Raw genomic sequence first — 55,688 nt, forward strand, 5'->3', positions numbered from 1 at the left:
TACGCAACCTGCTGCTGGAGCAAGGGGTTGTTACGTTCCGGGATCTGCCGCGCGGCAAGCTGCGGGTGATTACATCAGATATCACCAACGGGCGGATTGTGGTGCTGCCTGATGATCTGGTGCTGTATGGGATCGAGCCTGACAGCTTCGAGGTTGCCAAGGCGGTGCGGATGAGCTGCAGCATTCCTTATTTCTTCGATCCGGTGATCCTGCGGCTGGCCGGAGAGGCGGCCCGGGGGAAATCGTTCAGCGGGCAGCTGGTCTATATGGTGGACGGGGGAGTGCTGAGTAATTTTCCGCTCTGGCTGTTCGATGAGAAGAAGGACGGCTTCCTCTCACCGCAGCGCAGGACACCAACCATAGGCTATCAGCTGATTGGGAAGATAACTCCGCAGCCGCATCATATTACGGGGCCGTTCAGCATGCTGGAGGCAATGGTGGCGACGATGCTCTCCGCGCATGATGAACGGTATATTGAGACGGATAAATTTGTTCGTACAGTCAAAATTCCTACGCTGGGCATCTCCACCACCGAGTTTCATATCACACAGGCACAGACTGACGCCTTGTATACGGCGGGCATCGCAGCCGGAGAAGATTTCTTCGCTAACTATCGTCCGGCACCGCCGTCCTACACCAGGAGGGCACCCCTTCAGGCCGCCGTTCCAAGGCGGTAACAAAATAACCCCACAAAGTGCGGCTTTAGCTTCGATGATGACTCAGGTACTTTGCGGGGGTCCCAAAAACAAAAAAAAGGCATCCCCACGTGATGAAATCATGTGCGGGATGCCTTTTGTAACTCAACATCGTTAAATTCAGTATTCAGTGATATTTGGGCAACTGATCGTCATTCTTACCCTTACTGCCTTCGATGACCTGGAAGGGATAGCTTTTGCGCTTACCGGGTGAGCCAGAGGTCTTGCGGATGCCGGCAACCTTGGACATCGTCTTGGCCGAAGGCTTAACCTTGGTGCGCGGACGTCCGGGTCCGCCTCCCATTCTTCCCGGGGCTACCTTGTAGGCGTAATACAACAGTCCCAGCAGAATCAGGGGTAAGATGAAGATGGACAGGGCCATCAGGCCGCGGGCCATAATATCTAGCACCAGGCCCCATACGGCAAGAGCTGTCGTAATCCAAAATATCAAAGCATGTCTGATCATTGGCTAATCATCCTTTCGCAGGATCCAAAATGCCGCCTGACACACTTGCCTCCGAATATCCTTTTGCTTCAATTGCAGCGTCCAGCTCCCGCATCCGGTTGAAGGAAGCGATCGACACCTCTACCATATCGTCCTTAGGCTCCTTGGTAGTCAACAGCTGCAGCCACAGGCCCGGGTACCCCAGATACTTAAGGCCGGGAATATCTCTTACCGCATTCGTGCCCTTCAGTACCTCGAACGAGATTCCGATGACCACCGGCAAAAGAACGATACGCTGCAGCACCCGCTCCATCAGGGAATCCCACGGGACGACCGAGTAGATAATCACACCGAGGATAATCGTCAGCATCATGAAGCTGCTTCCGCAGCGGTAATGCAGACGGCTGTATTTCTGTACGTTCGCTACGGTCAGCTCTTCACCGGCTTCGAAGGCGCTGATGACCTTATGCTCAGCTCCGTGATACTGGAAGAGCCGCTTGATCACTGGCGTCTGGGAGATCGCCCAGAGATAGACGAGCAGGAGAATCAGCTTGATGCCGCCTTCCACAAGGTTGTGCAGAATATAGTTGTCAAATACATTCTTGAACAAAAAATCTTCTACGAATACCGGGACCAGCGTAAAAATCAGCTTGCCGAACAGGAAAGAAAGAATCCCCATTATAGCTACACCGAAGATCATTCCGAGGCTCCAGCCTTCGTCCTTCTTTTTGTCCTTGCCCTTCGCCTGCTGCTTGGCAAGCTCTTCAGGTTCCGTCTCGTCCTCGGCATAGGATTCTGCCGAATAGTTCAAATGCTTCGAGCCTTTGGCGCTGGAATCTATAATACTGACAATGCCGCGAAGCAGCGGAATCTTGCGCAGTTTAAGGACCCAGCTCTTATCGCTCTTCGGCACCTCCAAAAATGTAATCTCCTGATTCTTTCGTCTTACTGCTGTTACGTTGACATGCTTGCCGCCGAACATGACGCCTTCGATGACGGCTTGGCCGCCGTAACTGGGAGTTTCCTGGGACAACCAATTCACCTTCCCGTATATTGATATGATTTATATAATACATTGTAACTAATTTTTAAACACATTACTAGTTGGATTGCCGTTAGCTGTACATACTAGGTATAGAGAGCGGAGTGGAAACCGGATTAACCCCATACCGAAAGAGAGGCGGCTCTATGAGTTCTTCAAGCAAGCCCAAAAACGTTCAGACGAATCCTTTTTATTTCTCCATTGAACTAGGTTATTTCGCCGGTTTAATCTGGGGTGGATTGCACTGGCTGATGTATGTTCTGCACTTTACCAAGGTCATTCCGGGATTTTTGGCGGAGCCTTTTTTCAAACATGAATTTCTGCTGACCCCTGCCGGGAATCTGCTCGGTTATTTATGCTTCATTGTACTCTCCGTATTGGCTTCCCTGATCTACGTGTTTATTTTCCGGAAGCTTAACGGCCCTTGGCCTGGAATGATATACGGGGTGTTGTGGTGGTCGGTTCTGTTCCTGGCATGCTCGCGCTTATTTCTGCTCCAGCCGCCGTTCAAGCTGCCGTGGAACACGGTGATCAGCGAATTCTGCCTCTTCCTGCTCTGGGGATTATTCATCGGATATACGGCGGCAATCGAGTATACGGATGAACGCAAACGCGAACAGCAGACGAAGCTGGCCTAGGCCCTTCGAAAAAACTTCTCAGTTGGCCTGCCGCTATGGTAAAATACAATGTGGCTATTTCGAGAGGAGAATGAAAATGGGCAACAAGCGCGTCTCCAAGCTGCGTAAGGTTCTGCAGGAACTGGGACTGGATGCGATGTTAATTACCAGCGGATACAACCGCCGCTATTTGAGTGGGTTCACCGGCTCCTCCGGGTATGTATTGGTTACCGGTGATGAGAGTTACCTGCTGACGGACTTCCGGTATATGACACAGGCCTCGGAACAGGTGAATGGCCTCAAGGTGGTACAGCATGACTCGAAATTCATTGACACCGTGCGGGAACTGCTGCCGAAGGGCGGACAAGTCCGTGTCGGCTTCGAGCAGGATGATGTGACCTTCAGTGCGTACACCGCTTATGCGGAGGCTCTTGCCCCGGCAGCTATGGTACCGGTATCGAAGGCTGTTGAGAACCTGCGTATGTTCAAGGACGAGGAAGAGCTGGCTGTGATGCAGCGGGCTGCCGATCTGGCAGACGCCACGTTCAGTCATATCCTGAATGTGATCAAGCCGGGCATGACAGAACGCGATGTCGATCTGGAAATGGAGTTCTACATGCGTACGCATGGTGCAACTTCCTCTTCGTTCGATACGATCGTCGCTTCAGGGGAGCGTTCAGCTATGCCGCATGGTGTAGCCAGCAGCAAGGTTATCGGGAACAACGAATTCGTCACCTTCGATTTCGGCGCGCTCCTGGACGGTTACTGCTCCGATGTGACCCGTACGATTGCTCTGGGATCACCGGACCCTAAGCTGAAGGAGATCTACGATATTGTGCTTGAAGCGCAGCTTCATACGCTGGCGCATATCAAGCCCGGCATGACCGGCCGTGAATGTGATGCCCTGGCCCGTGATATCATCACCCGCTACGGGTATGGTGAGTACTTCGGCCACAGTACAGGCCATGGTCTCGGGATGGAAGTACATGAATGGCCGCGGTTATCCAAGCTGGCGGATGAAATCATCCAGCCGGGGATGGTTGTCACTGTGGAGCCGGGAATCTATCTCTCGGGCCTTGGCGGCGTACGGATTGAAGATGATATTGTCATTACCGAGAGCGGCATCACGCTGCTGACACATTCATCGAAGGATTATTTGGTACTGTAAGACACTATCATTCAGTTCATTTATGGATTCCAGGAGGGATTTTTTGTGATTTCAGTTAACGATTTTAAGACAGGCCTGACCGTAGAAGTAGAAGGGGACATCTTCACCGTCCTAGATTTCCAGCACGTGAAGCCGGGTAAAGGCGCAGCCTTCGTCCGCTCCAAGCTGAAGAACCTGCGTAACGGCAATACGGTTGAACGCACTTTCCGTGCGGGTGAAACGATTGGCCGCGCCATCATCGAGAACCGTGGCGTACAGTACCTGTATGCAAGCGGCTCTGAACATGTGTTCATGGACAATGAGACTTACGACCAGTTCGAATTGACAGCCAAGCAGCTCGAATGGGAGCTTAACTTCCTCAGAGAGAACATGACCGTGAATATCGTCAGCTACCAGGGCGAAATCCTCGGGATTAACCTGCCGACCAGCGTAGAGCTGAAGGTTACCGAGACCGAACCAGGCGTTAAAGGTAACACGGCTCAAGGCGCAACCAAAGCCGCTGTTCTGGAGACCGGTCATACGGTCCAGGTACCGCTGTTCATCAATGAAGGAGATGTTCTCCTGGTCGATACCCGCGAAGGTAAATATATCTCCCGCGCATAGGAGCCTTTTTGGATTCCAGATGTAACTTGAGGGCCTCCCCGCTTGATGCGGCGGAGGTCTTTTTGCTATGGCTTGCTGGGTGAGAGGGAAGAAGTTATGGGAAAAGGGGATAAAAATGATAAAAGGGATAAATCCCTCTGGTTTAGCGGAATGTTAGCTGAACGTGGGGATTAAAGGTATTAATCACTTTGATTAAGCTAAAAGTGGACAGGACGGGTAAATCAAAGGGAGAAATCCCTCAGATTCGCAGAAAGCGGGCGGCACATTCGGAATCAAAGGGATAAATCCCTCTGACGGACGTCTCCGGTGGGGCGGAATGTGGAGTGAAGGAGAGTAATGAGGTGCACTAGTGCACCAGAATTGCACTAATGCGTGCTGGAAGAGCGAATGAGGAGCACTAGTGCACCTGAATTGGGCTAAAGCTTGCTGGACGAGCGAATGAGGAGCACTAGTGCACCTGAATGGAGACCGAGAAGGCCGTGGCGGGTTCGGGGTTAAGGCCAGGTTCTTCAAAAATGGGCATTTTATTTTGTGAAACCATTAACGCATGTTATGATTTTCGTATTATACTGTGTTAAAGCGTTAACCAAAATTTAAGCTACTTTAGAGCGAAATAGGGAGTGAATGGAACTTTGTCACTTTATGTCATGAAATTCGGGGGCAGCTCCGTCGGCGACATTGAACGTATGAAGCGGGTCGCCGGGCGGATCGCAGCCAAGCAGGATGAAGGACATCGCTGCGTTGTGGTGGTCTCCGCTATGGGAGATACCACAGATGATCTGATCGATCAGGCGAATCAGCTGAACGGTCAGCCCCCCGCACGTGAGATGGATATGCTGATGACTACCGGAGAGCAGATCTCCGTTGCGCTTCTGTCGATTGCGCTTCATGGAATCGGCCGGAATGCCGTATCCTATACAGGCTGGCAGGCCGGGTTCCGTACCGATGAGACCCACGGGCGGGCACGGATCAGTGAGATTGTTCCGCGCCGGGTGCTGGAGTCGCTGGAGCGTGAGCAGATTGTGATTGTAGCCGGCTTCCAGGGCATGACGCTGGATGGCGAGATCACCACGCTGGGCCGCGGAGGCTCGGATACGACAGCGGTTGCGCTGGCTGCAGCGATCAAAGCGGATGTCTGCGAGATCTACACTGACGTAGACGGTATCTACTCGACTGACCCGCGCATTGTGAAGACGGCGCGCAAGCTGAAGGAAATCTCCTACGACGAGATGCTGGAGCTGGCGAATCTCGGGGCAGCTGTGCTGCACCCGCGTGCCGTGGAATATGCCAAACGATATCAAGTGAAGCTGGTCGTAAGATCAAGCTTTAACCATAATGAAGGTACTGTGGTGAAGGAGGAAGCAAGCATGGAGCAGGGTGTAGTGGTAAGCGGAATTGCCTATGACAAGAATGTGGCCCGGATCAGTATTCTGGGAGTTCCTGATGTGCCGGGTGTACTCGCCCAGGTATTCGGCAAGCTGGCCGATGAGGGCGTGGATGTTGACATTATCGTGCAGAGCGGAGTGCAGAACAAGACAGCAGACTTCTCCTTTACGGTAGCGCTTGGCGATCTTGAGAAGGCCAAGGAAGTCATCGAGGGGCTGCACAGCGTATTGCCTTACCGTGAAGTGACTTCCGAGGACAGTCTGGTCAAGGTGTCGATTGTCGGCGCCGGGATGGTCAGCCACCCGGGGGTTGCCGCCAAAATGTTCGAGGTGATCTCGAATGAAGGCGTGAGCATCAAGATGGTGAGCACTTCCGAGATAAAGGTATCGTGTGTGATTGAATCCGGCAACCTGCAGCAGATTATTCAGGCGCTGCATACCGCTTATAACCTGGATACAGAAGAGCAAGCCTTCGTTGGAGGTCCACAGGACCGCCGCTAAGCCTGCCGGAAGGTATCGTAATTACAGAAGAGTGCTGTTACCCGCAAAAGCGGAGAACAGCACTCTTTTGTGTATCATACATAAGGATAGGAATGGCCTGCACCATGCACTCGCTAGCTCAGCCGCCGGAACCTGCCCATAATCTCCACGGTCTCCAGCACGTTAACGAAGGATTTCGGATCGGTCTCCAGAATCGTCTTGCGCAGATCTGCCAGCTCATAGCGGGTGGTTACGGTCATCAGCATCGTATTGCCCTCGTGACTGTACCCGCCCTCCGCGTTCACAACGGTGATGCCGTGCGGCAGACTGGTCAGCCGGTTCAGCATTTTCTCGCGCTCCTTGGTGACAATGAAGCAGGTCAGCTTGACATGGCGGATATGGATCATGTCCACCACCCGGCTTTTGACGAAGATACAGAGCATCGCGTAGAGCGCGGAATCCCAGCTTTTGAAGAAGCCGAGACTTAAGATCACCAGGCCGTCCATGACGAACAACACGGTGCCCATGGGAATATCCCGCTTACGGGTAATGATCGAGCCGAGAATGTCGAAGCCCCCGGAAGAACCGCCTGCCCGCAACGAGAAGCCCACCCCTCCCGCAATAATCACCCCCCCGAAGATACTGGCCAGAATCGGGTCCTTGGTGAGCTTCACCACAGGGATAACGGTCAGGAACCAGGTGGTACACAGGACAGACAGCATGCTATAGCAGATGTACTTTTTGCCCACGGCGACGAAGCCCCAGATCAGGATCGGGAGATTGATGGCGAAATAGTACAGCGAGATAAATTTGGGATGGGTCAAATACCCTATGATGGAAGCTGTCCCGGCAACACCTCCGCTGAGCAGTTGATGCGGAATCAGGAACAGGCGGAGCCCGGCTGCTACAAGAAAGGCTGAAAATACAATAATAGCTATCTCTTTTACCTGTCTGGCTATCGTTCCTGATACAAGCGGTACTACGAAATTGCGAACTTGCATGACTGTGGTCCCCTTCTTTGCTCAGTTATCTTTTGATACAGCAAAATTAATTTTATCATACCGATGATATTTTTTTATAGAGGGCGGCACTATGATTTCTTTCACACCTCCTGAAATCTCCGCTAGTATCCCCATTTCTTCTTGTCTAAAGTCGCCCCCTTCCGCATATCCATGGATAACAGCTTGTTTGATTTGCAGTGAAACGGCGGGCGGTGTCATAGATTTGTAAAAAGGGAGTTGGGATATTTGGACAAGTATGTAAGTTGGATGTCGGCTCTGCGGCTGCTGTCTGGCAGTGTGGAGATTGCGGCGGCCTTGATTATGCTGAAGCTGAATCAGGTGGATAAGGCGCTGGCTGTCAATTCGGGACTGGCGCTTGTCGGCCCTACAATCCTCATTCTGACCACGGCTGTCGGCCTTACAGGGATGGCAGAGCAGCTGTCCTGGGGCAAGCTGGGCTGGATTGGCTGCGGGGTGGCTATTCTCTTATTCGGGATTCTCAAGAAATGATAGATGATAGGCATAAAGCATAAGTACAAGCATAAATATGAAATAAAGCTATTTAGTAGAGGACAGCTTGGGGGTACCTGGTATGGCAAATGACTGGCTTCTGTTGTTTCCCGAAAAAGTAAGAGCGCTGCTCGGCGGCCTCCCCGCTGCGCTCCTGGACAAGGTGGAGGAGATTCGCGTCCGTGAGGGACGGCCGCTGGAGATCAACTATTCCGGCAAGTATCATTTCATCGGTGCCGGCGGTACCCTGACCCAGCTTCCCGGCGAGGCGTACCGGCCGGACCGGGAGGATACACACCGGCTGCTGGACCTCATCAGCAATCATTCCCTCTATACGATGGAAGAGGAGCTGCGCAAGGGCTTCATCACCATCCCCGGCGGACACCGGATCGGCCTCTGCGGCCGGACAGTGCTGAGCGGAGGCGGCGTTGAGCATCTGCGCGATATTACGGGCTTCAACGTGCGGATTGCCCGTGAGGTGCACGGCATCGCCGATGGCGTGCTGCCGTATCTGCTGGACCGGGGGCGGCAGCGGGTTATGCATACGCTGATTCTGTCCCCGCCGCAGCATGGCAAGACCACGCTGCTGCGCGATCTGGCCAGGCAGCTGTCGGCAGGTACAAGCGGCGTCCGGGAAGGCAGCCGGCCGGGGCTGAAGGTCGGCATCGTCGACGAACGCTCCGAGATCGCGGGCAGCCGCCGGGGAATTCCGGCCTTCGATGTCGGGCCGCGTACGGACATTCTGGACGGCTGCCCCAAGGCGGAGGGCATGATGATGATGATCCGCTCCCTGTCGCCCGATGTGCTGATCGCCGATGAAATCGGCCGTGTGGAGGACGCAGAGGCGGTGACCGAGGCGCTGCACGCCGGGATCTCGGTGGTCGCTTCCGCGCACGGCAAGGAAGTGTCCGAGCTTGCCCGGCGGCCCGGACTTGGCGGGCTGCTGGAGCACCGGATGTTCGAGCGGTATGTGATACTGCACCGCGGAGCCTCCGGCTTGTCCTTCCGCATTCTGGACGCCCAGAAGCGCGGGCTGCTGCTGGTCTCTCCGGAGCAGCAGCCGGTGTCAGGGGGTGACCGTCATGCTTAAGCTGCTTGGCGCGGTACTGATCGTGCTGGCGGGAACCCTGGCCGGCTTCAAGCGGGCGGCCCAGTATGCCGACCGGCCGAGGCATATCCGGGCCTTGATTGCCGCGCTCCAGCGGCTGGAGACCGAGATCCAGTATGGCTATACGCCGCTGCCGGAGGCGCTGCGCCGAATCGGGATGCAGACGAAGGAGCCGCTGAGAGCTTTCTTCCTTACGGCGGCGGAGGAGATGAACCCGCCGCATAACTACAGTGCGGAAGAGGCCATCCGGCGGGCGATGGAAGCCCACTGGAGCAGCGCATCGCTGCGGGGCACGGAGAAGGAGATCATCCGGCAGCTAAGCTGCACGCTCGGCACCAGTGACCGGCCGAATCAGAGCACGCATATTGCACTGGCTTTACAGCAATTGAAGCAGGAGGAGACAGCGGCCAGAGAAGATCAGGGCAAGTATGAGAAGGTGAGCAAAAGCCTGGGGCTGCTGCTTGGAGCATTGATCGTCATTTTGATCTTTTAGCGAGGTGCCAGGAATGAATATTGAAGTCAATGCGATCTTTCAGATTGCCGGCATCGGCATCATTATCGCCATGATCCACACGGTGCTTAAGCAGATGGGCAAAGAGGATATCGCCCACTGGGTAACGATTGTCGGCTTTATCATCGTCCTGTTCATGGTCATCCGGATGCTGGATGGGCTGCTGCAGGAAATCAAAACGATTTTTCTTTTTCAGTAGGCTGAAGTTATGGAAATCATTCAGATTGTGGGAATTGGCATCTTGGCGACGGTCCTTATCCTCGTCCTGAAGGAGCAAAAGCCGGTATTCGCCTTCCTGCTGACCACTGCGGCCGGCATTCTGATCTTCCTGTTCCTGATCGGCAAGATCGGAACGATTCTCGGTACGCTGGAGCGGGTCGCGGAATCCTCCGGGATGGAAATGATCCATATCAAAACTGTGTTCAAAATCATCGGCATCTCCTATATTGCGGAATTCGGGGCGCAGATCGTGAGGGATGCCGGTCAGGAATCGATTGCTTCCAAGATTGAGCTGGCCGGCAAGGTGCTGATCATGGTGCTGGCTGTTCCGATTATCAGCATTATTATTGAAACGGTCATGAAGCTGCTGCCAGCCTGATACAGCGGACATGCCGGACAAGTTGGAGTAAAGCGGAGGTGAGAGGAATGCAGGAGCATCATATTTTCCGGCCGCCAAAAGGGGGAAAAGTGCTCCTGCTGCTGCCAGCCCTGCTGCTGGTGCTCCAGCTGCTTCTGCTGTGTGGAAGCACGGCAAGCGCCGCAAGTGTTGCGGGTGCTGCAGATGCTGCAAGCACGGCTCCGGTTCTTTCGTCCCCGGCTGCAGGCGGCAGCGGAGGCCCTGCGTCTCCTGTTGACCAGTGGGTGAAAGGGCAGGTGGAGCATCTGCCAAAAGACAAAGTAGAGTCTTACTGGGACCAGCTGATGAAGGATTACGGTGGATTTTTCCCGGAGGGACGGACGCCTTCCTTGATGGATATGCTGCTGCCGGGAGATAAGGGCTTAAGCTTCAAAAGCGTATTGTCCGGCCTGATGAACTTCATGTGGCATGAGGTGCTCTACAACGGCAAGCTGCTGGTCACGATTGTGATGATCAGTGTGCTGAGTATGATTCTGGAAACGCTGCAGACTGCTTTTGAACGGAAATCCGTCAGCAAGATCGCTTATATGCTCTGCTACATGGTGGTGCTGGTCATCGCCGTTAACAGCTTCAATGTCGCTATCGGCTATGCCAAGGATGCTATCGACCGGATGATCGACTTCATGATGGCTATGATTCCGCTGCTGTTCGCGCTGCTGGCCTCGATGGGCAATATCGTCACGGTGTCGGTGACCCATCCGTTGATCGTATTCATGATCCATACCGTAGGCACGCTGATTCATACGCTGGTCTTCCCGCTGCTGTTTTTCTCGGCGGTATTGCATCTGGTAAGCGCGATGTCGGAGAAATACAAGCTGACTCATCTGGCCAACCTGCTGCGCAATATCGGAGCCGGGCTGCTCGGAGTGCTGCTGACGGTGTTTCTCGGCGTGATCTCCGTCCGGGGGATTACCAGCTCGGTTACAGACGGAGTGACCATACGCGCGGCCAAATATATTACAGGGAATTTCGTGCCGGTGATCGGTAAAATGTTCGCGGATGCTACGGACACGGTTATCTCGGCCTCGCTGCTGGTGAAGAACGCCATAGGGCTGTCGGGAGTGATCATTATCCTCTTCCTGTGCGCGTTCCCGGCAATCAAAATTCTGATCCTCGCCCTGATCTACAATCTGGCCGCCGCCGTCATGCAGCCGCTGGGCGAGACACCGATCGTGACCTGCCTGCAGACGATCGGCAAAAGCATGATTTATGTCTTCGCGGCGCTGGCGGCCGTCTCGCTGATGTTCTTCCTGGCTGTAACCATTATGCTGACTGCGGGCAATGTGACCGTGATGATGCGATAGAACGAAATGTTAAGGAGGTGCGCCATGTCCTGGCTCAGCAGTTGGCTCCATGAGCTGATTCTCGTCGTACTGATGGCTGCATTCGTGGAGATGCTGCTGCCCAGTAAATCCATGGAACGCTACGCCAGACTGGTGCTCAGCCTGCTGGTTCTGCTGACGATGCTCAGCCCGATAATCTCCCTGCTGAAGGGGGATGCGAGCAAGGAACTGACCGTGGCGATGCAGCAGCAGGAGAGAAGCGGGGGGCTGCTGAACAGAGCGGAGGGCGCACCGGATTCGCTGGACAAGATTCTGGCAGACGGGCGGATGCTTGCCGCCGGAGCACGTGAGCAGAGCCTGAAGCTGGCTGCCGAGGAAATCGCCGGCCAGATGCGCGACCAGATTACCGGGAGCACCGGGCTCGGCGGGGTAAAGGTGACGGTGGCCCTGGCCATGGGCCCGAATCCAAATGCGCCGCTCGGCGAGGAGGTGCCGCTGATCTCCTCGGTTACGGTAGCACTTCCGCCGGAGCAGAGCGCCTCTGGAGGGGCTGTCCAGGGTGGGGGCGCATCATCCCTCCCGTCAGCCGGGCCGATACAGATTAACCCTGTGGAGCCGGTCCAGGTCAGCCTGGAAGGCAGCGGGGGAGAGGGTGAAGCGCAGGAAGCGTCATCCTCAGGTGGTGGTTCGACTCCGGCGTCCTCCTCTTCCGGGAGCGGCACTGAGGGAGTGCAGGAGACCCAGGCGGAAGAAGCCGGAACAATTATCCAGCTGCTGGAGAAGAACTGGAACCTGGACCCCGCTCTGATCAAGGTGCAAAGCAGCGGGGGCGGTACCGTGAAATCATAATTGAAGGAGGGAAATCAATGGGCAATTGGCTGAAAAAGCTGGAGCAGTGGGCCGGAGGCGGCAACGGCAGCCCGAAGCGCAGCCACACCTTCCGCTGGCTGATCATTATCGGCCTGCTGGGTGTTGCAATTATGCTGTTCAACTCCTTCGTGAATGTGAAGAAGCTGGACAACGAGAACACAGGGCGTGAACCGCCGGACAGCGGGACCTCGCAGACAGTCCTGCAGCAGGACACCGGGAGCGCGAATTCTTTTGACAGCATCGAACTGGCGATGGAGAACCGCACGAAGGAGATTCTGGAGAAAATCGTGGGGGTCGGTACTGTGGACATTATGGTCACCGTAGATTCCACAGAAGAGATAATCGTGCAGCGCAATATGAACGACTCACAGCAGCAAAGTGAAGAAACGGATGCCAGCGGCGGTAAACGCCATACCACCCAGTACACCAGGGACGGCCAGATCGTCACTTACAGCCAGTCAGGGAACGAGGCTCCGATCATCACCAAGCGGGTGAAGCCTCAGGTACGGGGAGTGCTGGTGGTCGCCAAAGGGGCAGAGAACAAGGTCGTGCGCAGTCTGATTGAGCAGGCGGTTGAAAAAGGGCTTAACGTACCGGTCTACCGGATTTCTGTTGTCCCGCGCAAGCAGGAATAGGCATGTCTCCGGCAACCCCGGCATATGCTTTAACAGAAGAGGCTTGTACGATACACACGGGCACAGACGACAAGAGGGCTGGCAACAAAATTATAGGAGGTATAAACAATGAAGGGCAAAAGACAAACGATTTGGCTGGTTTCTATGCTCAGTTTGATGGTAGTGCTCTCTGCATATTATCTGTTCACGGAAGATACGGGGGCTCCCATCCCCAAAGAAACCGCAGGCAGCATCCAGGTGGACACTATAAAAGACGGAACGGGCGGCGGAACCGCGACTACGCTGGACAGCGGACTTGTCATCAAAGAGGTCAGCACGGACAAAGGAATTGCAGTAGGAACCGTGGATGACAGCAGCAAGACCACCAAGGATGAAGCGGCATCGACAGTGGCAACGGATGACAGCACGACTCCGGCCGTGATAGATGACAGCAGTGTGGTTGCTGACAGCAGTAACACTGCCAAGGATACAACTGCTGCAACGGACAAGGCGGCCACTACTACGGCTGATAAAGGCAAGGATACAGCTGGTAGCAAGGACAGCAAGGAAAATAAGGACACCAAGGATACCAAGGACAGCAAAGACAGCAAAGACAGCAAAGACAGCAAGGATACGTCAGCCGCTGTAGACAAGACTCCGGCGAAGGACGACGAGGCGATTCTGGATGAAGTGGCTTCGCAGAGCGTATCGGCGAGCAGCCTGTTCACGAACTACCTGTACGAACGCGAACAGAAGAACCTGAAGGATCACAATGATCTGCTGGCGCTGATTAACGATATGGATAAGACACCGGCTGAGAATGCAGCAGCCCAGGAGCAGCTCAGCAAGCTGGAAGAGAAAGAGTCCAAGATCACCGGGATTGAAGAGAAGCTTCAACAAAAATACGGCGAGGCTATTGTGAAAGAAGAAGCTGGCGATGCCTACACGATCGTGGTGCTTAGCGATAAGCTGGATGTGAAGCAGGCGGTCGGCATCGTGGATTTTGTAATGAAGGAACTGAGCGTTACCCAGGACAAGATTAAGGTCCAATACGTCTCGGAGCAGTAAGCCAGCTGAATAAAATCAGGGAAAATAGAATAAAATGCCGAAAGAGCCCGGGCGCGTCCCAGGCTCTTTCCATTTCTAGCGTTTGTGATATAATACATAAAGTTATCGATGCATAGAAAAAGAAGATTACGCAGGCAGCGGTTACACAAGGTAGCGATTCAAGAGAATTACAGAGCAGACCCGCGTTACGGGTATGCTTGTCAGAACGGATATCGTACCCTGCTCAGCCAGCGTCCCAAAATGGCTTCGAGAGAAAGCTGAAGGAGTGAACTACCCAATGTTCAAGTTAAGCGAGATTAAGGAATTGATTCAATTGCTGGACCAGACTTCCTCCGTGCACGAGCTGGAGATTGAAAGCGAAGGTATGAAGCTGGCTATCCGTAAACCGGATCGCTCTGAAGCTGAAGGAACAGTAATTCAGGCGGCTCCTTATACCTACCCCTTTACGCCAGCCCCGCAGCCGCAAAGTCCGCAGATTATTGCCCCTCAGGCTGTTAGTGAAGTTCCTGCTGCGGCGCAGCAGCCCGCAACCTCCGCTGAAGGCGCATTACATAAAATCGTCTCGCCGATGGTTGGGACCTTCTATAGTGCCGCTTCACCGGAGACGCCTTCCTTTGTTAATGTCGGAGACCGGGTGAATGAGAAATCTACGGTCTGCATCATTGAAGCGATGAAGCTGATGAATGAGCTGGAAGCCGAAGTGAAGGGCGAGATTGTCTCTGTCCTGGTTGAGAACGGCCAACTGGTGGAATACGGTCAGCCGCTGTTTCTGGTGAGAGCGGAATAATTGCCGCGAGAATGAAGAGGAGCTTGCAAGCTTCGCTAAACTTTGGGAGGAAACGCATGAACATTCAAAAAGTGTTGATTGCCAACCGCGGCGAGATTGCGGTCCGCATTATCCGGGCCTGCCGCGAGCTGGGTATTGCCACCGTGGCTGTCTATTCGGAGCCGGACCGCGATTCCCTGCATGTACGTCTTGCGGATGAGGCGTACTGTATCGGACCGATGCCCGCCAAGGACAGCTATCTGAACTTTACTAATATTATGAGCGTTGCCACGCTGACGGAATGCGATGCTATTCACCCCGGCTATGGCTTCCTGGCCGAGAACGCGGATTTCGCCGAGATCTGTGAATCCTGTAACATTACCTTCATCGGCCCGTCTCCGGATGCGATTACCCGGATGGGCGACAAGGCTGTTGCCAAAGAAACGATGAAGCTGGCCGGAGTTCCGATTATACCGGGCTCGGACGGGATTGTCGGTGACTTAGAGGAAGCCGTGATGCTCGGCCGTGATATCGGGTACCCGCTTATCGTCAAAGCTACGGCAGGCGGCGGAGGCAAGGGCATCCGCATCGCCGAGGATGAAGAGTCACTGGTGAAGCAGATTACCGCTGCCCAGCAGGAAGCGCAGAAGAATTTCGGCAACGCCGGAGTCTATTTGGAGAAATTCCTGACCGGCATGAAGCATGTGGAGATTCAGATCATCGCCGATAATCACGGCAACGTCGTCCACTTGGGCGAGCGTGACTGCTCTGTGCAGCGCCGCCGCCAGAAGCTGATCGAAGAAGCGCCTTGCGCCGTACTTACCCCGGAGGTCCGCGATGCGATGGGCCAAGCGGCGGTACGGGCTGCACTGGCGGTTAATTACTCGGGGGCAGGTACCCTGGAATTCCTGCTGGGTCCTGACGGACATTTCTATTTCATGGAGATGAATACACGGATTCAGGTGGAGCATCCGGTAACGGAGATGGTCACCGGCGTCGATCTCATTAAGGAAATGATCTCAGTAGCGGAAGGTAATCCCCTCTCCTTCACCCAGGAGGATATTGTGATCAACGGCTGGTCGATTGAATGCCGCATCAATGCCGAGGACCCTGAGCGTAATTTCATGCCGTCTCCGGGCAAAATCGGCTTCTATCTGCCACCGGGCGGATTTGGGGTGCGGGTCGACAGCGCGGCGTATCCGGGCTATACCATTTCACCTTTTTATGACTCCATGATTGCCAAGCTGATCGTCTGGGCACCGACCCGGGAAGAGGCTATAGCCAAGATGAAGCGTGCACTGGCTGAATTTGCGGTGGAGGGCATACATACCACCATTTCATTCCACCAGAGACTGCTGGAGCATCCGGTGTTTTTGGACGGGAACTTCGATATCAAGTTCCTTGAGGAGTATGAAGTTTAGGACGGCTTCTCATGGTTTGTCATAAAGTTCGTCAAATGATATAGTATGTTTAATAAGAGGCGTACTGCCCGCTTGAAGTGCCCCTACAACTTTTTTGCTGGAAAGGTGTGAAGTCCAAATGAGTACATTGCCGACAGAATTTGAACGTACGGAAATCGGTGAAATCCAGATCGCTCCAGAGGTGATCGAGGTTATCGCCGGTTTGGCAACCGTTGAGGTGAAAGGTGTGGCCGGAATGAGCGGCGGTTTCGCCGGCGGAATCGTGGAGCTTCTCGGACGCAAGAACCTGTCCAAAGGGGTTAAGGTTGAGGTTGGACAGCGCGAGGCTGCGGTGGATGTGTCCGTAATTATCGAATACGGCTACCGTCTTCCGGAAGTGGCTGCTGAAATTCAGCGCAATGTTAAGCGTTCCATCGAAACCATGACCGGTCTGACCGTTGTGGAAGTGAACGTGCATATCCATGATGTGCAGTTCAAAAGCAATACAAGCATTGACAAGAGCGAGGACACGGATGCGGTTATCCGCGTGAAGTAAGGGTTCAGTTCTTCCATAAACCCCCGACAGTGCGTCGAGGGTTTACCTTAATTTAAGGAGGTTGTGAGACTCGTGGCCAAAATTCTGGACAGGCTTCTGCTGTTCCTGTACAGCTTAAGCATTGGAATACTATCTGTAACTGCCATCCTCCTCTTAAGCGGTGTCATCCCGGACAAGTATGAGATTTCGGACGGACCGGCGGTCTATATCGCTGCGATCTCGGTAGCGGTCATTCTGTTCCTGCTGAGCATCCGCTTCTTCTACATCTCCCTGCGCCGCGACCGCGCATCCCTGCCGTCTGTGGATCAGCGTACAGAATACGGGGATATTCAGATCTCGATGGAGACCATTGAGAACCTGAGTCTGAAGGCTGCGGGCAAAGTGAAGGGCATACGCGACCTGAAATCGCGCATCCGTGTCTCACAGGCGGGTCTTGAGATTATGATCCGGGCGGTGGTCGACGGCGAACATTCATTGCCGCTGCTTACCACAGAAGTACAGCGCCAGGTGCATGATTTCGTGCAGGAGACAACCGGCATTCCGGTTGCAGATGTGTCTGTATACATTGCTAACCTCACACAGGCACCAAGCTTCAAAAGTCGAGTGGAATAGAGGTGAGTTTCCCTGATGTCCTGGAGAGAAGTATGGGAAAGTCACGGGGGTAGAATTACCGGAGTTGCCTTCGGTGTCTTTCTCGGATTGATTTATCTGATTAGCGGTTTTTGGGATATGCTGTTCTTTGCACTGGTAGTGTTCATCGGATATACGTTCGGCAAACGAAAGGATACCGCGCAGGGTCCCCTGTTTCAATGGCAGGAGATCGCAGAGCGGCTGTCCGGACGCTGGCGTCCCTTCAAGTGAACCGCGATAGTCTTTCTCCCGGAAGCCTGGAACCCGTTACTTTGAGTTGCTGACCTGCGGAAGAAAGGCTGCGCGGTTTTTTTTGCGGCAAAGATAGAATACTCCAATTAGGTTTAGATGAAATTTGTAAGATCAAAACAAGAATGAAAGTTAGTTCGTAGGAGGAACACATGAAGAGACGTTTAGCGAGAGAAATTATTGTACAAAGCCTGTATCAGATGGAAATGAACGATGTTGAGGTAACTGAAGCGGTTGAGATGCTGATTGAAGAAGCGGCGGATGAGAACGAAACCGAGCGCGTCATAACAGATGAGATTGAACTTAAGGCTTATGTAGTTACCCATGTCAACGGCGTGTGGGAGCACAAAATGGCGATTGACGATATGCTGGAGCATTATCTTAAGGGCTGGCAGATGAGCCGCCTGTCACGCGTGGACCGTCAGATTCTGCGTCTGGCTACCTTCGAGATGATCTTCGCCAGCGATGTGCCGGCCAAGGTATCTGTCAATGAGGCGATTGATCTGGCCAAGCATTTCGGCACAGAAGATTCCGGTAAATTCGTGAACGGTGTCCTCGGCAAAATGATTCAGGATGTGGACACGCTTAGAGCAGAGCTGTAGTTCAGCTTCAGATTCCATTTAGATTCGATTCAGATTCGATTCAGATTCAGCAGCAGGCGGCAGTAACAGGCTAATAAGCCTTCAATAGACAATAGGGGAGAGACTTACATGACAGCAGCGATTATCAGCGGTAAACAGGTATCGGACGACATTCGGATCGGAATTGCCCGGGAGGTTGCAGACTTAGCAGAGCGCGGCGTGAAGCCGGGTCTGGCTGTTGTTCTGGTCGGTGAAGATCCGGCTTCCCAGGTCTATGTGCGCAACAAGGAGAAGTCCTGTATAGAGCTTGGCTTCCATTCCGAGGTGCACCGGCTGGATGTCGCTACCACTCAGCAGGAGCTGCTGGCACTGGTGGCGGACCTGAACGGCCGCAGCGATATTGACGGCATCCTCGTTCAGCTGCCGCTTCCGAAGCATATTGAAGAGAAGGCTGTGATTGACGCCATCTCGGTAGAGAAGGATGTGGATGGCTTCCACCCGGTCAATGTAGGGAACCTCGTTATCGGGGACGACAGTCTGCTTCCCTGCACGCCTGCCGGGGTCATTGAACTGATTAAGCGGACCGGTACGGACATCTCCGGTAAGCATGCTGTTGTGATCGGCCGCAGTAATATTGTCGGCAAGCCTGTATCCCTGCTGTTACAGCGTGAGAATGCTACGGTAACCATGTGCCACTCGCGCACAGCGAATATGGCTGAGCTTAGCCGTCAGGCTGATATCCTGGTGGTAGCGATTGGCCGGGCCAACTTCATCGATGCTTCGTACGTGAAGCCGGGTGCGATTGTAATTGATGTCGGCATGAACCGTCTGGATACCGGCAAGCTTGCCGGGGATGTCGATTATGAGAGTGCCCGGCAAGCAGCCGGATTCATTACGCCGGTGCCGGGCGGAGTGGGACCGATGACGATTACAATGCTGATGAGCAATACGCTGATCGCGGCCAAACGCCGCCGCGGCCTGAAGTAGGCCGGACTTATGGCGGCAGAGCGGCAGATCTACTCCATCAAGGAGCTTAACAAATATATCCGCATGAAGCTGGATTCGGATGCGCTGCTGTCCGATGTATGGATTCGCGGTGAAATCTCGAATTTCACCCATCACGGAAGCGGGCATATGTACTTCACGCTGAAGGATGAGAGCAGCCGGATCAAAGCCATCATGTTCGCTTCGCATAACTCGCGGCTGCCGTTCGTGCCGAAGGAAGGCACGAAGGTAATTGCCAGAGGAAATGTGACCGTATATGAACGGGACGGGCAATACCAGTTCTATGCGACACATATGCAGCCTGACGGAATCGGCAGCCTGTATCTGGCTTACGAGCAGTTGAAGAGCAAGCTTGAGAAGGAAGGCCTGTTCGCAGCGGAGCGTAAGCGTCCGCTGCCGCAATACCCGCGCTGTATCGGGGTTGTGACCTCCCCGACAGGAGCGGCTGTGAGGGACATCATCATCACCCTGCAGCGCCGCTACCCGCAGGTTGCGATTGTACTCTACCCTGTGCTAGTGCAGGGTAAGGGGGCTGGGCCGTCCATTGTACAGGCCATCCAGAACCTGAATGCGATGGGAGAGGCCGATGTGCTGATTGTCGGGCGCGGCGGCGGCTCCCTGGAGGAGTTGTGGGCCTTCAATGAAGAAGCCGTCGCCCGGGCGATAGCGGCTTCGAGGATTCCGGTCATTTCGGCCGTGGGTCACGAGACCGACTTCACGATCGCCGATTTCGCCGCCGATCTCCGGGCGGCCACCCCTACGGCAGCGGCGGAGCTCGCTGTGCCGAGCGCAGCCGAGCTGGCCGGGCAGCTGCGCATGGCCCGGCAGCGGCTGCGCCAAGGGCTGCTGCGCCGCTCGCAGCGCGGCGGCGAACGCCTCGCTGCACTGCAGCGCTCGCTGGCGCTGGCCGGCCCCCGCCGGCAGCTGGCCCAGCACGCGCAGCGGCTGGATATGCTGCGCGCGGCCCTGCTCCGCGCAGCAGAGGCCAGGCACAGCCGCGCACAGGGGCGCAGCGCGCTGCTGCACCAGAGCCTGCAGCGCTTCCATCCGCTTAGCAGCGTCAGCGCTGCCCGCCGGCGCACGGATGGCCTAACCCGTGAGCTGACGGCGGCCATGCAGGCGCGCCTTGCAGATAAGCGCGCGCGGTTCGGGGCAGAGCTGCGCCATCTGGATGCGCTTAGCCCGCTTAAGGTCATGTCACGGGGCTACAGCCTTGTGTATGACGAGAAGGAGCAGCATTTAATCAAATCGCTGAAGGAAGTAGAGCTTGGCGATGTGGTCAACATAAAGCTTAATGACGGACAACTAAACTGCCACGTATGGGGAATGAAGGAGGATGGCAAAGCGAATGGCGAAGGAAGCTGAACTGGATTTTGAAGGAGCCATGGAGCGCCTGGAGGGTATCGTGCGTGAGCTTGAACACGGTGACGTTCCCCTGGAGAAGGCGATTGATTTATTCCAGCAGGGGATGAAGCTCTCGCAGCTATGCGGCAGTAAGCTGGAGCAAGTGGAACGCAAGATTGAAATGATCACTGTAGAGGATGGCGAACTTCGCAAGAAGCCATTCGGCAACCGGCTGGAAGGCGATAGCGATGAGTCATTCTGAGCTTGAGCCATCGGGCAGTTCGGCAGCGGCGCAGGGCCGCCAACCGCTGGAGGAATATATAGCAGACGTTAGCCGCTGGGTTGCCGCTGCTCTCAGCGGGGTTGTACCGGAGCAGTGGGACGTCCCCCGGGTCCTAAGAGAGTCGATGGAATACTCACTGCAAGCTGGTGGTAAGCGCCTGCGGCCGCTGCTGGTCACCGCTGCCTGCGAAGCGCTGGGCGGCAGCCGTGAAGCTGCGCTGCCTGTAGCAGCAGCGATTGAAATGGTGCACACCTATTCCCTGATTCATGACGATCTTCCGGCGATGGATAATGATGATTACCGGCGCGGCAAGCTGACGAACCATAAGGTCTTCGGGGAAGCCATGGCCATTTTGGCCGGGGATTCCCTGCTGACCCATGCGTTCTACAGTGTGGTACAAGCCTCCCGTAAGCATGGAGTTCCTGCAGAGCGTGTGTTGTCCATCGTGGAGGATCTGGCCGAGATGGCCGGCCCGCGCGGTATGGTCGGCGGTCAGGTAGCCGATATGGAAGGAGAGCAGGGAATGACCGATCTGCAGCAGCTTCAGTACATTCATCTGCACAAGACCGGCGATCTGATGATCTTCTCCTTGCTTGCGGGCGGCAGAATCGCCGGTGCGGATGAGCAGCAGCTGGAAGCCCTGCGCCGGTTCGGCACACAGATTGGCCTGGCCTTCCAGATTCAGGATGATATTCTGGATTTGGTCGGCGATGAGAGCAAGCTGGGCAAAAAAACCGGCAGTGATATCAAGCAGCAAAAAGTAACCTATCCGTACTTCATCGGCCTTACGGCTTCGCGCGAAGAGGTCAAGCAATTGACCGCAGCAGCACGCAATGCGATCCTGGAAGGCGGGTTCAACGACCCGTCCCGGCTGCTGGAAATTGCAGATTATTTGATGTCACGCGACCACTAAATGAAGTTTTGGCAAACGGCTGTGTTTCGGCAGCCGTTTCGTTTGTGTTATAATGGGGTTTATATTTTAACAACATCTAGGAAAGCGGGGAATACTCGTGCTGCTTCCACAAATAAATGATCCTCAGGAGCTAAAATCTTTATCAGTCGGGGAACTGGCTGCCCTTGCGGAGGAAATCCGCCAGTTTCTGATCGAGAAGCTGTCAGTAACAGGGGGACATCTCGCATCCAATCTGGGAGTCGTGGAGCTCACGCTGGCCCTGCATTACTGTTATGACAGTCCCCGGGATAAGATGATCTATGATGTAGGGCATCAGGCGTATGTCCACAAGATATTGACCGGCCGTCAGGACCGGTTCGACTCGCTGCGCAAGCAGGGGGGACTCTGCGGCTTCGTCAAACGTACGGAGAGTGAGCATGATGTCTGGGAAGCCGGACACAGCAGCACTTCTCTGTCGGCGGCAATGGGCATGGCGATGGCCCGTGACCTCAAGGGTGAAGACAATAAGGTAATTGCCGTGATCGGCGATGGCGCCCTTACCGGCGGAATGGCCTTTGAAGCGCTGAACCACATTGGACATGAGCGCCGCAAGCTCATGGTGATCCTGAACGACAATGAAATGTCCATTGCACCGAATGTAGGGGCGATGCATAACTATCTGAGCAAGATCCGTTCGGACCGTCATTATCTGCGGGCCAAGGACGAGGTTGAAGGCCTGCTTAAGAAAATCCCGGCCATCGGCGGTCGTCTGGCGAAGACTGCGCAGAATGTGAAAGACGGTCTGAAGAACATGCTGGTGCCCGGTGTTCTGTTCGAAGAACTCGGATTTACCTATCTGGGACCCGTGGACGGTCATGATCTGGAGAAGATGATTGACACCTTCCATCAGGCAGATAATGTTTCCGGGCCTGTTCTGGTGCATGTTCTTACCACCAAAGGCAAGGGCTACAAACCGGCGGAAGTCGATTCCTATAAATGGCACGGCATTTCCCCTTACAAAATCGAATCCGGCCAGGTGCTTCAAGCGGTCGGCAATCCGATGTATACGGAAGTCTTCGGACAGACGTTAATTGAGCTGGGGCATCAGGACAAGCGGCTGGTTGCCGTAACACCGGCGATGCCGGGCGGCTCGGGACTTTTCCCGTTCGCCAAGGAATTCCCGGACCGGATGATTGACGTCGGGATCGCGGAGCAGCATGCCGCCACCTTATGTGCGGCCTTGGCTATGGAAGGCATGAAGCCGGTATTTGCCGTCTATTCCACCTTCATGCAGCGCGCCTATGATCAGATCGTTCATGACATTTGCCGCCATAATGCCAACGTTATGTTCGCCATCGACCGTGCGGGCTTTGTCGGCGCAGACGGGGAGACCCATCAGGGCGTGTACGATATCGCGTTTATGCGTCATATCCCGAACATGGTGCTTATGATGCCGAAAGATGAGAATGAGCTGCGCCACATGATGAAGACGGCGCTGGATTATAATGAAGGACCGATTGCTTACCGTTATCCGCGGATTAACGGCACAGGTGTGGCTCTGGATGCTGAGCTGCACAGTCTGCCTATCGGCACCTGGGAACGTCTGCGTCCCGGAGAGGATTATGCCGTGCTTGCCTGCGGCCCGATGGTTCAGGTGGCCGAAGAGGCGGCGGAAGTGCTGAAGCGTGAAGGTATTCAGATCGGTGTAGTCAATGCGCGCTTCCTGAAGCCGCTGGATAACACCATGCTGCTTGATCTGGCACATGCCGGAACGGGTATGGTGGTGCTGGAAGAAGCGAGCCAGGCCGGCGGCCTTGGCAGTGCGGTGCTTGAATTTTTTGCAGAGCATGAGATATATGATGCGCATGTTCACCTGATGGGAGTGCCGGATATTTTCGTCGAGCATGGGTCCATCAAGGAGCAGCGGCAGGAGACCGGGCTTACTGTTGAAGCCGTATGCACACGTATTAAGTCAATGAAGGGGCTCAGCACTTATACCTATAAGTCAACCTCCACCTCGTAAGGGCGGGGACGGAGGGCGGACCGAAGTGATCGGGAGATGAACATGGAACACCCTAAGGAAAGAATTGATGTGCTGTTGGTGGAGCAAGGCTTCTACGACAGCCGGGAGAAGGCTAAGGCTGCCATTATGGCGGGCCTGGTGCTTGCGAACGAAGAACGGATTGAAAAGCCGGGGATGAAGGTGCTGCGCAGCTCTGTCCTCAGAGTCAAGGGAGCACTGCACCCCTATGTCAGCCGCGGCGGCTTGAAGCTGGAGAAGGCCTTGCGGCAGTTCGGCATCGAGCTGACCGGCCGCAACATGCTGGATATTGGCTCCTCTACAGGAGGCTTCACCGATTGTGCACTTCAGAACGGCGCGGCCCATGTGTACGCTATCGATGTGGGACATAACCAGCTCGACTGGAGCCTGCGTAATGATGACCGGGTAACCGTAATGGAGCAGACCAACTTCCGTTACATGACCCCGCCTGATTTGAAAGGACCGGTACCAGACTTTGCGAGTATCGATGTCTCCTTCATTTCACTCAAAATCATCCTGCCGCCGCTTATGGCGCTGCTCAGCCGTCCTGCTGATATCGCTGCGCTGATTAAGCCGCAGTTTGAAGCCGGGCGCGAGAAGGTGGGCAAGTCTGGAGTCGTACGCGAACCGGCTGTGCACCGGGAGGTGCTGGTGAACGTACTGTCCATGGCAGCTGAACTGGGCTACACGCTTGCAGGACTGACGTATTCCCCCATTACCGGCGGGGAAGGTAATATCGAATTTCTGGCACACTGGAAGCTGCTGACTGCTGAGGCTGAGGAACAGCCTTCAGCGCAGCAGACTTCTACGGCTGAAGCACAGCCGAATAATTTCGCCGCGCTTGCCGACTCCGTCATTAAGGAAGCGAATGCAACCTTCAGCGCTGCGGGCCATGGAAACTCATCGAAGCGATGAGTTTCTTTTGCTGCCAATATAAGAATTCATAGGTCGCCCCGAACCGGAAATTAGCGGCAGATTGTCAGCCGGAAAGCAGGATTTCAGCCGACCGCAAGCGAATAGATTGACCGAGGTGATGGTAGTGGCGAGCTCGGACAAGGCTGTAGTGGCACTTATAGGACTGGCGGCGGCAATCTTTATCCTTTATAGAATCTATATCTGGCTGCAGGGGTCCCCGGGTTCCTTCATGAAGGACCGTGTACCGATCAACAAGGTCATCCAGTCCCATCCGTCCATCGCTCTGCTGGAGGATGCAGGGTATGAGGTCATCGGCGGCAAGCTGAAGATTCCGCTGTCTTTTCAGGTGAATGGGGCACCGATGTACAGCAGGCTGTTCATTGATTACGTTGCCAGCAGGAATGAGGAGCATTACTATCTGGTCATCCTGTCCCGACCCCGCAAAGAGCTTGAATTCACCGGCAGCGGACTCCGGGACTACATCCTCCCCTATCTGCTGATCTACCCGGATTGCAGCGGAGTACTCTATGTGGATACGGTAAATTCCAACATTCATGTAATTAATTTCGGCAAGGACGACGGAGAATCCAGTTAAGCACTATATAAATACGGGAGGCAACAATGAAGGGACACAGGCATATCAAGATTAGAGAAATTATCTCGCAAAAGGAAATCGAAACCCAGGATGATCTGGTGGAGGCGCTGCGTGAAGCGGGTTTTCAAGTCACCCAGGCTACCGTATCCCGCGATATTAAGGAACTGTTGCTGATTAAGGTACCGATGGATGACGGGCGTTACAAGTATTCCCTGCCTACCGACCAGCGTTACAACCCGACCCAGAAGCTGAAGCGGGTGCTGGTGGACAACTTTGTACAAATCGACTATTCCGCGAATCTTGTGGTGATGAAATGTCTGCCGGGAACGGCCAATTCCGTGGCTGCGCTGATCGACAATATCGACTGGCCGCAAATTATGGGTACGATCTCCGGAGACGACACCATCCTGATTATCTGCCGCCAGCCGGAGGACAGCAAGGACGTCATTTCACAAATTATGGGCTATATATCGTAGTTCTGCCTGCGGGCAGACAGGCAATCATCATGTCGGAGGTGCTGTATTCGTGTTAGAGACATTGTCTATACGCAATCTGGCCGTGGTTGAGGCGGTGGATGTGCATTTTTATCCGGGGTTCCATGTCCTTACAGGGGAGACCGGTGCCGGAAAATCAATTATCATCGATGCGCTCGCACTCATTGCCGGGGGACGCGGTTCCGCTGACTCCATCCGGTATGGGTGTGAGAAAGCCGAAATGGAAGCGCTTTTCAGTCTGCCGGCAAGTCATCCGGTCTGGGATACGCTGGAGCGGCTGGGCATCGGAGCAGAGCGTGAGGAGCATCTGGTGATCCGCCGGGAGATTACCTCCCAGGGGAAGAGTACTTCGCGCGTGAACGGTCAGATGGTCAATCTGAGCATGCTGCGCGAAATCGGGGAGCAGCTGGTCAATATTCATGGACAGCATGAGCATCAGAACCTGTTGAAGGCTGAACGTCACTTAGGGTTGCTGGATACCTATGGGGAAGCGGTGATCGGACCGCTCAAAGCGGATTATCACGAGAAATATACAGCCTTCGCCAAAGTGGAAAAAGAACTCCGGGAACTTCAGGAATCCAGCCAAAAGGCGTATCAGATGCTGGATTTGTACCGTTTTCAGCTGGAGGAAATTTCTGCTGCGGGACTAAAACCGGGAGAAGATGAATTACTTGCCGAAGAACGGGTAAAACTATCCCACAGTGAGAAAATGATGGATTCAGTATCCGGCGCATACGAGCTGCTGTATGACAGGCAAGGGCTGGAGTCCATTGGCAATGTAATCTCCAGGCTTGAAGATGCGGTGCGGTATGACGAGAAGGGTCTGCGGGCAGTCTTCGAGCAATTGCAGTCGGCTTATTACCAGCTGGAGGATGCGGCGTTTCAGCTGCGCGACTACCGTGAAGAGATCGAATTCAATCCGGCACGGCTGGAGGATATTGAGAACCGGCTGGATCTGATTACCGGACTGCAGCGCAAATACGGGGATAGCGTGGAGCAGATTCTGGAGTATTATCAGCAGATTGAGCGGGAGACGGATCTTCTGGAGAATAAGGACGAATATATTGAGAAATTAACGGCCAAACGCGATGGCCTGCTTCATATCTTAATGGAGTCAGCCGAAGCGCTGAGCGGAGCGCGGCGGCAGTGTGCGACGGATCTCGCTTCACAGGTCGAAGGGGAGCTGAAGGATCTGCAGATGGAGCGGACCTCCCTCCAGGTGAAGATGGAGACGCTCGAAGATCCACGCGGTATGGAGTATCAGGGACGGCGGTACCGTCTGACCCGGCAGGGGATCGACAGTGCTGAATTCATGATCTCGCCGAATCCCGGCGAGCCGCTGCGTCCGCTGGGCAAGATTGCCTCCGGCGGAGAGCTGTCGCGGATCATGCTGGCGATGAAGAGTATTTTTGCGCGGCATGATGCGATTCCTGTCCTTATCTTCGATGAGGTGGATACCGGGGTCAGCGGACGGGCGGCCCAGTCCATCGCGGACAAGCTGTATAAGCTGTCCTCCACCTGCCAGGTGTTCTCCATTACCCACCTGCCGCAGGTGGCCTGTATGGCGGATCATCAATACCTGATTGCCAAAAAAGTCGAAGACGGACGCACGATGACTGAAGTGGACTCCCTCTCAGCCGAAGGTCGCATAATGGAGCTGGCCCGGATGCTGGGCGGTGTGGAAATTACCGAAAAAACATTGCATCACGCACAGGAGATGCTGGGTCTGGCCGAGGCCAGCAAGGCAGCTGCAAGCTAAGCGGGACAATGATTGACAGTAATAAAAGCCTGGGGGCAAGGTTATCTTATAGGTACGCAATTGGCGACCACCTTTTTCGTCAAGCGAAAGAAGCAAAAGGGAGCGTGACAGCCATTGAAGCCTAACCTCAGGAAGTTAATGCCCGGCCTTTTATTTGCCTTCTTTCTCAGTTTATCAGGCATAACGGGACCCTCACAGATCCACGCAGCACCGCTTGAACATCAGCCGCTTAGGGCGGTACAGGGAACCGAGAATGAGCTTAAGGTCATCCCCGGGGGTCAGACCATTGGCGTGAAGGTGAAGTCGGCAGGCGTGCTGGTTGTTGGTCATCATCTGGTAGAAGTATCGGAGCAGTCCAAGATTTCACCCGGCGAGAACAGCGGCATCCTGCCCGGCGATCTGATGATCTCCATCAACGGGGCGAAGCTGGACGAGGTATCGAAGGTAGCAAGGCTGGTCGAGCAAGCAGGCCGGAGCAATGATTCCTTAAGCATCGTCTACAAACGCGGCGGTAAAGAGCATACAGCTCAGCTGAAGCCCGCGTATGACCGCACAGACAAGGTGTGGCGGCTAGGGCTCTACATCCGTGATTCCGCAGCAGGTGTAGGGACCCTCACTTTCTACGCCCCGAAGCAGGGTGTGTACGGGGCCCTTGGGCATGTCATTACTGACATGAACACAGGTACGCCGATTGTGGTCGGCAGCGGCCATATCGTGCAGTCCAGCGTCACTTCAATCTCCAAGAGCCAGGATGGCGATCCTGGGGAGAAACGGGCCCATTTTCTGAAAGAAAGCCAGGTTCTCGGTAATGTGGAGAGCAACACGGATTTCGGAATATTCGGTAAAATGACCCGTAATCCTGAGCACAGCCTGTATCAGGAGCCGATTCCGGTGGCCATGAGCACTGAAGTGAAGGAAGGTCCCGCTCAGATTCTTACTGTCGTCGATGGTCAACAGGTCGAACGCTTCAACGTAGAGATCATCCATGTCGCCCGTCAGCAGACCCCTGCTACTAAGGGCATGGTGCTGCGCATTACTGACCCGCGTCTGCTTGATAAGACCGGAGGGATTGTCCAGGGAATGAGCGGCAGCCCGATTGTCCAGAACGGCCGACTAATCGGTGCAGTGACCCATGTGTTCGTTAATGATCCCAAGTCAGGGTATGGCTGCTTCATTGAGTGGATGCTCAGGGACTCCGGTGTGGTTCAACAGGATCAGGAGCCTCAATACAATCTTAAGGCGGTTTAGCCTTAAGATTTTTTTGTCGAAGGGCAGCGATTATCCTCGAAACCTGAAACAAAATATTTAATTATAAATCAACACCGAAAAAAAATAAAGAAAAATAATTTTCGACAGAAGGATATTCAAACCGGATGTCGAAAGTTATAGGGAGAGAAGATGATAATATTTTCTGAATAGCTGATATATAAGGAGGAAGCAGCCAGTGCAGAATATTGAAGTGTTGTTGGCCGATGATAACAGGGAGTTCACGAACTTGCTCGCCGAGTACATTACTGAACAAGAAGATATGACCGTAACAGGCATTGCCTATAATGGGGAAGAGGTACTACAGATGCTCAGCGGAGCACGTAAGATCCCCGATGTCCTTATTCTTGATATCATTATGCCGCATCTGGACGGCCTCGGCGTGCTGGAACGCCTGCGTGATATGGATCTGAACCCGCAGCCCAAGATCATTATGCTGACCGCTTTTGGCCAGGAGAACATTACACAGAGAGCCGTTCAGCTTGGAGCCTCTTATTATATTCTGAAACCGTTTGACATGGAGGTTCTGGCGAACCGTGTGCGCCAGCTGGTCGGCACGCAGGGCAGCATGAGCACTTCCGGAAGCATGTCCGGCTATTCTTCTTCCAGATCTTCCAGTAATGTGGTTCCGCTGTCCAAGGGCAAGAACCTGGATGCGAATATTACCTCAATCATTCATGAAATCGGCGTCCCTGCGCATATCAAAGGCTACCAGTACCTGCGTGAAGCCATCACCATGGTCTATAACAATATTGAGATCCTTGGTGCCATCACCAAGACGCTGTATCCGGCTATAGCCGAGAAATTCAAGACCACGCCTTCCCGCGTAGAACGCGCCATCCGCCATGCGATTGAAGTCGCCTGGACCCGTGGCAATATCGACAGCATCTCCCACCTGTTCGGCTATACCATTAATATCTCCAAATCCAAGCCAACTAACTCAGAGTTTATTGCCATGGTCGCCGACAAGCTGCGCATTGAGCATAAGGTGTCTTGAAAGGGTTAGGGGCAGGATACATGTAAGGGTTATACGGGGATGTTTCGATATTTGAAGTAATGCAAGAATACCGATAAATATCGGAAAAAGGTCAATTTAAACCGATAAATGTTTTTTACCATGAGCTATATATACCGCTATTTATTGGGTTTCTAAAAATCCAGTAAAAGGCGGTATTTTTTATGACTGATTTTGAATTTCAAATTGAAAACTTCATGCTGTATTGTTCATCTAAAAATTTATCTCGTAAAACAATGGCAAGTTATGAGCAAGCATTAAAATTATATTGCCTGTATTTAAAAGATGAATTTCAGATTGAAGAGGTAGCAAAGGTACAAACAGCTCATATACGACAATACATCAAGTTTCTTCGTGAAAGAGGTAAATACACTGTTGTAAACGTAGAAGCATCGAAACAAGTCAATCATCCAGAAAGTCGAACCGATTATAAAAAAGAAATATCTACAGCTACAATTGCAAACTATGTTCGGAACATCAAAGTATTCTTTAATTTCCTCTATGATGTCGAGAAAGAAATACCCAAGAATCCAACAGCAAAGATTGAAAATCCCAAGGTAGAGAGAAAAATGAAAAAGACCCTAACTCCAGAACAGTTAAAAAAGGTTTTAACTCAATTTGACTGTTCAACCTTTCATGGATATAGAAATTATGTGGTGACGCGACTATTGTTGGATACTGGTATGAGAATAGGTGAGTGCCTATCACTCTTTCCGGAAAGTGCCGACTTCAAGCATAAGAGTATTCATGTAACCAATGCGAAGAGCAAGCAAGAACGGTTTGTTTATTTCTCCTACAAAACAGCGAATGAGTTAAAGAAATGGATGAATTATAGAGATCGGTATTCGGACTCTCCATTTCTTTTTCCAACGATTAGAGGAACACAGTTAGAGATCAGAAATTATGAGAAGGCTTTACGTGATGCTGGTCAAAAAGTTGGTATTATGATTCATCCACATCAATTGAGAAATAATTTCGCTAAGTATTACATATTGAACGGTGGAGATTGGTTCAGTCTATGCAGAATTCTTGGACATTCGTCTGTAGAAGTCACTCAGAGGGCTTATCTTGATTTCTCGGATGAAGAGATCGGTAAGAAGTATCAAAAGCATAGCCCACTGACCTTTATGGATATAATTAGTTAGAGAGACTCTCTTTAAAAATTCATTGTTTGGAAATAATATGGTAAGTGTTTTGCATTATGTTAAGGAAACAATGGCGCACTTCTCAAAGCATGAAAGTGTTCAATTGATTTTATATTTTGGTGGGATTGTCGATGGACAAATACCCGGATATTTTATCAGTTCTAAAAATAATAAATTAACTACGCTAGTTCCTACAAAGAGTCAGGTAGGACTTTTGTGTAATATGAGTTCAGAAGTTGACAAAGAATTACATGATAAATTTATGTATGAAGTTCAATGCACTCCAACTGCTGAGAAAATGATTGAGGTGCAAAAGAAATACAACGATATTATTGCAACATATGATAATTCAGTAAATACTACTCACTATGTACATGTTATTAAACTTTGATTAAGCGTTTCTTTCAAAATGTAAGTTCTCCAATTACAGAATTTAATAAAATGCTTTTAAAAGGACTCTAAATACTGTAGAGTCCTTTTCTCCTGTTATCACCAGCTGCTCGCCAATTTCCATGCTTGATGATAGTCGTAGTCAGAACTAATACCAAAAACTTGTAATCCTAATCTAAGGTTTTTTAAATAATTGAGAGTACCATCCTCACTTAAATATGTGTCACTGCTCTTTTCGATTTTAATTGTTAATTCTAATATTGTATCAAGATAAATAGTAATCATTGCTTTAGCTGAAACGGTATTGTTTCGGGTGGTTTCATAGTGCCCAACTATAGCACTTGCAATTCGAAACCATGTGTATTGACCGTAAAACGACTCTACATTGTTTTGATCAAGATACTTCAAAACTGTATCATATCCAGCTACTCTAGATGTAACAGGAATTTGAGACAGTAGAGTTGTTAAAGTTAATTTACTACTCTGCACATTGATAATACCGGAATCTTTTTCATTTACGGATGCCTCATATTCTGAAGATGATAAATCTTGGGAGACAGACTTGTCCATTAAGTTTTTTTGATTCTCTATCGTTGCCTTCCCCTGAGTGACTAAAATTTGCATTACCTTTTTAGCTTCTTCAATACTCTCTAAATTAAATGCTCTATAAAGTTCTTTAGAGTTATACCGTTTTCCATGAAACATGATGGCAGTTATTTCATTTTTTGAAGGACTATTTTTCTCTTCAATAACAGAAGAACGTTTTGTATCAGGATATTTCATTATTTCACTTATCAAAACATTACAAACGTTATTTGCAACTTTTTCAACGTCTAAAAGTCCCCCACCACCGATGCCCCAAAAATTAGATCCCATTGCTTGTGATAAAGATTGACTGGTGCGTCCATTTCTTATTTCTTTACAGCGTTGCAAGACAATGGGATATATATAAGTTCGAAAATCATATTTTCTCTTATGTGCCGTAAATTCAGAATAGTTTGCTTCAATTAATTCTTTTGCAACTTGCAGGTAAGCACGTTGTTTGTCAGTTTCTTGCTCTCTGGATTCTTTAAAAAGATTGTTAAAGAAATTCATAAATTCTCCTCTTTATAGTAAAATCAATTCGTATTTATGAAGATTGTACCATAAATTAACATACCAATTCTTTATCAATTAAACATATCATATGATAAAACCAGTCTTTCATCAGGTGCGGTAATTTTAAGCTGAAAAGACGTAAATAAATATTCTTCCTTACGTCTTTTTAAGAGAATACTAGATATATTTGCAACTCAACAATTTAGCTATAACAAAGGAGGAAATTATAGGGATTTTGTCGAAATCCTCTATTTATAAAAAAATAGGGGGAAAATCTATGAGAAAAGTTTTTATTAGTATTGTAAGTTTGTTGATTTTTGTAGGGCTTGTCTTAGGAACATCGTCAGAAGCAGCCAGCAAAAAATTGAATTTAACCATTTCAAAAGGTGTGACTTATTATGGTGAAATTTCAAATGGAAAGCCACACGGTCAAGGAACAATGAAGTGGGGTGACACGAAAACATATTCAGGTGGTTGGATAAACGGAAAGAGATCTGGCTACGGGAAATTCGTGGTTACAGATATGAGCGAAGCTTATCCAGAAGATGAGAATCTTTGGGATAATGTCAGAACAATTACATATAAGGGTTACTGGAAGAATGATCAGAAGAACGGTAATGGAATTCTGATTAATCACGTGGATGCACATCATAGTGGCAATCAAGAAGATAGCATTCAAAGTGGAGTGTTTAAAAACAACCTCTTTGTTAGCGGCTCAGAATTATCAAGTTCATCGAATAATTACTACGGGTTTTCTGTTAAGATGAACAATAAAGAAGTGAAAGCACAGACATCTCGAGATGAGCTTAATAACGCCGTTTACTATACAGGTGAACCGAATTACTTTGATATGGATTTTTTAGAAACAGTGATGATTGGTGCTACACCAAATGTTGAATTTATAGAGAAGGATTCAAAAGGTAATACAATAAAAGTACAATATTCATATATTCAAGAAAATGAACATGGAGCTTTTTCAATTAGAAAAGAACGTTACCTAAACGATAAACTTGTTTTAGAGGTCACTTCAGATGCCGAAGTTGAGAATGGTAATTTTTTAAATGAGATCGCAGTAAAATTAAAACCTTATAATAATGAGTTTAATAAATTATTCAAACTGTACAAGGATCAATGGGAGTAGTAATTCATTCTGCATCACCTATATTTGAAGCTTCTTTCACACACATTATATTAGAAGCTAATGATTTAGTGATTGCGTCACGCATATATGAGTTGATTCTGCATGTTGGGGATGATGTTATTGTTTCTCCATCAGCAAGCGGACAATTATACTATCTCATTGATAAAGTAGGTGTTCCACATGTTTCCTGATGATGAATTAACACTGGAAGAAATAGAAGCTTTGTCCGCTGTGTCTACAGCAATGGGCAAGGTTTTTTTATTTAATTTCAATAATGGACAATATGTATTAGTGAATGGAAGACCAGTAGAAGCAACCTATGAACAGGCAATCAGTCAATGGGTGACGTTTCTATTGTCCGCTGAAACCGATTCTATTGCGATTTATAAAGATACTGATTTCGGAATGAGTATAAAGCAGTACATAGGAAATAGAGAATTAGACCGTATCACAGCCGAGTTTGAAATAGAGAGACAACTGAAAGAAAAATTATTGCTTCATCCAGAAATTACGGATATTGAAGAATTGACCGTATCAAGGGATGGGAGCAAAGCTGTTTTTGCCTTTAATATTGTCACAAATAAGGGAGTTATCAACGGAGTAGAAAGTGAGGTGGTATAAAGTGGCTGATGTAAATGAAATTTATCAAAGCCTGATTGATCAAATTAGCAATGATTACGATAAGTCTCCAGGTTATCTTCTGAGTGATATTCTTAAATCTGTAGCAATAGTATTTACTGATGGACTTCTGTCAAGAAAGTAGACTGTTACGCAACGGATTTTTTAGTGAATTGCTTAGCAAAGCGGGCGGGGGAAAGATACCCCAGTGAGCTGTGCATTCACTTGCGATTGTAATAGAACTCAATGTATTGGAAAATAGCATCATATGCCTGTTCCGGGTTTTTGAAGCGCGGATTACAGTAGATGAGCTCTTTCTTTAAAATACTGTGCCAAGACTCAATGCAGGCGTTATCGTAACAGTTTCCTTTACGGCTCATGCTGGATTTCATGTGGTATGTCTTTAGTTGGTCGACATATTCTTTTGAGGTATATTGAGACCCTCGGTCAGAGTGGTGCAGTAGGCCCTCGCCGGGTCGCTTCGCCGTGTACGCCGCCTGCAGCGCGTCTAAGACCAGGCTCGTCTCCATATGGTTATACAGCCGCCACCCTACAATTTCTCGCGTGCATAGATCCATGACGCTAGCTAGGTATAAGCGACCTCCACGACAAGGGATATACGTGATGTCGGTGACCCATACGGTATTGGGCTTAAGCACCTTAAACTCTTGGTTCAGTGTGTTTGGTGCAATGGGATTATTATGCTTGGAATCGGTCGTCTGCACTCGGTATGGCTTAGATACAATAGAGCGGAGCTTCATTTCTCGCATGTACACACTCACTGTGCGTTCCGTGACCGTATAGCCTTCCTGATGCAGCAGGCGGGTGATCTTCGGACTTCCATACCGTTTTTGATGGTCGTCAAAATGGTACCGGATTCGCTCCATAACAGCAGCCTTGCGGAGGGCTTGCACACTGGCTTTGGCGTTCAGCCACTTGTAATATCCGCTCCTGGATACCTGTAGGGTACTGCACATCTTCTCCAAGCGAAATGCGGAGCGATGGTCCTTCATAAACTGGAATCTTAATTCCTTGGTTTGCTGAAGATGTGCACTGCTTTTTTTACGATTGCCAATTCTTCCTCTGTATCGGCAAGTCGACTGTCTTTCTCTTGGAGCTGACGGCGCATCTCTTGGAGCTCGGCTTCGAGTTCCCGTACCCGATCCATACTGGCTACCGGTTCATTCTTTAGCTCCCGGTATTTCCCCATCCACTGGTGCAGCGTACTTTTCGGAATGTCCAGCTCTTGCGCGATGTCCCCTATGCTCTTCGTCTGCTCTTGAATGAACTTTACCGTTTGCTTCTTATATTCTTCGTTGTACCGTTGTCGTTTTTCTCCCATAGGGATGCACCTCCGTTGCCCTTATTATCCCTCCGTCCGTTAACTGTCGTCTACTTTCAATTCTAATCCCATGATTTATCTAATAAGCAGGACGGATTAGAGCTATTATTTGATGTGGATAATTTAACAGGTGATTTACTTACCAATTATGTTAAACAGCGTAGGGGCATCATTAGAAATGCTGCTACTTACGCTCTAGGTATTGTTCCAGTTACGGGTGCTGGAACTATTAATATTGGTGACTTGTTTGAGACTGCAAATGGAATACAGTTTAAGACTATACAAACAAAAGTAATCTCTGGCACTGGAAGCGTTAATGTTCAATGTATGACCCTTGGTGATATAGGGAATGTGCCAGCTAATCAGATTACACAAATTCCTGTAACTCTAAGCGGAATTACTGCTGTAACAAATCCTTTGGCAACTCACGATGGGTATGAGGCTGAAAGTGATGATGCTTTAAGAGAACGTTACTATACTTCTGTACGCACTCCTGCAACTTCAGGAAATGTGTACCATTATTTCTCCTGGGCAAAGGAAATATCAGGCGTAGGAGATGTAAAAGTTTTCCCTATGGATACTGATATTGTTGGTGGGATTAGTGAGGTAGATGTAGTAATAATTAATCAGTTAAAAGAACCAGCAAGCGAAAGGCTTATTAATGAAGTTCAAGAGTATATAGATCCAGTAAGTGAAGGATTAGGATATGGTCAAGCACCAATAGGAGCAAAATGCTATGTTAGTTCTGCTGATGCTCTGACACCTGATATAAGTATGTCAGTTGTTCATTCAAGTGAATATACCGAAGATCAGATTATAGAGAACATAACAGAGTCTATAACAAGTTATTTGCGAAGTGTTGCATTTAAAACAACTTACATATCTGAAGCTCGAATCGGATCAGCAATTTTGGATAGTAACGGGGTGCAAGACTACTCCAATCTATACATCAATGGAGTTTCTGGAAATATTACTGTTGATGATCGAGAAGTTGCTGTTATTGGAGTGGTGACAATTGTATAAAGATACTTTAACGAATAACTTACATAAACTGGTCAGACAAGATCCATTGGTTAATGAAATCAATGGATCTATTGGTGTCTCCCTTGATGATTTCGATGAAAGAATAGGAGACTTTGCAAAACAAATTGATATTGATACTGCAACTTGGAGTCTGCCTGTTTATGAAAAAGAGTTAGGAATTATTACGGATATCAGTAAACCATATGTAGAGAGAAGACAACAGATAATTTCCAGATTAAGAGGCACTAGCAAAATAGGAGCAGCGGAGTTGAAATTGATTTGTGACTCTTATGCAAATGGTAATGTAGAAATTTATCTTGATCATGGAATAGTGGTGGAGTTTACATCTGTATTTGGCATTCCATCAAATATTGATGATTAAAAAAGTGTGTTGAGAAGCGTATCACCGGCACACTTGAAAATTAGTTAAAAGTTTAGATATGCGCTTTATAGCGAGTTTCTGCCTTATACATACGCAGATTTTACAGGATATACATACGAACAATTGTATAATGGAGGTTTCTATAAATGACAACAACAAACTATAATTTACCAACTATAGATGGAACAATGACAGGTGATATTCCACGGGATATGAATGCTTTGGCTAATGGAGTGGACTCAGCTCTCAAAGTAGTCAACGATACTCTTAGTGCGCAGTTGGCGGAAACAGCGATGAAGATAAACGCGCTGTACACGTTTCAGGACGCATGGACAGCGTGGCAGAAAAACGATTTCTTTCCTATTGGATTTTTTGGAGACTCTACAATAGACGGCACCGGAACAACCGGCTGGACAGAGAATTCTGTTGGTTTTTTGAATCGTTCCCCGAATGCCTTCCCTTATGTGTTGGAGCAGATGATAAAATCTGAGACAGGAACAACGTACAACATAAGTTACAACTTTGGTTTTGCGGGACAAAACTCCACATGGGCAGCGGCCAATATTGGCTCTGTCTTAGCGTCATTTCCGGGGATTAAGATGTTGGGTCTAGGCTTTGGAATAAATGATCGGCTGTTTTATGATAATCCGCATGATTTTTATGTGGCATTTTACAACAATATCGAGCAGATGATTATCTACTGCTATAGTCACAACATACAGCCGTTTTTACTTACGACACAGCCGACCATGGAGCCCTCTACATCGATGCCAGCATACCCTAATCGCAACAACGAGATCATTAATTCCGTGGCAAATCGAGTTAAGCAAGACCTTGCGCGCGCCTATAAACTGGAGTTAGTTGACGTGAACAAGTACGCCAGTGGTTTTTTATCCTCCTACAAGGATGGAAATATCGTTACGGATGTGATTCCGGACAAACTTCACTTTGGCGACAGAGGCCATAAGTATATCGCTGACTTGCTTTTTGCCCATTTTTGCCCTCGTGTGCTGTTTCTTGATAGAGATTCAGAGGTCGTGGAGATCGTAAACCGAATTAATAAGTGCGACATTGATGAGCATTATGTCGTGGGCAGCGAGGTCCCGGCAAGTCCTAATAATACTCCGAACACAAAGGTATTTTATAATTTCGGGGACGGTAACCAGAGGGTTCTTGCGAACTTCTACATGTTTTCAAATGACTACTATTCCGTAGATATTGCTTACGACGAAGCGAGTAAGAACAACACCGTCACTGTTCGCAATCCGTTATTGGTAACATTTAACGGAGGTCCCAATCAGTCTATTGCACACTGTGCCACAAAGGCTACCGATTCGGAGTTTTCTTCGCCTGGGTTGTCTTTGGAGTCCCGTATAGGTAAGTCTAAGCTGGGATTAAACCGCATCATAGTGTACACAAATAGTTCCCTCTGCTCTTTCGGTGGTATTATTTTTAATCGTCAAGAACAACGGATGTACACAGATACACTTTACGATATACCCGCAGATAGCTTTAATTTGCTCCACGGCAAGAAGTTAAATACCCGTAAAGAGTCTTTGTACAAGATCAAGATTGATAGCAATGTCCGCGAAGAGGACGTCATTAAGATTGACCTGTACTCTAAGTCAACCGAAGGTATCAGCATTGCCTTATCCAATCAATCGGCGGTGTTAGAAAAAATAGACATCGGTGTTAGTCAGCAGTTAGTCGGTAATGTCTCGCTTGGGCAGCAGGTTCGGAACCTTGATATTTACGTCAAGCTTTCTGCCGATCGCATAGATGTGTACTTAACTCCATTGCTCACTACGGCTGTGCTGTCCTATGTTTTTAAAGACGGGACGAACCGGGGATGTGGAAGGCTCCTAAACTCAGTGGTATTGCTTGCTGCTGCTGGGTATGTTCAAAGCGGAACCTACCTTAAAGTTACCGGAGAACTGCTATACGCAAGGTAGTGTATAACAATTCAAATCAAAAATGATAAAATATTCCCCTCTGCTTGAATATTTTGCTAAAATGGTAGTGAAATCTAGAGAGGGGTTTATTGATGAAAGATAGAATATTATAGAATATTAAGGTTATCTCAAATTATTTATTCCGAACTACTTAATGATTTTAAAAGAGCAGAAAAAGAAGAAATCGTGTACGCTGACGGAAGGTCAAAGCTTGGACATGAAGGGGCTAAGAAGGGCTCTTTCATTTATCTGTTATACGACGTTAATGACAATTTACTATATGTGGGGGAAACGGGAACTCACCTAAAAAATAGATTGTATAGAGACGGAAGCGGTTCGCATTATATAACAAATAGAACAATGTACGATGAAACAAAGTATGTAGAGTACATCAGGACAGAAAAAGAGGATGCACTGACCCCCATGGAACGGAAGATGATTGAGCAAGCATTAAGTATTTATCTAAAACCGAAATACTACAATAAGATAGAGTGGGATTACCAGTAAATACACCTTAATTTTGGACCAAATAGTGCTTGACTTAATCTTCTCAAAAGCTTCCAATAGGTGCATAAGGAGGAGATAATTATGTTGTACGTTTGTGTATGTAAGAACGAGTATTTTCTTACCAAAGGTGACCCGGATACTGAGAAAACAGATTACTACGGAACCTGTGAAAAATGTGGTGATGGGGTCACTAGATTTGTCTATAGAAACGGTAAGGTAGAGACGCGTCACCACTCTCGAGCTAAGGTGAAGCCTGATAACCAGGAACGGCCAGAAAAAGAGCAATAGGACCCTACTGCGCACTAGACCAGGATATCTTTTCAATGTAATTGTAAAAAAATCAGGTTTATAACGAATTCAATAATGAGATTCACCTGAATAATGTGAGGCAATTCGTTGCAAAACATCTCCTTCCATGAAAAAATGAGTAAGTTAACTACAGAAAATATTAGGGGGAGCGGAGATGAACGACTCGGAAATATGGAAGGCTAGAGAGAAAGCAATGAAGGAGAACTTGAAAGCTAGATTACAGATATCAATTCCTTTTGCGTTTTTACCTCTATTATTAGTTGGATTATTAATGGTTTTTTTACCATTGTATCTAACTACACATGAGATTAAATGGATAATGTACGGCGGTCTATATACTTGTGTAGTGATTATCTTAGGTTATCTTTTGTACAAATATCAAACTAGAGATCTGTAACTTTAATCTTCTTTGATAGCTAGAATGATGCCGGTTTAAACGCGTTACGGAATAACTAAATACTCATAATCGAGCTGCTGGATACTCAAGTGGCTCTTTTTTTTATAATCGGATATCTGGTTCAATAATCGAGAGGAGTCTCAATATGCAAAATCACCTGAAATCTTTTGATCGAAACCGTTCACTCACCGGCCTACTGAAAAGAGACTATGAACTGAACGGCTCTTAAATTTTGGTTGTATTATCGTGCAAAAAATCTACTAATAATTACAGCACTATTTAATAGTCAAATAATCTCAGTCAAATAGTCAAATATTTTCTATTAAAATAGTACACAAAAAAGTTGTCGTTTTCTATGCAAATTATTTGGTTAAATATTACTACATAATATAACTCTGTGTTATAATTGTTTTACCTCAATACTCGATAGATTCCACTATTATATTTTATATCCTGACACTCTATTAATTATACCTGTCGAATATAATATATTTCGGAGCTACATGTTTTGAGGGTATCTGCACTACACATCTTCTAGTATAAAACTAGGAGGTGCTGTGTATGGGAAAGCACAAAGGAGGAAGGAAAATGGCTACACAAATGGCTGCAACTCCAACACTGGATGGCCGTGATGCTGAAAGACTGATCGAGTCCTTAAAGATTAAACCTACCGCAAGATCGAGAGCGAATGCTAAAAAACTTGCCCAGTATTTTGAGGATAAAGAGAAAAGGAACTAACCTTATGACATTTAGCGGATATTCTATAGTCAGGCTATCCGAAGATGATTTGGATGACCTGGCTAATTTTGATTGTGTAAATACATCCGAATACACCAATATTGTCAGAAGAAAAAGAAGGCTTCTGGAGCGTCATTCACACGATATGAATTTGTTTTTATTAAAGGAGTCCTTAGATGAACAGTTTGATGGCTATAATACTACTTTTCTAGCTAAAAATGATAATGGTTTAATTTTAGCATATATGTCTCTTTGTACAGATGCAATACGACTTAATTATCAAGAGAGAAATAACGGAGAAATAGGGTACGAAACCTTTCCTAGCTTAAAGATAGCAAGGCTTGCCGTACATAAAGAGTATCAAAAAATTGGTCTCGGTAAAAACATGATAAAATACGCAGTACATAAATCACTGCAAATGCGTGAAGATTTTTGTGGTGTTAAGTTCTTGACTCTTGATTGCTTTCCACATAGATTAGGTTACTACATAGATACTATTGGATTTGTTAAAAACCAGGAATCACAACATCCTAATGGTTCTGATGAACTTATTAGTTTAAGATTAAACATTGATGAATACCTAGATAAATTGGAATAGTCACTCCCTCATCGGAGTGGCTTTTTTGATGTTTACTATTTCGTGTATTCCTCTAACTCCAGGACGAGGACAACACTGAGATACGCGCTGAGGAGAGGAAACGAGAACAACACAAAAGGTATTTGGTTCAATAAATGAAAAGATACATTGCCTCCTGAATTCCTGGGGGCTTATTTTAGTTTTTAAATGGTGGTGATGATTTCATTTCAACCGTAATTAGAGTAAAGGTGTGAATTTTAATGTCAAAGAGAGAGATTATCGTCTATAGGATTTTGATTTGTTCTCTTGTTCTATTTTTTATACTGAGCCTATTTATTACCTATAATAATAGTCATAGTCGAGAGATTACCAATACCAACACAAATACAATCAATATTGATACTACGGATAAACGGGAAGGTCAATTAAACATTAATCTCTGTAGCAGAGAAGCATTAATAGCATTACCTGGAGTTGGTAACGTATTGGCAGATCGAATTATTGAAGGTAGACCATACATAGATGTGTATGCTTTAGACAGAGTTGACGGTATAGGGCAAGAGACAATCGAATTATTAAAAGGAAAAGTGGTGTTCTAATGGAAATCGCTGTGATTACAAAAACTGCTATTGAGTGGTTGAAGAATGGATTATACATTCCATTCTTTGTCTTAATGATTGGCATTCTGTGCTTCTATGTTATTAAGTGGCTTAGACAGGATAGTAAAGAGCGTGAAGAGATGTTGTTGAAGGAAACAGAAAATAGTAAACAAATATTGCTTAATATTATAGAAACTAATAAGGACGAAGCTCAAGAGCGTGAATCTAGATTAATGGTTCATCTCGATAAGATGGCTGAGTCAAACGCAAAAACAGCTACTACGCTTGAGCGGCTTGAAATTCGAATGGAGAGAATTGAAGGCAATATTATAGGCATGAAGGGAAGTTTTTAATATGGATTGGAGTATTGTTTCAAGTTTCATCACGCCTGAACTTATGATTGTCGTTATCGTTTGTAATGTTATTGGATATATCTTGAAGAAAACACCAAAGGTTCCAAACTGGAGTATCGTCTATATCGTTACAGGATTTGCTGTAGCGCTTGCTATGGTTCTTGTTGGTCAAGTGTAACCTCATTTATTCAAGGTGTTCTGTGCGGTGCTGTGAGCGTCTACGGGCATCAGTTAGTTACTCAGACTACTAAGGTTAAGGAGTGAGTACCGTGACTAAGGATGAAGTACTCAAAAAGTCAGCAGTTCTATTAGATGGTTTACATCCATTAGTAAAACAAGCAACGATTAAACTAATCGGTGACTGCTATGATAAAGGAATATACATACGCATTACGCAAGGCTTGCGCACTATTGCAGAACAGAACGCATTATATGCGCAAGGCAGAACAACTAAAGGCCCAATTGTAACCAATGCAAGAGGTGGATACTCTTGGCATAACTTCGGATATGCCATTGATTTTGTATTGATTGATTCCGCTTATGACATGAAAGCAGATAAATTCATTAACAAGGTTGCTGATTGGTCAGAGGTTGCACAGTTAGCTAAGACTATTGGATTTGAATGGGGCGGGGATTGGACATCATTTAAAGATTATCCACATTTTCAAATGACGTTTGGACTAACACTTGTTGATGCAAGAAACGGAAAGAAGCCGACTCAGGCACAACTAAACGCCGTGTTAACGATAGTTCAGCCTGAACCATTGAAAGAGGGTGTTAATATGCTTAAGATTAAAGCAATCCTAACAAAAGATAACAGTGTGATTGAGGGATTTAACAAAGACAATGTAAACTATATCCCTGTTTCAGCCTTGACTAAACTTGGACTAAAAGTAAGCTGGGATAATATTAATAAGAAGCTTTATATTTCTTAATCTATAGGTGTGATGCGAATATGCATTGCACCTATTTTTTTCTAGTGGATGTGGTTTGAGAATTGTGATTGATACTTTCTTCAGATATAATAGATATGAATCACGATACTATGTATCAAGATTTAAACCGTAAGCCAATAAAGTGATTGGAAAACTACATAACTAAGAAGAATAATCCCTTATACTACAAGCCTTTTTTTATTCTAAATTCATCTTATCCTGCACTAACTCAGAGTTTATTGCCATGGTCGCCGACAAGCTGCGCATTGAGCATAAGGTGTCTTGAAAGGGTTAGGAGCAGGATAGCATAACATAACAATAAATACCACTTGCTAATGGGAAATTGTATTCCTAATAGCAGGTGGTATTTTGTTTCACTGGACACAGGTCCGATGTACAGGAAAAGCCGAACACAATGGGAATCTAATCGAAAAACCGATCAGATTCGGCGCTGCGTAGGCATGTGGACCGAATGTAATCGAAAAACCGATCAGATTCGGCGCTGCGTAGGCACGTGGACCGAATGTAATCGAAAAACCGATTAGATTCGGCACTGCGTAGGCACGTGGCCCAAATGTAATCGAAAAACCGATTACATTCGGCGCTGCTGCGATGATGTAAAGGCCTAACTTCGCAGCCCGTGAGATTGCAGGAAAATCTTGCAAGAAGTGCAGCAATGCTGCCTAATCAAAGAAAATTTTGTTGAAATCCTGCAAGAAAAGCAACAATGTGGCTCCATACAAGCGGCGGTGAGAGAAGGCAACAGCATCCTTAAGTAATTTCATATACAAAAAGCCCTAAATAAATAGGCGTATTTTTACAAATTTATTTTAATTTTATATGACTGTTTATAGAAATAATTAAACCAATGAGAGGGAAGCCTATTGAAAAAAAGGCACGGATGTGTTGTTAATTGTTGTATTTGTTGTAGTTATAGGAATTTGGATACTACTTATAGAGTTGAAGAGTGGGAAGAATATACATATTAAAAAAGAAGAGATAGCGGTGATTACAGAGAAAGAAAAGATTGAGATTTTAGGAATTAAAAACCTTACGGCTGATGGTAAGCCAATTTGATAAATCAAGTCACTCCTTCATGGAGTGGCTTTTTTTAGTTATAATGAAGGGATAAGCAAAGGAGGTGGGAGGAATGATAGCGCAGTTTTTTTTAGGGATTTGGATGCTCACACAAGCGGCTTGTCATTTTTTTGGGTTTGATGTGTTCCTTCGGCAATCCGTGAGGGATAGCTTGAGTAAGGATGAGCGGGCTTCTTTCCAAAGAGGGATGGTCCTGCCCTATCTCATATTAGGGATGACTTTTATTGGAATGGGGATTGTTGAGCGTAAGGGGAGCCTGTCCATGCCGGTTTTCCTGGGCCTGTATATTATATTGTGTGCGGCGTCCTTAGCCGGGATTTTAAGGAATAACAAAAAACACCTGGGCTATTATATGTGATGAATCTGTAGCAGCTTGTTACCGGATTGGCTGCCCCCGGAGCGTTGGAGACTGCGGTGCAGCTCCGGCGCTTTGCTTGTGACTGCGGCAGAATGGTTTCTGCTTCAGCTCCTATATTGATTCGATAATTCCTGCAGCAGTCTTCCTATTTGTCCCCGTAAAGCAACAGGCTGGCGTACATGGGCTTCCAATCCGAATCCCAGAAAAAAATGTGCGGCCCAGTTCAGATAACTCTCACTGATCTGAGTATGTATAACGCCTGACCCATCCTCATGCACTTCAATCGACTGGGACAGCCATATCTCAGATTGGCAGCGTCTAACGCCCTCAGGCGTCAGATCAACTACCAGCTCCACCAGATCCCTATCCTCCATCTGCATCACCCAATGGCGAATATTGGCCTCCTGGGGGGCTAAATTGTAAGTTAGTTTGGTATCTGCTGCTGGAACACACGCTTTCACCCGATCTACACGGAACACCCGCAGCTCCTCGGCTGCCCCGCAATACGCCCGGCAATACCACAACCCGTTCACTGTATAGACACCAAGAGGTAGAATGTCCCGCTCGCTCCGTTCCTTGGCTTCATAAACGATATGGACGGTCTGTTGCTCCAAAGCCGCTTCCAGTAAATCTCTTAGACAAGGAAGGTCCAGATCATGGGGAGGTATCCAGAACACCAGACGCTCTTGCATCCGCTGGATCGCTGCTTTCCTGTCCGCTGTCATGTAATGCAGGAATTTTTGCAGCGCGGTGTTCACCTCATCGTCGAACGGGAGAGCTTTATAGTTCTGAAGCGACTGGCAGGCAAAAAACAAAGCCATCGCCTCATACTCCGTGAAGCTGATCGGCGGAAGTACCTTTTCGCGCAGTACGCGGTACCCCCCATGAGCTCCAGCCTGGGAATATAGAGGCACTCCCAGCTCACTCAGCTCCGTCAGATCGCGGATCATGGTCCGCCGGGATACGCCGCACTCGTCAGCTAACTCCTGTATCGTGAACTTCCTGCGTTCATTCACCAGCATAATTAATTGGATGAGGCGTTGTGATTTGTTCACTTTCATACTCCCTTGGGATTTAAATTTGAAATAGTGCCATGGTTTGGCACTATTCTTCTTTATACTAAACCATATTAGTGAAGTCAAGCCAACGACACAGCTAACAATAACCTTAGAGGAGCAACGAACATGACACAAGCATCAACTTCTTATGTACTGGAATTGGTTGTATTTCATTTAAAGCAAGACACAAACGAGGCCAGTTTCCTCGAAGCTGCACGGACCTTAACCCAATTTCTGCACACCCAGATTCCCGGCTTCCAGTCCCGCAATCTGATGCATACCGCAGATCATAGCCAATGGACCGATATGATCTACTGGTCAACAATGGAAATGGCGCTGGCAGCGATGGAACGGCTTCATTCTGCACCGGAGTTTCGGAATTTTGCCGGTATGATCGACTCCCAGGGCATTCAAATGATGCATCTCACTGTGGCAGAATCCGCTTCCGGGAATGCTAAGGAGGGCTCAGCTCATGCATAAAGTTACTGTTATTGGCCTCGGAGCCATGGGAGCAGCCATCGCGGCAGTACTGGTAGAGCAGAATTACCAGGTTACGGTATGGAACCGCACCCCAGCAAGAGCAGATGCACTTATCCGTCGCGGGGCGATTCTCGCATCCAGTGCTGCTTCAGCCATAGCTGCCAGTCCGATCACGATTATCTGTGTAGCCGATTACCAAGTGACCACAAATATCCTGGACCAGGAGTCTGTGAAGTATGCTCTGGCCGGCCGCGTGCTGATTCAGCTCAGTACCGGGAGTCCTCAGCAAGCCCGTGACCTTGAAGCGTGGGCCGCTGGAGCGGGGGCGGCATATCTGGATGGAGCTATTGTGGCATCACCACCGCAGATAGGCAGCGCGGGAGCCACAATCTTCGCCTCAGGCAGCATGAGCGCTTGGGGACAGAGTGAGTCGCTTTTATACAAGCTTGCCGGTAACGTAGCTTATCACGGTGAACAAGTCAGCGCAGCGGCTTCAACCGACTTGGCCTTCCTGGCCTATCTGTTCGGCTCTTATCTAGGGTTTTTTCACGCGGCCCGCATCCTTGAGACGGATGATTTATCTGTAGAGGCTTTTGGCGAAATGATTGCCCAGGTATCGCCGGTGATCGGTGAGGTGATGAAATATCAGGGCACGGTCATCCAGAGCAACAGTTACAATCAACCCTTAAGCTCGCTCCAAATGTCCATGACAAGCATTGAGCTGCTTACGCTACAGGCACGTGAATCTGGCATCAATAACGAATTCCCCCGGTTCGCTGAGAATCTGTTCCAAAAAGCCCTTCATGCTGGCTATGGGAGCGAGGAAGTCGCAGCTTTGGTTAAGGTACTACGCTAAGAATAATTCTGTAAAAGAAACCGACCCAGCGATTGCTTGGTCGGTTTTGTTATAAATATAAGCTTATCCTTCATATATATTAGTTAACGGACGAGTTGCCTAGGCTGCTCAGGTAAGCATCGGCTTCTTGATATGTAGGGTAATGCACGGCGAATTTGCCGAACAGCCGTTTCATTTGCATTTTCCAGACCGGAGAATCTGCAACGTATACCCAGCCGCCTACCCCTGCTTCTATCGCGCGGTCACCGGTGGGAGCGAGCATTGCGGCTACTTCAGGGGAGAGCACGGTTGGGGAACCCGTCACATCGGTGACTCCGGTGAAGCCCGGCTTCAGCTGCTTCAGTGCATTTTCGAAATCGGCTATGTATGCGGGTACGTCACTCTCAGTCAACCCGTAGGCCCTAACGATCACCTGGTTTTTTGCAACATTGACTTCCATTGTGTAAGACATGAACATTCCTCCAGTTGTGGTATTAACTTTACATTAGATTATATCGGATAAGATTGGGGTCTATTTGAGAGAATAAGGAAAACGGATCAGAACGGTTCTCATTTATGGGAATTAACCCCATATATTAAGGGGATACGGAGGATTTTACGATTCTGATCCAAAGAATTTACACAAACAATTGTTATTATGAAACACAAATTGTTGTCTTGTGTTATGATATAGGTAGAGGTGGCTCTTATGAACGATTTCGATAATTACCCCGATGAGCTGGGGAATTTCATCCGGCACTTCAGGAAGGCCCGCGGGTTAACGCTCAGGGGGCTGGAAGAGAAGAGCGGCATCAGCTATTCACAGCTCAGCAAGATTGAACGGGGAGAGAGTATCCCGCTTAAGGATAACCTGGATAAGATCATTGAAGCACTCGGAGGGGATCTCAAGAACCGGATGTATCATTTGGCCGACTATATGCCTGATATTGAGTACATCAAGACGCTGAAGCAGGGCTACAAGCTGCCTAAGCATAATCAGTCCCAGGACTACATTTACGAGACGGCGTTCAACAAGCTGAAGGAATTCCGGGCGAAGGAAGACAAAGAAACGTCATATGTTTCCTTTGATTCTGACGAGGTCATCGTATATGAGACGGAATATGGGGCAGGAATGGTTATAGAGAAGATCGAGAAGTACAACCTGACCGATGTGCTGAACGATATATTCGAGGGAAGTCTGGACAGCCTCCGCAGGCAACCCCGTCAGGGACGCCAGGCTTTCTTATTCGGAGAATGGCTGCGTGAAGGCATCTATGAGCTGAAGGAAGAGGAACAGGACCAGGTGATTCAGGCCTTGAAGGAATTCACCCAGTTCAAAGTGCAGCAGATTAAGGGCGTGTATAAGTAATGAAGTGCCCGGCTTAGCGTGCTTGCAAAATGAATAATGTTGCCCTTATTTGCAGCCATCTATTCATCTTGATCCATAAACAAACTACAAATGGTTAGACAGAAAAGGGGATAAGAAACATGAGAATCAATATGAAGTTCACCAGCAAAGGGAAAGCGGCCATCGAGAATTTCAACAACGAAGAGCTGTTGGAGATTTTTGCAAGATACATCAAGACACTGACCAAAAAATACGATATTGAAGTAGATGTGCCGCTTGAAGTAAATCAGAATATCGTTGCCGATGGAACCGTCATTGCTATGGCCCAGAACGTCAAATGTGATGCCGAAACCTTCTTCAAGGAGTTGGGACGCGATATCAAGGTTCCCCTCAAGAAGCGGCTTGGCGGGAAGCTGGAGAATGTGTTCAAGACCGAAATTATCGAGTAGACCAAAGTTTGTTTACACACCAAAAACCATCCCCGCATATTGTGGAGGATGGTTTTTTTGCATCTGTGGAGGTATACCATATGGGTGGAGAGCTTCGCATTCTAATGATGTTGGGTACCTGAAAGATTCCGCGTGGTGAGAACGTTCCTGATAATCTGGATAAAATCCGGTGAAGCCTTGGCTTCCAGCGCCAATTCGTAGATGTTCATTAATTGTTCGTCAGACAATAGCTCAAGTGATGAGGGGCGCGGAGAAGGATGAAAGTAAGTATCCATTGTATTCCTCCATCATGGTTGAGAGTAGTGGAAAAGATAATTAAGATATTAATGAAACGCTTCTATGTAAATGGTACCATCTGGAATATAATCCGTCTGCTGTCATTCGCCCTCTGAATTTTACTTTACATAAGTTGGATAATATGTGATAATGATTGAATTTGTTTTTCTTAGCCTGTCATGACTACAAAAAAGCAGCGCCCCCTTTGAAAAGGGAATCGCTGCTCTCTTTACATTCTATGACTGTGGTCCGTTCTTAAGCGAAGCCAGAAATCTGCGGATACGTGGTTCCTTGGATTCAGATACCGTTGCAAATTGTTCCCCTTGATTGAACAGAACAATCTTCCGTTCCGGATCATAACCGTCAATATTGCCAATGTTGACTACATTGCTGCGGTCAAGACGTTCAAAGCCCATTTCTCCGTAAGCTGCATACAAATCGGAAAGGGTGGTAGGGAGAACAAATTCGCCTTCTTTCGTATGGACGAATATTGTATTCTTGTAATTAGAGAAATACAATATCTCCTCCTCCCGGATACTGCGGGAAGAGCCGTCGTTTTGTAAGACACGCATGTACTCCCCATCCTTGTGTAATTACTTGCGTAATTCTTTTGGTGCTTCCGGGCTGTGAATCCAAATTTTAAGTATTTTCGTAAAGAACAGTGCTGATGAAGTCAAAATTACGGATGAATAGCGTGCAAAGTTCTTTTTCACTTGACTGTCTCCTTTTTGGGCAATGAAATTATTGTTAAGGACTGAGCGAAGAAAGCGAGTCCTAGAACATGGGATTGAATAAAAAGATTAGAACTAACCATTAACACTGATAATACTTTTAATAATGGATAATAGCGTAAAGGAACATGCACATTGGCATCAGGGTTAGGCGCGAATATCACAATTATAATCAAAGAGAACATATTAATAAGTATAAAGTGTTGTTCAGATAGGAATGTAATATGGGGCAAAGAAGAACATAAAATGATGGAGATAATATTACAAGCTGTTGCAGATTTTAGATGCTTACCACCAGATATAAATCTAAGAATAGCGAAACCAAATAGGGCAATGGCAGTTGTTGCAATACTTCCAGTTGACCACCCAATGAAAAAAGATATGAATATAATAAGCAGGGAGTTAAGTATTATACTGAGAGAATATTGCATGATCTCAATGGAACTGGTTTCCTGCGGATTGGCTCGTTTTATCATAGAGGCAAGCTTAAAACATAGTGTATTCATGCCCACTTCTATCCTTTTTATAAGATAAATAAATATAACAAAACATTAGTGCAAAATATAGTAAGGGTAGAGTGATGAAGTATCCTGAGTTGAAAAAATGCATTATAGAAATTACAACCGCGGCTGTTGGGAGATTCAGAATAAACAACAATTTTTCGCGCTTGCTAATTTTAATAGAGCCATTAGGTTTATCTGACACGTAGTCGAAGCCTTTGCGCTTATAACCAATATAATATCCGATGAAGATAGCTGTGGAAGCCGTTAAAAGCTGCAAAAAGTAAGTGGTTAAGTCCAATCCAAGAAAGGTTTTTTCTGATAATACACCAACTTTGTTAAAGAAGAGTGCATAAAGCAATTGGATGAATGTGTAGGCTTGGTATGTCATACCAGTTAATATTGCTGAGTAAAATATATGTATTCTAAAAAGCAACCAAAAGAAACATAGAATTAAGCAATACTGTAAGATAATATCAACTTCTAATTTTGAATAATTTATTCGAACGACATATGAGAAGAATGAAAGGATAAATCCAGCAAATAACATCTCTTTTGGATAAATATCAATCTTAAAAGCTTTGAAAGCTAAATAAAACATAGCGTATGCTTCCAGAATGGAAAATACCATATAAAGCACAAAATCCAGCATGCTTACACTCCCGGGAAATAGATTAACAAATCTGTAATCCTGGTGATATTATACATAATAGGCTAAGATACAACAACAGGTTTTGACACAATCCGGCAAATATTTCTTAAAAATTGGTTTGGAGAGGGGTTTTTACCATGAATCAGCGTCCTGCGCAAGGAGAGTATACCGAATTTCAGTCCAGATATATTACACTGGTGCCGCCGGAAGGAGCACTGAGCGTTATTCTAAGAGAGCAGACTCAGGAGGTGCTGGCTCTGCTTGGCGGGCTGACAGAGGAGCAAGGGGCCTACCGCTATGCCCCCGGGAAGTGGAGTATCAAGGAAATGCTAGGGCATCTGACGGATAATGACCGCATTATGTCTTACCGCTTGCTTTGTTTTGCGAGGGGAGAACAGGCGCCGCTGCCGGGCTATGAGGAGAATGATTATGCGGCTGCCGGGGCGTTCGACCGCTTCACGCTGCAAGAGATGATTGCGCACTACCGGATCGTCCGCGAGTCCACCTTGGCGCTGGTAGACAGTCTGGTGGATAATGATTATACCCGTACAGGCAGCTCCAATGGCATTGCGATGTCGGTTAGAGCGCAGATTGCTCTGATCATTGGACATGAGCGGCATCATCTGCGGATTCTTCGTGAACGTTATTTGAACTAAAGGGAGGTAACGCGCGTGGGCTTACTTAGAGGCATCTGGCATGTCTTCATCCCGAGGGAGCGCACGTTAATATACACCACGTTCGATCAGGGACAATATCTCCGGGTCAAAAGCCGCCTTGCAGCAGCAGGCATCCCGCACCGTTCCCGGATTAATGGCGGAATGAGAGAGACCACACGGCGTGCTAACTTCGGCGGGAAGGCTACGATCCAGCATGATCTGTTCGTCCGCAAGGAGGATGAGCACAGGGCGCTTCAAGCGGTTCAATAGACTGGAACACAAAAAAACGCATTCTGGCCTGTTGAGGGCTGGAGTGCGTTTTAATGTTCTGTTTTAGGGTATTTTACAATGGAGGATTCTTGTGGCATTTACGGCAGACCGGGTAATAGGCTTCATTGCCGCCGATCTGGATCTGTTTGCCGCTGTATACCGGCTTGCCGTTCTCGACCCGCAGCGCCATGGTGGCTTTCCGTGCGCAGAACCAGCAGATGGTCTTCATTTCTTCGATCTTGTCGGCGTAGATCAGCATATATTTGCTGCCTTCGAACAGATTGTTCTGGAAATCATTTTTGAGGCCGAAGGCCATCACCGGAATGTCAAGCTCATCCACAATACGCACCAGCTGCAGGATGCAGTCCTTGCTCAGGAACTGGCACTCGTCTATCAGTACACAGTGCGGCTTCGGCAGACTGCTGCTGACAATGCTGTAGATATCGGTCTGCTCGTCGATAGGAATGGCCTGCTTGCGCAGTCCGATCCGGGAGGAGATGTATCCCACTTCATCCCGGTTATCAATGGAAGGTGTGAAGAGGAGCACCGACTTGCCCTGCTCTTCATAATTATGTGCAACCTTGAGAATCTCAATGGATTTGCCGCTGTTCATAGCTCCATACCTGAAAAATAATTGTGCCACGTCCATCTATCCTTTCACTGTTGAGCTAATCTGCAACACGACCCAAAAATCGACCTTTCTAGAGTATCATACTCGGGGCCGGAGTAGCCAGTGCAAACATTGCTTCCGCCCGGGATGTGCTATAATGAACGCAATTGTGTCCTCAGCAGGAGAATATAGTGAACAGAAGGGAAGTTAGTCAGGTGACAGAGAAATTGGAGCAATATAAGGAACGGATTAATGCGCTGCGGGAGAAGGGGGAGCTTATCCCAGGTACGGAGAATTTACTGGAAGACATGCTGGCCGAGCTCACTGAGCTGAACCGCAGCAACAAGGCACTGCGCCGGGTCATTTTGAAGTCGGGACAAGGCTCTGCCATGTCTACCCGCCTGCGGGATGCGCTCTACGAATAAGCAAATGGGGTATCTTCGATGAAGCTAATGTTGACTTTTCTTAAAAAATACCGTGTCGCCGCCATTGCCGCGCTGGTCATGATGCTGATTGAACTGGCCGTGGAGCTGTCGCAGCCGCTGCTGATCTCCAAAATCATTGATGACGGTATCCGGCAACAGGACACGGCTGTCGTCTGGCTGTGGGGCGGTGTGCTGGTAGGGAGTGCCGCTGTGGCATTTGTGGCGGGAATACTCAGCTCCTTTTTTGCGTCGCATGCCAGTCAGGGGTTCGCGTTCGACCTGCGTGACAAGCTGTATGAAAAGGTACAGTCGTTTTCTTACGATATTTTTAGCCGCTTCCCTACCTCATCCCTAATCACCCGCCTTACCGGGGATGTAACACAAATTCAGGATACGATATTCATGGGGCTGCGGTTCATGACCCGTATTCCGCTGGTTGTGATCGGAAGCGTGATTATGGCGCTTGTTGTACATATCAAGCTGGGGCTGCTGCTGACCGTGACCCTGCCGTTTTTGGTGATTTTCATGATCTGGCTGATGCGCAGAGCGTCTGAGCTGTTCCGCAATGTGCAGAGCCGGCTCGACGGCGTGAATGGTGTGATTCAGGAGAATTTGACCGGAATCCGGCTGATCCGTGTATTTGTGCGGATGGGCCATGAGATTGGACGGTTCGCAACCTTCAGCGGAGAGCTGATGAGATCGACTATTGCTGCGCTGCGGCTTACCGAGACCTCAACCCCGTTCATTATGATCATCGTCAACGCCGGGATTCTGGCCGTGTTATGGTTTGGGCGGATAGAGATCTCTACAGGAGATGCGACGCTGGGGCAGACCGTTGCTGTCATTAACTACTCGCTGCGGACGATGGGAGCGCTGTCAGCGCTATCCTGGATTATGGTCAGCTTCTCCCGCGCACGGGCGTCCTCGGGAAGGATCGCTGAAGTGATGGCGGCAAGCGAAGGCCCAGGCGAGCTGGGCATGACTGGAGAAGGTCTTGCGTCTGCTGTTCAAGGCAAGGTTGAATTCCGGCAGGTCAGCTTCAGTTATCCCGGCAGTGACATTAAAGTGCTTGACGATATCTCCTTCACGGTGCAGCCGGGGGAACGCGTGGCGATTATGGGCGCGACCGGCTCAGGCAAATCCTCTCTGGTCACGCTGATTCCCAGGCTGTATGAATGCGGCAGCGGGAACATCCTGGTGGACGGACAGAAGCATACGGAGATGGATATGCAGACCTTACGGGGCTCGATTGGCTATGTACCTCAGGAGGTACTGCTATTCACCGGCTCGATCCGGGAGAATATAGCCTGGGGAAATACAGCGGCGAGTCAGGCAGAGATTGAGCAGGCAGCAGCGGCAGCGCAGATTCATGACACAGTTGCCGGACTGCCGCAGGGCTACGAGACTGCCCTTGGGCAACGCGGAGTTAATCTGTCGGGCGGGCAGAAGCAGCGTCTGAGCATTGCACGGGCGCTGGTGCGCAGACCGGCGATCCTGATTCTGGATGACAGCACCAGTGCGCTTGATGCGGTGACGGAGGGGCTTTTGCTGGCGGAGCTGAAGAAGTTGTCCTGCACGACCTTCCTGATCACACAGAAAATCAGCTCAACGGCCTCGGCGGATCTGATTCTGCTGCTGGACGAAGGCCGGCTCATTGCGCAGGGGACCCATTCCGAACTAATGGAGGAGTCCGCGCTGTACCGCAAAATCTATCAATCGCAGACAGGGGAGGGGCAGCATGTTCAAAGCACTCATTGAGCCGTTCCGCTATCCGAAGCTGGATGTAGGCCACGGCGAAGCCAAGGTCTTCGGGGCGATGGGCAGCCGGAAGCCGAAGGCGAAGGCCAAGAACTGGTCTGGCACATTAGGACGCATATGGACTTATCTCGCTGAACGCCGGACAAAGCTGATACTGGTGCTGTTCATGGTTCTGCTAAGCTCAGCCTTGTCGCTCCTTGGACCCTACCTGATCAGCCGGGCAGTGGACGATTATCTGGGCGGGGAGGGCGGCAGAACGTGGGGCGTCTTCCTGCTGGTGCTGGCGCTCGTCTACCTGCTGAATTCCCTGGTCTCCTGGCTGCAAAATGTATGGATGATCGAAGTGGCCCAGGAGACGGTCTACCGGATGCGGACGGATCTGTTCTCACACCTGCACCGCCTGCCGATCTCCTTCTTCAACCGCAGGCAGCAGGGGGAGATTATGAGCCGTCTGACCAATGATATCGAGAATATCAGCTCGACGCTGAACAGCTCGGCGATTCAGATCTTTTCCAGTATTCTGACGCTGGTGGGCACGGTTGGCGTGATGCTGTGGCTCAGCCCGCTGCTGACGCTGCTGACCTTCATTGTAGTGCCGCTGATGATGCTGGGCATGCGCTGGATTACCCGGCGGACCGGACCGCTGTTCAAGGAGCGGCAGCGGAATATGGGTGAGCTGAACGGGTTCATCGAAGAGACCTTGTCCGGGCAGCGGATTATCAAAGCCTTCTCCCAGGAGGAGCGGGTGATTACCGGCTTCAGAGAGCGCAATAGACGGATTATGCTGTCGGGGTATTGGGCACAATCGATCTCGGGCTTCATTCCCAAGCTGATGAATGGTCTGAACAAT

Annotated in this window: 70 protein-coding genes (2 of these 70 cut by a window edge); 57 read left to right on the top strand and 13 right to left on the bottom strand. The window is 48.8% G+C overall.

The features are described 5' to 3' along the window. Positions 1-677, top strand: the 3' portion of a protein-coding gene (locus tag MKX42_RS12130) for a patatin-like phospholipase family protein (RefSeq protein ID WP_340752720.1). The gene continues 304 nt to the left of window position 1, outside the view; 677 of the gene's 981 nt are visible here — the last part of the coding sequence; the start codon falls outside the window, past its left edge; its stop codon occupies positions 675-677. A 145-nt stretch (positions 678-822) separates the two neighbouring features. Here MKX42_RS12130 and MKX42_RS12135 read toward each other — a convergent pair whose 3' ends face one another. Both MKX42_RS12135 and MKX42_RS12140 read right to left on the bottom strand, forming a co-directional pair. Then, positions 823-1,161 carry a hypothetical protein gene (locus MKX42_RS12135; RefSeq protein ID WP_340752721.1) on the bottom strand — a complete coding sequence of 113 codons (339 nt, stop codon included), beginning with the start codon at positions 1,159-1,161 and terminating at the stop codon, positions 823-825. A 7-nt stretch (positions 1,162-1,168) separates the two neighbouring features. After that, positions 1,169-2,122, bottom strand: a complete 954-nt coding sequence (locus MKX42_RS12140) for a DUF1385 domain-containing protein (RefSeq protein ID WP_445669372.1) — start codon at positions 2,120-2,122, stop codon at positions 1,169-1,171. 206 nt (positions 2,123-2,328) lie between these two features. On the opposite strand from MKX42_RS12140, the gene MKX42_RS12145 reads away from it, so the two are divergent. The 4 genes from MKX42_RS12145 to MKX42_RS12160 all read left to right on the top strand — a co-directional run bounded on the left by MKX42_RS12145 (position 2,329) and on the right by MKX42_RS12160 (position 6,456). Beyond that, a complete protein-coding gene (locus MKX42_RS12145) occupies positions 2,329-2,820 on the top strand; it encodes a YqhR family membrane protein (RefSeq protein ID WP_340752724.1) in 492 nt (163 codons plus the stop codon). A gap of 76 nt (positions 2,821-2,896) precedes the next feature. After that, positions 2,897-3,967 (top strand): M24 family metallopeptidase, encoded by a 1,071-nt coding sequence (locus tag MKX42_RS12150; RefSeq protein WP_340752725.1) that lies wholly within the window; start codon positions 2,897-2,899, stop codon positions 3,965-3,967. A gap of 45 nt (positions 3,968-4,012) precedes the next feature. Next, positions 4,013-4,570: an elongation factor P gene (gene efp / locus MKX42_RS12155; protein ID WP_036731916.1), complete on the top strand. Its 558-nt coding sequence runs from the start codon at positions 4,013-4,015 to the stop codon at positions 4,568-4,570. Between the two features lie 632 nt (positions 4,571-5,202). Further along, a complete protein-coding gene (locus tag MKX42_RS12160) occupies positions 5,203-6,456 on the top strand; it encodes an aspartate kinase (RefSeq protein WP_340752726.1) in 1,254 nt (417 codons plus the stop codon). Between the two features lie 113 nt (positions 6,457-6,569). Here the strand turns inward: MKX42_RS12160 and MKX42_RS12165 are convergent, their stop codons facing one another. After that, positions 6,570-7,436, bottom strand: coding sequence for a YitT family protein (locus MKX42_RS12165; RefSeq protein WP_340752727.1), 867 nt, complete (start codon positions 7,434-7,436; stop codon positions 6,570-6,572). A 246-nt stretch (positions 7,437-7,682) separates the two neighbouring features. Between MKX42_RS12165 and MKX42_RS12170 the strand changes: the two genes are divergently transcribed. From MKX42_RS12170 to MKX42_RS12305, 28 genes are all read left to right on the top strand, one after another. Continuing rightward, positions 7,683-7,946, top strand: a complete 264-nt coding sequence (locus MKX42_RS12170) for a YqhV family protein (RefSeq protein ID WP_425355101.1) — start codon at positions 7,683-7,685, stop codon at positions 7,944-7,946. Positions 7,947-8,028: 82 nt separating this feature from the next. After that, entirely contained in the window at positions 8,029-9,036 is a 1,008-nt protein-coding gene (gene spoIIIAA, locus MKX42_RS12175; RefSeq protein WP_340752728.1) for a stage III sporulation protein AA, read from the top strand. Next, positions 9,029-9,547 carry a stage III sporulation protein SpoIIIAB gene (spoIIIAB, locus tag MKX42_RS12180; protein WP_339249529.1) on the top strand — a complete coding sequence of 173 codons (519 nt, stop codon included), beginning with the start codon at positions 9,029-9,031 and terminating at the stop codon, positions 9,545-9,547. Before spoIIIAA ends, spoIIIAB begins: the two co-directional genes overlap by 8 nt. Positions 9,548-9,560: 13 nt before the next feature. Further along, positions 9,561-9,764, top strand: a complete 204-nt coding sequence (gene spoIIIAC / locus MKX42_RS12185; protein ID WP_020426549.1) for a stage III sporulation protein AC — start codon at positions 9,561-9,563, stop codon at positions 9,762-9,764. Between the two features lie 9 nt (positions 9,765-9,773). Further along, positions 9,774-10,163 (top strand): stage III sporulation protein AD, encoded by a 390-nt coding sequence (spoIIIAD, locus tag MKX42_RS12190; RefSeq protein ID WP_036698407.1) that lies wholly within the window; start codon positions 9,774-9,776, stop codon positions 10,161-10,163. Between the two features lie 47 nt (positions 10,164-10,210). Further along, positions 10,211-11,506, top strand: a complete 1,296-nt coding sequence (gene spoIIIAE / locus MKX42_RS12195; protein ID WP_340752729.1) for a stage III sporulation protein AE — start codon at positions 10,211-10,213, stop codon at positions 11,504-11,506. A 24-nt stretch (positions 11,507-11,530) separates the two neighbouring features. Next, positions 11,531-12,334: a stage III sporulation protein AF gene (spoIIIAF, locus tag MKX42_RS12200; RefSeq protein WP_340752730.1), complete on the top strand. Its 804-nt coding sequence runs from the start codon at positions 11,531-11,533 to the stop codon at positions 12,332-12,334. Between the two features lie 17 nt (positions 12,335-12,351). Further along, complete coding sequence (gene spoIIIAG, locus MKX42_RS12205) at positions 12,352-12,990, top strand: stage III sporulation protein AG (RefSeq protein WP_340752731.1); 639 nt, start codon at positions 12,352-12,354, stop codon at positions 12,988-12,990. Between the two features lie 108 nt (positions 12,991-13,098). After that, positions 13,099-14,037 carry a SpoIIIAH-like family protein gene (locus MKX42_RS12210; RefSeq protein WP_340752732.1) on the top strand — a complete coding sequence of 313 codons (939 nt, stop codon included), beginning with the start codon at positions 13,099-13,101 and terminating at the stop codon, positions 14,035-14,037. Positions 14,038-14,314: 277 nt separating this feature from the next. Further along, positions 14,315-14,824: an acetyl-CoA carboxylase biotin carboxyl carrier protein gene (gene accB, locus MKX42_RS12215; protein WP_036698397.1), complete on the top strand. Its 510-nt coding sequence runs from the start codon at positions 14,315-14,317 to the stop codon at positions 14,822-14,824. Positions 14,825-14,880: 56 nt separating this feature from the next. Further along, on the top strand, positions 14,881-16,224 hold the full coding sequence (gene accC / locus MKX42_RS12220; protein WP_036731935.1) for an acetyl-CoA carboxylase biotin carboxylase subunit: 1,344 nt from the start codon (positions 14,881-14,883) through the stop codon (positions 16,222-16,224). 118 nt (positions 16,225-16,342) lie between these two features. Then, complete coding sequence (locus MKX42_RS12225) at positions 16,343-16,759, top strand: Asp23/Gls24 family envelope stress response protein (protein ID WP_036698392.1); 417 nt, start codon at positions 16,343-16,345, stop codon at positions 16,757-16,759. A 72-nt stretch (positions 16,760-16,831) separates the two neighbouring features. Beyond that, entirely contained in the window at positions 16,832-17,371 is a 540-nt protein-coding gene (gene amaP, locus MKX42_RS12230) for an alkaline shock response membrane anchor protein AmaP (RefSeq protein WP_340752733.1), read from the top strand. A gap of 15 nt (positions 17,372-17,386) precedes the next feature. Next, positions 17,387-17,620: a DUF2273 domain-containing protein gene (locus tag MKX42_RS12235; RefSeq protein ID WP_036698387.1), complete on the top strand. Its 234-nt coding sequence runs from the start codon at positions 17,387-17,389 to the stop codon at positions 17,618-17,620. A gap of 170 nt (positions 17,621-17,790) precedes the next feature. Continuing rightward, positions 17,791-18,240, top strand: a complete 450-nt coding sequence (nusB, locus tag MKX42_RS12240; protein WP_076154413.1) for a transcription antitermination factor NusB — start codon at positions 17,791-17,793, stop codon at positions 18,238-18,240. A gap of 108 nt (positions 18,241-18,348) precedes the next feature. Next, positions 18,349-19,206, top strand: a complete 858-nt coding sequence (folD, locus tag MKX42_RS12245; protein ID WP_340752734.1) for a bifunctional methylenetetrahydrofolate dehydrogenase/methenyltetrahydrofolate cyclohydrolase FolD — start codon at positions 18,349-18,351, stop codon at positions 19,204-19,206. 9 nt (positions 19,207-19,215) lie between these two features. Continuing rightward, positions 19,216-20,589, top strand: a complete 1,374-nt coding sequence (gene xseA / locus MKX42_RS12250) for an exodeoxyribonuclease VII large subunit (protein ID WP_340752735.1) — start codon at positions 19,216-19,218, stop codon at positions 20,587-20,589. Beyond that, on the top strand, positions 20,573-20,830 hold the full coding sequence (gene xseB, locus MKX42_RS12255) for an exodeoxyribonuclease VII small subunit (protein WP_036731943.1): 258 nt from the start codon (positions 20,573-20,575) through the stop codon (positions 20,828-20,830). Before xseA ends, xseB begins: the two co-directional genes overlap by 17 nt. Further along, a complete protein-coding gene (locus MKX42_RS12260; protein ID WP_340752736.1) occupies positions 20,817-21,764 on the top strand; it encodes a polyprenyl synthetase family protein in 948 nt (315 codons plus the stop codon). Before xseB ends, MKX42_RS12260 begins: the two co-directional genes overlap by 14 nt. A 97-nt stretch (positions 21,765-21,861) precedes the next feature. Further along, the gene (gene dxs, locus MKX42_RS12265; RefSeq protein ID WP_340752737.1) at positions 21,862-23,766 is read left to right on the top strand and encodes a 1-deoxy-D-xylulose-5-phosphate synthase; all 1,905 of its coding nucleotides are present in this window, start codon (positions 21,862-21,864) and stop codon (positions 23,764-23,766) included. Positions 23,767-23,808: 42 nt separating this feature from the next. Beyond that, the gene (locus MKX42_RS12270) at positions 23,809-24,699 is read left to right on the top strand and encodes a TlyA family RNA methyltransferase (protein ID WP_340752738.1); all 891 of its coding nucleotides are present in this window, start codon (positions 23,809-23,811) and stop codon (positions 24,697-24,699) included. A gap of 61 nt (positions 24,700-24,760) precedes the next feature. Further along, complete coding sequence (locus tag MKX42_RS12275) at positions 24,761-25,294, top strand: hypothetical protein (RefSeq protein WP_340752739.1); 534 nt, start codon at positions 24,761-24,763, stop codon at positions 25,292-25,294. Between the two features lie 26 nt (positions 25,295-25,320). After that, positions 25,321-25,770, top strand: coding sequence for a transcriptional regulator AhrC/ArgR (gene ahrC / locus MKX42_RS12280; protein ID WP_340752740.1), 450 nt, complete (start codon positions 25,321-25,323; stop codon positions 25,768-25,770). A gap of 49 nt (positions 25,771-25,819) precedes the next feature. Further along, a complete protein-coding gene (gene recN / locus MKX42_RS12285; RefSeq protein WP_340752741.1) occupies positions 25,820-27,547 on the top strand; it encodes a DNA repair protein RecN in 1,728 nt (575 codons plus the stop codon). 138 nt (positions 27,548-27,685) lie between these two features. Next, entirely contained in the window at positions 27,686-28,795 is a 1,110-nt protein-coding gene (gene spoIVB, locus MKX42_RS12290; protein WP_445669373.1) for a SpoIVB peptidase, read from the top strand. Between the two features lie 196 nt (positions 28,796-28,991). Continuing rightward, a complete protein-coding gene (spo0A, locus tag MKX42_RS12295) occupies positions 28,992-29,810 on the top strand; it encodes a sporulation transcription factor Spo0A (RefSeq protein WP_036731960.1) in 819 nt (272 codons plus the stop codon). Positions 29,811-29,992: 182 nt separating this feature from the next. Further along, positions 29,993-30,973, top strand: a complete 981-nt coding sequence (locus tag MKX42_RS12300; protein WP_340752743.1) for a tyrosine-type recombinase/integrase — start codon at positions 29,993-29,995, stop codon at positions 30,971-30,973. A gap of 37 nt (positions 30,974-31,010) precedes the next feature. Continuing rightward, positions 31,011-31,364, top strand: a complete 354-nt coding sequence (locus MKX42_RS12305; RefSeq protein WP_340752744.1) for a hypothetical protein — start codon at positions 31,011-31,013, stop codon at positions 31,362-31,364. Between the two features lie 98 nt (positions 31,365-31,462). On the opposite strand, the gene MKX42_RS12310 is transcribed toward MKX42_RS12305, so the two are convergent. Beyond that, a complete protein-coding gene (locus tag MKX42_RS12310) occupies positions 31,463-32,458 on the bottom strand; it encodes a hypothetical protein (RefSeq protein ID WP_340752745.1) in 996 nt (331 codons plus the stop codon). 280 nt (positions 32,459-32,738) lie between these two features. Between MKX42_RS12310 and MKX42_RS12315 the strand changes: the two genes are divergently transcribed. From MKX42_RS12315 to MKX42_RS12325, 3 genes are all read left to right on the top strand, one after another. Then, entirely contained in the window at positions 32,739-33,602 is an 864-nt protein-coding gene (locus tag MKX42_RS12315; RefSeq protein WP_340752746.1) for a hypothetical protein, read from the top strand. A gap of 180 nt (positions 33,603-33,782) precedes the next feature. Next, the gene (locus tag MKX42_RS12320; RefSeq protein WP_340752747.1) at positions 33,783-34,223 is read left to right on the top strand and encodes a DUF2634 domain-containing protein; all 441 of its coding nucleotides are present in this window, start codon (positions 33,783-33,785) and stop codon (positions 34,221-34,223) included. Position 34,224: 1 nt separating this feature from the next. Then, entirely contained in the window at positions 34,225-34,365 is a 141-nt protein-coding gene (locus MKX42_RS12325) for a hypothetical protein (RefSeq protein ID WP_340752748.1), read from the top strand. Between the two features lie 76 nt (positions 34,366-34,441). Here the strand turns inward: MKX42_RS12325 and MKX42_RS12330 are convergent, their stop codons facing one another. Together MKX42_RS12330 and MKX42_RS12335 are read right to left on the bottom strand one after the other, a co-directional pair. Beyond that, positions 34,442-35,233, bottom strand: coding sequence for an IS3 family transposase (locus tag MKX42_RS12330; RefSeq protein ID WP_340752749.1), 792 nt, complete (start codon positions 35,231-35,233; stop codon positions 34,442-34,444). Positions 35,234-35,244: 11 nt separating this feature from the next. Then, positions 35,245-35,562 (bottom strand): transposase, encoded by a 318-nt coding sequence (locus MKX42_RS12335; RefSeq protein WP_340750981.1) that lies wholly within the window; start codon positions 35,560-35,562, stop codon positions 35,245-35,247. A gap of 114 nt (positions 35,563-35,676) precedes the next feature. Here MKX42_RS12335 and MKX42_RS12340 point away from each other — a divergent pair, with 114 nt between their 5' ends. The 12 genes from MKX42_RS12340 (at position 35,677) to MKX42_RS12395 (ending at position 44,790) form a co-directional block, all read left to right on the top strand. Continuing rightward, positions 35,677-36,585, top strand: coding sequence for a baseplate J/gp47 family protein (locus tag MKX42_RS12340; protein ID WP_340752750.1), 909 nt, complete (start codon positions 35,677-35,679; stop codon positions 36,583-36,585). Beyond that, positions 36,578-36,967 carry a putative phage tail protein gene (locus MKX42_RS12345; RefSeq protein ID WP_340752751.1) on the top strand — a complete coding sequence of 130 codons (390 nt, stop codon included), beginning with the start codon at positions 36,578-36,580 and terminating at the stop codon, positions 36,965-36,967. The genes MKX42_RS12340 and MKX42_RS12345 overlap by 8 nt, the downstream gene beginning before the upstream one ends. Positions 36,968-37,113: 146 nt before the next feature. Further along, on the top strand, positions 37,114-38,919 hold the full coding sequence (locus MKX42_RS12350) for an SGNH/GDSL hydrolase family protein (RefSeq protein WP_340752752.1): 1,806 nt from the start codon (positions 37,114-37,116) through the stop codon (positions 38,917-38,919). A 186-nt stretch (positions 38,920-39,105) separates the two neighbouring features. Beyond that, on the top strand, positions 39,106-39,426 hold the full coding sequence (locus tag MKX42_RS33415) for a GIY-YIG nuclease family protein (RefSeq protein WP_445669314.1): 321 nt from the start codon (positions 39,106-39,108) through the stop codon (positions 39,424-39,426). Between the two features lie 1,267 nt (positions 39,427-40,693). Beyond that, positions 40,694-40,870 carry a hypothetical protein gene (locus MKX42_RS12355; protein WP_340752753.1) on the top strand — a complete coding sequence of 59 codons (177 nt, stop codon included), beginning with the start codon at positions 40,694-40,696 and terminating at the stop codon, positions 40,868-40,870. A gap of 4 nt (positions 40,871-40,874) precedes the next feature. Next, complete coding sequence (locus MKX42_RS12360) at positions 40,875-41,468, top strand: GNAT family N-acetyltransferase (protein ID WP_340752754.1); 594 nt, start codon at positions 40,875-40,877, stop codon at positions 41,466-41,468. A gap of 239 nt (positions 41,469-41,707) precedes the next feature. Then, the gene (locus MKX42_RS12365) at positions 41,708-42,046 is read left to right on the top strand and encodes a ComEA family DNA-binding protein (protein ID WP_340752755.1); all 339 of its coding nucleotides are present in this window, start codon (positions 41,708-41,710) and stop codon (positions 42,044-42,046) included. Then, positions 42,046-42,399 carry a hypothetical protein gene (locus MKX42_RS12370; RefSeq protein WP_340752756.1) on the top strand — a complete coding sequence of 118 codons (354 nt, stop codon included), beginning with the start codon at positions 42,046-42,048 and terminating at the stop codon, positions 42,397-42,399. Before MKX42_RS12365 ends, MKX42_RS12370 begins: the two co-directional genes overlap by 1 nt. Position 42,400: 1 nt before the next feature. After that, the gene (locus MKX42_RS12375) at positions 42,401-42,577 is read left to right on the top strand and encodes a phage holin family protein (RefSeq protein WP_340752757.1); all 177 of its coding nucleotides are present in this window, start codon (positions 42,401-42,403) and stop codon (positions 42,575-42,577) included. 91 nt (positions 42,578-42,668) lie between these two features. After that, entirely contained in the window at positions 42,669-43,334 is a 666-nt protein-coding gene (locus MKX42_RS12385) for a M15 family metallopeptidase (protein ID WP_340752758.1), read from the top strand. A 903-nt stretch (positions 43,335-44,237) separates the two neighbouring features. Beyond that, positions 44,238-44,411: a hypothetical protein gene (locus MKX42_RS12390; protein WP_340752759.1), complete on the top strand. Its 174-nt coding sequence runs from the start codon at positions 44,238-44,240 to the stop codon at positions 44,409-44,411. A gap of 73 nt (positions 44,412-44,484) precedes the next feature. Beyond that, the gene (locus MKX42_RS12395) at positions 44,485-44,790 is read left to right on the top strand and encodes a hypothetical protein (protein ID WP_340752760.1); all 306 of its coding nucleotides are present in this window, start codon (positions 44,485-44,487) and stop codon (positions 44,788-44,790) included. Between the two features lie 104 nt (positions 44,791-44,894). On the opposite strand, the gene MKX42_RS12400 is transcribed toward MKX42_RS12395, so the two are convergent. After that, positions 44,895-45,851 (bottom strand): helix-turn-helix transcriptional regulator, encoded by a 957-nt coding sequence (locus MKX42_RS12400; protein WP_340752761.1) that lies wholly within the window; start codon positions 45,849-45,851, stop codon positions 44,895-44,897. A gap of 123 nt (positions 45,852-45,974) precedes the next feature. Between MKX42_RS12400 and MKX42_RS12405 the strand changes: the two genes are divergently transcribed. Together MKX42_RS12405 and MKX42_RS12410 are read left to right on the top strand one after the other, a co-directional pair. Then, positions 45,975-46,328 carry a hypothetical protein gene (locus MKX42_RS12405; RefSeq protein WP_340752762.1) on the top strand — a complete coding sequence of 118 codons (354 nt, stop codon included), beginning with the start codon at positions 45,975-45,977 and terminating at the stop codon, positions 46,326-46,328. Further along, on the top strand, positions 46,321-47,184 hold the full coding sequence (locus MKX42_RS12410; protein ID WP_340752763.1) for an NAD(P)-dependent oxidoreductase: 864 nt from the start codon (positions 46,321-46,323) through the stop codon (positions 47,182-47,184). Before MKX42_RS12405 ends, MKX42_RS12410 begins: the two co-directional genes overlap by 8 nt. Positions 47,185-47,263: 79 nt before the next feature. Here the strand turns inward: MKX42_RS12410 and MKX42_RS12415 are convergent, their stop codons facing one another. Then, complete coding sequence (locus MKX42_RS12415; RefSeq protein WP_340752764.1) at positions 47,264-47,635, bottom strand: hypothetical protein; 372 nt, start codon at positions 47,633-47,635, stop codon at positions 47,264-47,266. Positions 47,636-47,872: 237 nt separating this feature from the next. Here MKX42_RS12415 and MKX42_RS12420 point away from each other — a divergent pair, with 237 nt between their 5' ends. After that, on the top strand, positions 47,873-48,532 hold the full coding sequence (locus MKX42_RS12420) for a helix-turn-helix domain-containing protein (protein WP_340752765.1): 660 nt from the start codon (positions 47,873-47,875) through the stop codon (positions 48,530-48,532). Positions 48,533-48,651: 119 nt separating this feature from the next. Next, the gene (locus MKX42_RS12425; protein WP_036698353.1) at positions 48,652-48,960 is read left to right on the top strand and encodes a hypothetical protein; all 309 of its coding nucleotides are present in this window, start codon (positions 48,652-48,654) and stop codon (positions 48,958-48,960) included. A gap of 101 nt (positions 48,961-49,061) precedes the next feature. On the opposite strand, the gene MKX42_RS12430 is transcribed toward MKX42_RS12425, so the two are convergent. From MKX42_RS12430 to MKX42_RS12445, 4 genes are all read right to left on the bottom strand, one after another. Then, positions 49,062-49,235 carry a sporulation histidine kinase inhibitor Sda gene (locus MKX42_RS12430; RefSeq protein WP_083685839.1) on the bottom strand — a complete coding sequence of 58 codons (174 nt, stop codon included), beginning with the start codon at positions 49,233-49,235 and terminating at the stop codon, positions 49,062-49,064. A gap of 237 nt (positions 49,236-49,472) precedes the next feature. Continuing rightward, positions 49,473-49,808: a LytTR family DNA-binding domain-containing protein gene (locus MKX42_RS12435; RefSeq protein ID WP_340752766.1), complete on the bottom strand. Its 336-nt coding sequence runs from the start codon at positions 49,806-49,808 to the stop codon at positions 49,473-49,475. 137 nt (positions 49,809-49,945) lie between these two features. Next, the gene (locus tag MKX42_RS33420; protein WP_445669315.1) at positions 49,946-50,473 is read right to left on the bottom strand and encodes an accessory gene regulator B family protein; all 528 of its coding nucleotides are present in this window, start codon (positions 50,471-50,473) and stop codon (positions 49,946-49,948) included. Further along, positions 50,454-51,119, bottom strand: coding sequence for a hypothetical protein (locus MKX42_RS12445; protein WP_340752768.1), 666 nt, complete (start codon positions 51,117-51,119; stop codon positions 50,454-50,456). The genes MKX42_RS33420 and MKX42_RS12445 overlap by 20 nt, the downstream gene beginning before the upstream one ends. 137 nt (positions 51,120-51,256) lie before the next feature. Here MKX42_RS12445 and MKX42_RS12450 point away from each other — a divergent pair, with 137 nt between their 5' ends. Together MKX42_RS12450 and MKX42_RS12455 are read left to right on the top strand one after the other, a co-directional pair. Continuing rightward, a complete protein-coding gene (locus tag MKX42_RS12450) occupies positions 51,257-51,775 on the top strand; it encodes a DinB family protein (protein WP_340752769.1) in 519 nt (172 codons plus the stop codon). 15 nt (positions 51,776-51,790) lie between these two features. Next, on the top strand, positions 51,791-52,045 hold the full coding sequence (locus tag MKX42_RS12455) for a hypothetical protein (RefSeq protein WP_340752770.1): 255 nt from the start codon (positions 51,791-51,793) through the stop codon (positions 52,043-52,045). Positions 52,046-52,118: 73 nt separating this feature from the next. Here the strand turns inward: MKX42_RS12455 and MKX42_RS12460 are convergent, their stop codons facing one another. Then, entirely contained in the window at positions 52,119-52,688 is a 570-nt protein-coding gene (locus MKX42_RS12460; RefSeq protein ID WP_036731981.1) for a thymidine kinase, read from the bottom strand. Between the two features lie 182 nt (positions 52,689-52,870). Here MKX42_RS12460 and MKX42_RS12465 point away from each other — a divergent pair, with 182 nt between their 5' ends. The 3 genes in view from MKX42_RS12465 to MKX42_RS12475 are tightly spaced (at most 18 nt apart) and all read left to right on the top strand, a layout consistent with a single transcriptional unit that may run on beyond the window. After that, positions 52,871-53,080: a hypothetical protein gene (locus MKX42_RS12465; protein WP_340752771.1), complete on the top strand. Its 210-nt coding sequence runs from the start codon at positions 52,871-52,873 to the stop codon at positions 53,078-53,080. 18 nt (positions 53,081-53,098) lie between these two features. Beyond that, a complete protein-coding gene (locus MKX42_RS12470) occupies positions 53,099-54,838 on the top strand; it encodes an ABC transporter ATP-binding protein (RefSeq protein ID WP_340752772.1) in 1,740 nt (579 codons plus the stop codon). After that, a protein-coding gene (locus MKX42_RS12475; protein ID WP_340752773.1) for an ABC transporter ATP-binding protein crosses the window boundary here: on the top strand, positions 54,819-55,688 show its 5' portion. 978 nt of this gene lie beyond the right edge of the window; only the first 870 of its 1,848 coding nucleotides appear in the window; its start codon is at positions 54,819-54,821; the stop codon falls past the right edge of the window. The genes MKX42_RS12470 and MKX42_RS12475 overlap by 20 nt, the downstream gene beginning before the upstream one ends.

Source organism: Paenibacillus sp. FSL R7-0204 (assembly GCF_038002225.1).
Classification (GTDB): domain Bacteria; phylum Bacillota; class Bacilli; order Paenibacillales; family Paenibacillaceae; genus Paenibacillus_AQ.

Bases quoted from the DNA above. Each gene is read 5' to 3' on its own strand.
- MKX42_RS12135 (WP_340752721.1), bottom strand. From the start codon at position 1,161: ATGATCAGACATGCTTTGATATTTTGGATTACGACAGCTCTTGCCGTA.
- MKX42_RS12140 (WP_445669372.1), bottom strand. From the start codon at position 2,122: ATGTTCGGCGGCAAGCATGTCAACGTAACAGCAGTAAGACGAAAGAAT.
- MKX42_RS12145 (WP_340752724.1), top strand. From the start codon at position 2,329: ATGAGTTCTTCAAGCAAGCCCAAAAACGTTCAGACGAATCCTTTTTAT.
- MKX42_RS12150 (WP_340752725.1), top strand. From the start codon at position 2,897: ATGGGCAACAAGCGCGTCTCCAAGCTGCGTAAGGTTCTGCAGGAACTG.
- MKX42_RS12165 (WP_340752727.1), bottom strand. From the start codon at position 7,436: ATGCAAGTTCGCAATTTCGTAGTACCGCTTGTATCAGGAACGATAGCC.
- spoIIIAA (WP_340752728.1), top strand. From the start codon at position 8,029: ATGGCAAATGACTGGCTTCTGTTGTTTCCCGAAAAAGTAAGAGCGCTG.
- spoIIIAB (WP_339249529.1), top strand. From the start codon at position 9,029: ATGCTTAAGCTGCTTGGCGCGGTACTGATCGTGCTGGCGGGAACCCTG.
- spoIIIAC (WP_020426549.1), top strand. From the start codon at position 9,561: ATGAATATTGAAGTCAATGCGATCTTTCAGATTGCCGGCATCGGCATC.
- spoIIIAD (WP_036698407.1), top strand. From the start codon at position 9,774: ATGGAAATCATTCAGATTGTGGGAATTGGCATCTTGGCGACGGTCCTT.
- spoIIIAE (WP_340752729.1), top strand. From the start codon at position 10,211: ATGCAGGAGCATCATATTTTCCGGCCGCCAAAAGGGGGAAAAGTGCTC.
- spoIIIAF (WP_340752730.1), top strand. From the start codon at position 11,531: ATGTCCTGGCTCAGCAGTTGGCTCCATGAGCTGATTCTCGTCGTACTG.
- spoIIIAG (WP_340752731.1), top strand. From the start codon at position 12,352: ATGGGCAATTGGCTGAAAAAGCTGGAGCAGTGGGCCGGAGGCGGCAAC.
- MKX42_RS12210 (WP_340752732.1), top strand. From the start codon at position 13,099: ATGAAGGGCAAAAGACAAACGATTTGGCTGGTTTCTATGCTCAGTTTG.
- accB (WP_036698397.1), top strand. From the start codon at position 14,315: ATGTTCAAGTTAAGCGAGATTAAGGAATTGATTCAATTGCTGGACCAG.
- accC (WP_036731935.1), top strand. From the start codon at position 14,881: ATGAACATTCAAAAAGTGTTGATTGCCAACCGCGGCGAGATTGCGGTC.
- MKX42_RS12225 (WP_036698392.1), top strand. From the start codon at position 16,343: ATGAGTACATTGCCGACAGAATTTGAACGTACGGAAATCGGTGAAATC.
- MKX42_RS12235 (WP_036698387.1), top strand. From the start codon at position 17,387: ATGTCCTGGAGAGAAGTATGGGAAAGTCACGGGGGTAGAATTACCGGA.
- nusB (WP_076154413.1), top strand. From the start codon at position 17,791: ATGAAGAGACGTTTAGCGAGAGAAATTATTGTACAAAGCCTGTATCAG.
- folD (WP_340752734.1), top strand. From the start codon at position 18,349: ATGACAGCAGCGATTATCAGCGGTAAACAGGTATCGGACGACATTCGG.
- xseA (WP_340752735.1), top strand. From the start codon at position 19,216: ATGGCGGCAGAGCGGCAGATCTACTCCATCAAGGAGCTTAACAAATAT.
- xseB (WP_036731943.1), top strand. From the start codon at position 20,573: ATGGCGAAGGAAGCTGAACTGGATTTTGAAGGAGCCATGGAGCGCCTG.
- MKX42_RS12260 (WP_340752736.1), top strand. From the start codon at position 20,817: ATGAGTCATTCTGAGCTTGAGCCATCGGGCAGTTCGGCAGCGGCGCAG.
- MKX42_RS12270 (WP_340752738.1), top strand. From the start codon at position 23,809: ATGGAACACCCTAAGGAAAGAATTGATGTGCTGTTGGTGGAGCAAGGC.
- ahrC (WP_340752740.1), top strand. From the start codon at position 25,321: ATGAAGGGACACAGGCATATCAAGATTAGAGAAATTATCTCGCAAAAG.
- spoIVB (WP_445669373.1), top strand. From the start codon at position 27,686: ATGCCCGGCCTTTTATTTGCCTTCTTTCTCAGTTTATCAGGCATAACG.
- MKX42_RS12300 (WP_340752743.1), top strand. From the start codon at position 29,993: ATGACTGATTTTGAATTTCAAATTGAAAACTTCATGCTGTATTGTTCA.
- MKX42_RS12305 (WP_340752744.1), top strand. From the start codon at position 31,011: ATGGTAAGTGTTTTGCATTATGTTAAGGAAACAATGGCGCACTTCTCA.
- MKX42_RS12310 (WP_340752745.1), bottom strand. From the start codon at position 32,458: ATGAATTTCTTTAACAATCTTTTTAAAGAATCCAGAGAGCAAGAAACT.
- MKX42_RS12315 (WP_340752746.1), top strand. From the start codon at position 32,739: ATGAGAAAAGTTTTTATTAGTATTGTAAGTTTGTTGATTTTTGTAGGG.
- MKX42_RS12320 (WP_340752747.1), top strand. From the start codon at position 33,783: ATGTTTCCTGATGATGAATTAACACTGGAAGAAATAGAAGCTTTGTCC.
- MKX42_RS12330 (WP_340752749.1), bottom strand. From the start codon at position 35,233: ATGAAGGACCATCGCTCCGCATTTCGCTTGGAGAAGATGTGCAGTACC.
- MKX42_RS12335 (WP_340750981.1), bottom strand. From the start codon at position 35,562: ATGGGAGAAAAACGACAACGGTACAACGAAGAATATAAGAAGCAAACG.
- MKX42_RS12350 (WP_340752752.1), top strand. From the start codon at position 37,114: ATGACAACAACAAACTATAATTTACCAACTATAGATGGAACAATGACA.
- MKX42_RS12355 (WP_340752753.1), top strand. From the start codon at position 40,694: ATGGGAAAGCACAAAGGAGGAAGGAAAATGGCTACACAAATGGCTGCA.
- MKX42_RS12360 (WP_340752754.1), top strand. From the start codon at position 40,875: ATGACATTTAGCGGATATTCTATAGTCAGGCTATCCGAAGATGATTTG.
- MKX42_RS12365 (WP_340752755.1), top strand. From the start codon at position 41,708: ATGTCAAAGAGAGAGATTATCGTCTATAGGATTTTGATTTGTTCTCTT.
- MKX42_RS12370 (WP_340752756.1), top strand. From the start codon at position 42,046: ATGGAAATCGCTGTGATTACAAAAACTGCTATTGAGTGGTTGAAGAAT.
- MKX42_RS12375 (WP_340752757.1), top strand. From the start codon at position 42,401: ATGGATTGGAGTATTGTTTCAAGTTTCATCACGCCTGAACTTATGATT.
- MKX42_RS12395 (WP_340752760.1), top strand. From the start codon at position 44,485: ATGATAGCGCAGTTTTTTTTAGGGATTTGGATGCTCACACAAGCGGCT.
- MKX42_RS12400 (WP_340752761.1), bottom strand. From the start codon at position 45,851: ATGAAAGTGAACAAATCACAACGCCTCATCCAATTAATTATGCTGGTG.
- MKX42_RS12405 (WP_340752762.1), top strand. From the start codon at position 45,975: ATGACACAAGCATCAACTTCTTATGTACTGGAATTGGTTGTATTTCAT.
- MKX42_RS12410 (WP_340752763.1), top strand. From the start codon at position 46,321: ATGCATAAAGTTACTGTTATTGGCCTCGGAGCCATGGGAGCAGCCATC.
- MKX42_RS12415 (WP_340752764.1), bottom strand. From the start codon at position 47,635: ATGTCTTACACAATGGAAGTCAATGTTGCAAAAAACCAGGTGATCGTT.
- MKX42_RS12420 (WP_340752765.1), top strand. From the start codon at position 47,873: ATGAACGATTTCGATAATTACCCCGATGAGCTGGGGAATTTCATCCGG.
- MKX42_RS12425 (WP_036698353.1), top strand. From the start codon at position 48,652: ATGAGAATCAATATGAAGTTCACCAGCAAAGGGAAAGCGGCCATCGAG.
- MKX42_RS12430 (WP_083685839.1), bottom strand. From the start codon at position 49,235: ATGGATACTTACTTTCATCCTTCTCCGCGCCCCTCATCACTTGAGCTA.
- MKX42_RS12435 (WP_340752766.1), bottom strand. From the start codon at position 49,808: ATGCGTGTCTTACAAAACGACGGCTCTTCCCGCAGTATCCGGGAGGAG.
- MKX42_RS33420 (WP_445669315.1), bottom strand. From the start codon at position 50,473: ATGAATACACTATGTTTTAAGCTTGCCTCTATGATAAAACGAGCCAAT.
- MKX42_RS12445 (WP_340752768.1), bottom strand. From the start codon at position 51,119: ATGCTGGATTTTGTGCTTTATATGGTATTTTCCATTCTGGAAGCATAC.
- MKX42_RS12450 (WP_340752769.1), top strand. From the start codon at position 51,257: ATGAATCAGCGTCCTGCGCAAGGAGAGTATACCGAATTTCAGTCCAGA.
- MKX42_RS12470 (WP_340752772.1), top strand. From the start codon at position 53,099: ATGAAGCTAATGTTGACTTTTCTTAAAAAATACCGTGTCGCCGCCATT.